Origin of the sequence: Enterobacter sp. R-1.6.2, from assembly GCF_035064085.1 — a bacterium.
Taxonomy (GTDB): Bacteria; Pseudomonadota; Gammaproteobacteria; order Enterobacterales; family Enterobacteriaceae; genus Enterobacter; species Enterobacter asburiae_B.
The window spans coordinates 339,041-389,454 of sequence record NZ_JASEYI010000002.1; the positions used below are offsets into that span (position 1 = coordinate 339,041).

Below are 50,414 nucleotides of genomic sequence, written 5' to 3' on the forward strand. Positions count from 1 at the left end.
TTGCCGCCTGGAGCCGCTGGATGCCGATCGCCACGCGGCCGATCTCTACGAGGCCTACGCGCTGGGCGACGACAGCGACTGGACGTGGCTTGCCAGCACGCAGCCAGCGAGCGTGGAAGCCACCGCCCACTGGATCGTGGCTAAGGTGATGGACGATGAGCTGGTGCCGTTTGCCGTCATTGATTTACGCACCGAACGCGCGGTGGGGCTGGTGAGCTATATGGCTAACGAGCGGCTGCTGGGGTCAGTGGAGATCGGGCACGTGACCTGGTCGCGCAGGATGAAAGGAACCCGGATGGGCACCGAAACGGTGTGGCTGCTGCTGAAAAATGCGTTTGAGCACGGCTACCGGCGCGTCGAGTGGAAGTGCGATTCCATGAACGTTGCGTCACGCAATGCGGCGGAGCGGCTGGGGTTTGTCTGGGAAGGACGCCTGCGCCAGAAGCTGGTGCGCAAAGGGCGCAACCGCGACAGCGATATGCTTTCTATTATTGACGGCGAGTGGCCGCAGCGCGATGCCGAACTGCGCGCCTGGCTGGCGGCGGAGAATTTTGACGGAGAAGGGCGGCAGATTAAGCGGCTTGAGGCGTTTCGGTTATAAGTGTTTTATGTAGGGTACATCTGAAACGGTCGATCAATCTGCGGAAATGGCAATTTCAATCAAATTGGTTTTTCCTGACTGTAGCCCCTGCGTCACCGCCGTGGCGATATCCGCGGCCTGGGTCACCCGGCAGCAGCGGATACCCATCGTGGTGCCCAGCGACTGGAAATCAATTCGCGGGTTAATCAGATCCATCCCGATAAAGCGACCCAGCTTTGTCGAACTGTAGCCCGGCTGTCCTTTCATGAAGTTTTTCAGGATGTTGTACTCCAGGTTATTCATCACGATAAAGGTGACGGGCAGATTTTCGTGCGCCGCCGTCCAGAGCGCCTGCGGCGAGTACAGGGAGGCGCCGTCGCCAACCAGACACACTACCGGCTCGCGCCCCAGCCCCAGCGAGTGACCTACTGCTGCAGGCATTCCCCAGCCCAGACCGCCGCCGCGCATAAAGTAGTAGCGCGGGTGCTGCTGGTCGGAGATAAACCGGCGAACGTGTCTGGCCGTTGCAATCGCTTCGTCGACAATCGTGGTGCCCGGCGGAACGGACTTTATCACCTCGTAGGCCGCGACCATCGGCGAAATCGCCGGGCGCAGCCGCTCGGCTGCCAGACGCTCTTCCTGCAGTTGCCACTCTTTTTCACGTTCAGCGCGTGCCGCTTTGAGCAGACGCTGATGCGTCAATTTGCTTGCCACCCGGCGCTGCTCAAGCTTCGGCAGCAGTTCCTTCAGGGAGAGTTTTATATCCCCCATCACCGAGAGGCGCGTGGCGTAGGTGCGTCCCAGCTCGTTCATATCCGCCGAGAGCTGATACACCGCGCAGGTTTCCGGAATGGCCTCGCCCTCGCTATACAAAATGGTAATCAGGCTTCTGCCGCCGATGATAAACACCGCATCGTAGGCATTAACGACGCTGGCGATTTCATTTGCGGTGGTGGGCATATTGCCTCGCCATAGCGCGTGCTGCGTGGGAAAGGGCAAATTCAACGGCCAGGAGGAGCCGTAGACGTGGGCGCCGAGCGCTTCAGCAAGCTGGACAATCTCCTGCGTCGAGCCGCTGGAGTGAACTTCATCCCCCGCCACAATCATGATCCTGCCGGGGGTAACTGCGCTTAGCGCCTGCGCCAGCTCGTCCAGCGAGCCCGCCACTGTGTGGTAGTTCACTTTAGAGGTCGTTTGTATCCCGGCGTCGCTCAGCTCTTCCATCACGTTCATTGGCAGGGATAGCAGAACCGGACCCGCGGGAGGGTAGCTGGCGGCATGAAACGCCCGACGCACCAGCACCGGAAGCTGGTCGGCGCTGGTGACCTCCTGCGCCCATTTCACCACCGGTGATCCAATGGAGACTATGTCATCATACAGGAGCGGGTCGCGCACGTAGTGACGGGTATCCTGCTGCCCGACGGTGACAACCAGCGGCGTTTTCATGATCCGCGAGTTAATGAGATTCCCCATCCCGTGTCCAAGACCGCTGGCGGTATGCAAATTGATAAAACCGGTCTTGCCGGAGGCTTTCGCGTAGCCGTCGGCAATGGCGACCACGCTGCTCTCCTGGAGTGCCAGAATATAGTGAATATTTTCATGGCGAAGAAGGGCATCAATGAGCGGGAGTTCGGTGGTGCCGGGGTTGCCAAAAATATATTCCACACCTTCACTCTCCAGCACTTCAAGGAGAATATCGGCACCCGATCGCATATTTAAGTCTGACAGGGACGTTAATGATTTAATCATAATGACACCTCATTCAGCGTTATTTAACTCATGCTAAAATTCTTCCTGCGTAGGACGGACTATTATTTCATTTACATCAACGTCGCCAGGCTGTTCGATAGCAAATAATACGGCTCTGGCAATCGACTCTGCCGGAATAGCCTGCTTATAAAATTCATGCAGGAACTGTTTGCTCGGGGCATCAGAGCTGCCAAACTGCAGCTCGCTTTCAACGGCGCCGGGGGAAATAAGGGTCGTCCGAACGGTTTTCCCCGCTTCCTGACGTAAGCCTTCACTCAGGGCGCGGACGGCGAATTTCGTGGCGCTGTACACCACGCCGCCGGGGGCAAGGACCTTGATACCCGCCACGGAGGCCACGTTAATAAAGTGTCCGCTCCCCTGACGCTGGAATACCGGAAATGCCGCTGCGATACCGTACAGCACGCCTTTAATATTGGTATCGATCATCCGGTCCCACTCGTCGGTTTTCAGCTCGCTGAGGGGGGCAATCGCCATAAAGCCCGCGTTGTTGATCAGCACGTCGACGCGCTGGTATGCGGCAACGGCAGCGTCAATCGCGCGCTGAACCTCCTCCTGTCGGGTCACGTCCGCCTTCACGGCAATCGCCTGGCCGCCTTGCTGAATAATGCGATCTACCAGGGCGTTAATTCTCTCCAGACGACGGGCAACCAGAACCAGAGAAAAAGGTTTATTTGCCAGATGAAGGGCAATGGCCTCACCAATACCGCTGCTGGCACCGGTGATAACAACAACTTTGTTTGCACTATTATTCATGATCTTATCTCACTGTTGTATGATTCAAAATAAATAAAAATAAGGGAGCGGTTTAAGAATTTTTGAAAATTCTTAAACCGCTCGTTTTTGATATATTCTGTATCTGGAATGAAATAATGCTCGCTTAAAACTTAATGGAGTGCGGAAGAAAATGTCAATGACGTTTTTTAATAATTAAATTAATTGCAAGCTTAATATTTAATTCTTATATGTAACAATCATATGAACAGAATAAAATTTGGTGACCCCCGCGGCCCTGCGAACAAGGCCGGAGGATTAAATCTTGCCGCTGTACAGCACGGGGCCGGTGGGTTGACCGGTGGGTGACCCACCTTCGGGCTCGAGGCTTATGGCTATCATCGCGTCAGGGGTAAGGGTGTTGTTCCTGAGGGCAACATGAGTCGGTATATCACGTTGCAGCAGCCCAAGGGATATCGGGGCCTTACCGGCAGGAATAAGCCAAAGCTGCAGGCTGTTTTGCGCCGCAATAGCGTTCGGTCTGAGCGGGGTGATGCTCAGATACTGGCGGCGGCTGTCCGCACTGACGATCCATTGCCCGTGCTGTTGGGCATCGTTGAGCACCATCAGCGGTGCGAGTTCCGGCGTGCGGGTGGAATACCAGGTCACGACGGTAACGGCGGCGAGGCCGGCCGCGACCATCCAGCCGAGATAGGGCCGGCTTTGGCGCAAAGGCTTTTTCGGTGGCAGATCGAGGGCGATTCTCTTCCACACCGTCTCGGGTGGGTGAACGGGCGCGAGATAACTGTCGAGCGAGCTGAACATTTCCTGCCAGTACGCCACGCGGGCAGCCAGACCGGGCTCAGCGGCAAGCCTTTTCTGGAACTGAAGCCGCGCCACTCCGCGCAGGGTGCCGAGGGCATATTCTGCAGCCAGCATGTCATCGCGTTTTTCGCTGTCATTCATAGGCCCACGCACTCCCGAAGATGATCCATCGCGCGGCGGATCCAGCTTTTTACCGAGCCCACGGGCTGCTGGAGCCAGTCGGCAATGTCGCTGTGGGACATGCCCTGATAGTAGGCGAGCGTAATGCTCTGGCGCTGTTCCTGACTCAGATGCTCCAGACAATGCCTGAGTCGTGCTGCCTGCGCGTCATCGTACCAGTTGTTTTGCTCATTGTTTTCGCTAAGCAGACTCTCTTCGGAATACGACTCCTCGCGGGCGGCAGCCCGGGTTTGCCCACTGCGCAGCCAGTCAATACAGCGGTTGCGAACAATATGCGTAAGCCAGGTCATCGGAGAGCTCAGGGCGGCGTTATAGGTGTCGGCTTTACTCCAGACGGTGACAAAACAGTCGTGAAGGATCTCTTCTGCCCAGGCGCGATGGCGCAGCATGCGCAGCGCGACGGCAAACAGATGCGGTGAAGTGAGTCGGTAAAGTTGTTCAAATGCGCGGCGATCGCCGTTTGCGACCGCCTGCATTAATTTCAACTGCTGTTCAGCCAGCGCGTTATCCATGTTTTTCCCGGAAGGCAACGTCACACTTCCGAAGTATAGACAACTACTTAGGCATCAGGACGGTATCGATCACATCGATCACGCCATTTTTCTGATGGACGTCATAGGTGCTGATATTCGCCACGTTACCTTTACCATCCTTGAGCTGAATATTGTGCGGGCCGTTACTCATGATCCACAGCGGTTGACCGTTAACGGTTTTCAGCTCCGCGTGGCCGCCGCCCTGTTTAATTTTCTGCTCCAGCGCTCTCATATCGTAATTACCCGCAACCACGTGATAGGTCAGGATACTGGTGAGCAGCGCTTTATTTTCCGGCTTCACCAGATTGTCCACCGTACCCGCAGGCAATTTTGCAAACGCCGCATCGGTTGGCGCAAAAACGGTGAAGGGCCCTTTGCTCTGCAGCGTCTCCACCAGCCCGGCCGCTTTGACCGCCGCCACCAGCGTGGTGTGATCTTTTGAGTTCACGGCGTTTTCAACAATGTTTTTGCTCGGGAACATTTCCGCTCCGCCCACCATTACGGAGCCAGACGTCATGGCCGCTGATGCGCCTGCACAGAAGAGCAAGGCGCTGGATACGAATGCAACACTGAGTAGCTTTTTCATCATTTATCCTCGGATTAAGGAGCAAAGGCGTTGCTCACATACTCACATACGAGGGCAGGGTGGAAACTGGATGCAGGCAAATGAAAATAAATTTTGGGCGGGGTAGGTTAATCCCCTCTCCCCTATGGGCTGAGGGGGCACCACAAAGTAATGCCAGCACGGAACAGTCCCCTCGCCCCTCCGGGGAGAGGGTTAGGGTGAGGGGAACATACAGCTGTAGTGGTCATTCCGTTCACTTTATGTTCCTTGCTACTCTGTAACCCCGTAACCGGTGAACGTGCCAGGGTGGCTCAGTCGCCACCACCCTGGCGACCCGGGCTCCCGGCGGTAAATCGCCGCTTCGCGGTGCCCTCGGCGTATTCCTTCCGGCTTATCGGGGACGGGCGGAGGTAACGTCCCTGTAAAGCCCGCCCTCTCGGCGCATCCATGCGCCTCGCCCCGGCCGGAAGGCAAACGCCTCAGCGATTTACAGCCGGACCAGGGCATCGCTGAAAGGCTTCAGTCGTTCTTAAACAACGTTATTGCTGCTTAAAAATTACTGGGGATCCCTCAGCCTATGGGGAGAGGGCCAGGGTAAGGGGAAATACCCTCAGCGTCGAACCGGCGCCCCATTCGCCACATAATACGCCGCCGTGCTCTTCGCCAGCGGCTCGCGCCCGCGGATGGCGTCGGCAATCTTCTCGCCAATCATGATGGTGGTGGCGTTCAGGTTGCCGGTGATGATCTGCGGCATGATCGACGCATCCACGACGCGCAGCCCTTCCAGCCCGTGAACGCGGCCTTCGCCGTCGACCACCGCCATCTCGCCGTAACCCATCTTGCAGGTGCCGCACGGGTGGAAGGCGGTTTCCGCGTGGTTGCGCACGAACTCGTCCAGCTGCTCGTCGGTCTGGCATTCGACGCCCGGGCTGATTTCGCGACCGCGATATTTGTCCAGCGCGGGCTGGTGCATGATCTCGCGGGTGATGCGGATAGCGTCGCGGAACTCCTGCCAGTCCTGCTCGTGAGACATATAGTTGAACAGGATCGCCGGATGCTGGTGCGGATCGCGCGACTTGATGCGCACGTGCCCGCGGCTTGGGGAGCGCATGGAGCCAACGTGGCACTGGAAGCCGTGCTCTTTTACCGCGTTCGAGCCGTTGTAGTTAATCGCCACCGGCAGGAAATGGTACTGAATGTTCGGCCATTCGAACTCCTCGCGGCTGCGGATAAAACCGCCCGCCTCGAAGTGGTTGCTCGCGCCCACGCCGGTGCCGCCAAACAGCCACTCGGCGCCAATCTTCGGCTGGTTCCACCACTGCAGGGCAGGGTAGAGAGAGACGGGCTCTTTGCATTCGTACTGGAGGTACATCTCCAGGTGATCCTGCAGGTTTTCGCCCACGCCGGGCAGGTCGTGCACCAGCGGAATATCGAACTGCTTCAGCAGCTCCGCGTTGCCCACGCCGGAGCGCTGGAGGATCTGCGGGGAGGCAATCGCGCCCGCGCACAGCAGCACCTCTTTATTCGCCGTCGCTCTGGACGGGATAGTGCTTTCGCCCTCCAGCCACTCGACGCCCGCCGCGCGCTTGCCGTCAAAAATAATATGATCGGTCATGGCGTGAGTGCGGATGGTCAGGTTCGGGCGCTTTTTGGCCTGGTCCAGATAGCCGCGCGCGGTGCTGGCGCGTCTGCCCTGCGGCGTGACCGTGCGGTCCATCGGGCCGAAGCCCTCCTGCTGATAGCCGTTGAGATCGTCGGTGCGCGGGTAGCCCGCCTGCACGCCCGCCTCCACCATCGCCTCAAACAGCGGGTTCACGCCCGGCTTAGAGGTGGTGACGCTCACCGGACCGTCGCCGCCGTGGTAGTCGTTCGGCCCCACGTCGCGCGTCTCGGCCTTGCGGTAGTAGGGCAGGCAGTTGAGGTAGCTCCAGTGCTCAAGGCCAGATTCTTTCGCCCAGTTGTCCAGATCCATGGCGTTACCGCGCACGTAGCACATGCCGTTGATCAGCGACGAGCCGCCCAGACCTTTGCCGCGTCCGCACTCCATGCGGCGGTTGTTCATGTACGGCTCTGGCTCGGTTTCATACGCCCAGTTGTAGCGCTTGCCCTGCAGCGGGAACGCCAGCGCGGCGGGCATTTGGGTGCGGAAGTCAAAGCGGTAATCCGGCCCGCCCGCCTCAAGCAGCAGAACGGTGGTATTCGGATCTTCAGTCAGTCGCGTTGCCAGTACGTTGCCGGCAGAGCCGGCCCCGATAATGATGTAGTCAAATTGCAAATAAACCTCCCGGTTAAAATATGGACTGGAATTTACCCATCTCAACCTGGATGGACTTCACCTGGGTGTAGCTCTGCAGCGTCATCACGCCGTTCTCGCGGCCAATGCCGGAGTGTTTATAGCCGCCGACCGGCATCTCTGCGGCGGATTCACCCCAGGTGTTGATCCAGCAGATGCCCGCTTCAAGCTGATGAATAGCGCCGTGCGCGCGGTTCAGGTCGGCAGTGACGATGCCCGCCGCCAGGCCGTAGTCGGTGTCGTTGGCGCGGCGAATGGCTTCTTCTTCGCTTTCATAGGTGAGGATGGACATCACCGGGCCGAAGATCTCTTCGCGCACGATGGTCATCTCGTCGGTGCAGTCGGTGAACACGGTCGGGGCAACCCACGCGCCGTTATCGAAACCTTCGCCCTCCAGCGCGTCGCCGCCGCACAGCACGCGCGCGCCTTCCTCTTTGCCTTTGGCGATGTAGCGCAGCACGCTGTCGCGGTGCGGGAAGCTGACCATCGGGCCAAAGTTGGTGCGTTCATCGAACAGATCGCCCGCGCGGATGCGGCCCACGCGCTCAACGATTTTCTGCTCAAACGCGGCCTTGAATTTCGCGGGTATGAACACGCGGGTACCGTTGGTGCACACCTGGCCGGAGCTGAAGAAGTTCGCCATCATGGCGATGTCCGCCGCGAGATCCAGATCGGCGTCGTCGAAAATAATCAGCGGGGATTTGCCGCCCAGCTCCATCGTCACCTCTTTCAGGGACGAGGCCGCCGAGTTGGCCATTACCTTCTTGCCGCTGGCGACGCCGCCGGTGAAGGAGACTTTGGCGATGCCCGGATGCTCGGTGAGGTACTGGCCGGTCTCCGCGCCCACGCCCGGCAGGACGTTAAATACGCCGTCCGGAACGCCCGCTTCGGTGTAGATCTCCGCAAGCTTCAGGGCGGTGAGCGGTGTCACTTCGCTCGGCTTGAAGATCATCGCGTTGCCCGCCGCCAGCGCCGGGGCGGATTTCCACAGGGCGATCTGGATCGGGTAGTTCCACGCGCCGATGCCCGCCACCACGCCCAGCGGCTCGCGGCGGGTGTAGACGAATGAGGTCTCACGCAGCGGGATCTGGCTGCCTTCCAGCGCCGGGATCAGCCCCGCGTAGTACTCCAGCACGTCCGCGCCGGTGACGATGTCGACGGTGGAGGTTTCGGAATACGCTTTACCGGTGTCGAGGGTTTCCAGCTTCGCCAGCTCGTCGTTGCGCTCGCGCAGGATATCAACGGCGCGACGCAGAACGCGCGAGCGCTCCATGGCGGTCATCGCTGCCCAGATTTTTTGCCCGCGTTTTGCGCTTTCCACGGCGCGGTCGACGTCTTCGCGCCCGGCGGCCTGTACGCTCGCCAGAACTTCACCGTTGGCCGGGTTGATGGTCTCGAAGGTGCGACCGCTGGTGGCGGAGGTATAACCACCATTGATATAAAGCTGCTGTTCTGCCATTCGGGACATAAATTCTCCTCGGTTATTCGGTCGGTAAATGCTGGCTGATAAAGTGGCTGGTGAGCGACTGCGCCAGGGTCTTATCCAGCGGCTTGCCGCTCAGCGCGGCGCGCAGCCACAGCCCGTCGATCAGGGCCGCCAGGCCGTAGCCCGCCTCTTCAGCCTGCTCGCGCGGCAGCTCACGGCGGAACTCGTACACCAGGTTTGACAGCAGGCGGCGGCTGCTCACCTGCTGCAGGCGGTAGAGCATCGGCTGGTGCATGCTGCTCGCCCAGAAGGCCAGCCAGGCCTTCATTGCCGCGCCGCTGGTCTGGGTTTCATCAAAATTGCCGCCGACAATGGCCTGCAGGCGTTGCTCCGCGCTGGCGTCCGGCAGGGCGCGTAAGCGGCTCAAAACCGCGTCGCGCAGCTGGCCGGTAATGTCGCGCATGGTCGCTTCCAGCAGACCGTTTTTGTCTTTGAAGTAGTGACTGATGATCCCCGTGGAAACGCCCGCCCGACGGGCGATCTGCGCGATCGTCGCGTCGTGCATTCCCACTTCATTTATTGCTTCCAGCGTGGCGTCGATAAGCTGCCTGCGCCGGATCGGCTGCATCCCCACTTTGGGCATTTTTGCCACTCCATTCATCAGCGTTGGTAATACATTAAAGCGGTTTTTGATTGGACGTTCAATATAAAATGTGTCTTAATTGTTGCGGATTTGGATTTCAATAGTTACAAAAACAGTGGGGATACTGGATGACAGACCTTTCACAAGACAGAGAAAAAGACAAAATCAACCCGGTCGTTTTTTATACGTCCGCCGGGCTGATTTTGTTGTTTTCCCTGACGACCATCTTCTTTCGTGATTTTTCTGCCGAGTGGATTGGGCGCACCCTGAACTGGGTGTCGAAGACCTTCGGCTGGTACTATCTGCTGGCCGCGACGCTCTATATCGTCTTCGTGGTCTGCATTGCCTGCTCGCGCTTTGGTTCCGTGAAGCTCGGGCCTGAGCAGTCCAAGCCCGAATTCAGCCTGCTGAGCTGGGCCGCGATGCTGTTTGCCGCCGGCATCGGCATTGACCTGATGTTCTTCTCCGTGGCCGAACCGGTCACGCAGTATATGCAGCCGCCGGAAGGGGCGGGGCAGACGATGGAGGCCGCGCGCCAGGCGATGGTCTGGACGCTGTTCCACTACGGCCTGACGGGCTGGTCGATGTACGCCCTGATGGGCATGGCGCTCGGATACTTTAGCTATCGTTATAATTTGCCTCTCACCATCCGCTCCGCGCTGTACCCGATCTTCGGTAAAAAGATTAACGGGCCGATTGGCCACAGCGTCGATATCGCGGCGGTGATCGGCACCATCTTTGGTATTGCGACGACGCTCGGGATTGGCGTGGTGCAGCTCAACTACGGGCTGAGCGTGCTGTTTGATATCCCGGATTCGATGGCGGCCAAAGCGGCGCTGATAGCGCTGTCAGTGATTATCGCCACCATCTCGGTGACGTCGGGCGTGGATAAAGGCATCCGCGTGCTCTCCGAGCTGAACGTGGCGCTGGCGCTGGGCCTGATCCTGTTCGTGCTGTTTATGGGCGATACCTCGTTCCTGCTCAATGCCCTAGTGCTCAACGTGGGCGACTACGTAAACCGCTTTATGGGCATGACGCTGAACAGCTTCGCTTTCGACCGCCCGGTAGAGTGGATGAACAACTGGACGCTGTTCTTCTGGGCGTGGTGGGTGGCGTGGTCGCCGTTTGTCGGCCTGTTCCTGGCGCGTATTTCGCGTGGCCGCACCATCCGCCAGTTCGTGATGGGCACGCTGATAATCCCGTTCACCTTTACCCTGCTGTGGCTGTCGATTTTCGGCAACAGCGCGCTGCATGAGATCATCCACGGCAATGCCACCTTCGCGCAGCAAGCGATGGCGCACCCGGAGCGCGGCTTCTACAGCCTGCTGGCGCAGTACCCGGCGTTTACCTTTAGCGCCTCCGTGGCGACCATCACCGGCCTGCTGTTCTACGTCACCTCGGCGGATTCCGGCGCGCTGGTGCTGGGTAACTTCACCTCGAAGCTCAAAGATATCAACAGCGATGCGCCGAACTGGCTGCGCATCTTCTGGTCCGTCGCCATCGGCCTGCTGACGCTCGGCATGCTGATGACCAACGGTATCTCGGCGCTGCAGAACACCACGGTGATCATGGGCCTGCCGTTCAGCTTCGTCATCTTCTTCGTGATGGCCGGGCTGTATAAATCGCTCAAGGTGGAAGACTATCGCCGCGTCAGCGCCAGCCGCGACACCGCGCCGCGTCCGATGGGCGCGCAGGACAGGCTGAGCTGGAAGAAACGTCTCTCGCGCCTGATGAACTACCCGGGCACGCGCTACACCAAACAGATGATGGAGACGGTCTGCTTCCCGGCAATGGAAGAGGTCGCGCAGGAGCTGAAGCTGCGTGGAGCCTACGTGGAGCTGAAAAACCTGCCGCCGGAGGAGGGCGAGACCCTGGGGCACCTGGATCTGCTGGTGCACATGGGCGACGAGCAGAACTTTGTTTATCAGATCTGGCCGCAGCAGTATTCGGTACCCGGGTTTACCTACCGGGCGCGCAGCGGGAAATCGACCTACTACCGGCTGGAAACCTTCCTGCTGGAAGGGAGCCAGGGGAATGATTTGATGGACTACAGCAAGGAGCAGGTGATTACGGACATTCTGGACCAGTATGAACGGCACCTGAACTTTATCCATCTGCACAGGGAAGCGCCGGGAAATAGCGTGATGTTCCCGGATGTCTAAACGGATTCTTAAATAACAATATGTCTGTATATAAATACAGTTATTCAATGCGATATTACTCATGGAAGAGTCATATTGCAGCAAAAGCCTGATGCTGAAGCATTCAGGCTTTTGCTGCATCAGGGAAGGAATCATGCATGAGCCACGCGATAGAATTTATCGAAACATCACTTTTTACCCGGCAGTTCAAAAATATTGCTACGGATGATGAATTAAGGGATCTCCAAAAGGAACTCATTGCCTGGCCTCATAAAGGCGATTTGATCCAGCATACAGGCGGGCTACGTAAAATAAGAATGGCTGTTGGCTCAAAGGGAAAAAGCGGCGGGGCCAGAGTCATCTACTTTCTGGCTACTGAAGAGGTGATTTTTTTCCTCATGGCCTATCCAAAAAGCATGAAGGACAGCCTAAACGATGTAGAGAAAGCCGAACTCAGAAAACTCACGTCTATTCTCACCAATAGCGCTTCCAGTTCCGTTAATTAAAGGTGTACTATGTACTCCATCAGGCAAGAAGGGGCAGGCAATGAGTATCTTTGATGAACTGAAGGCTTCGCTTGAAGAGGCAGCCGAGATCCAACGTGGTAAGAAAACGCCATCACGAGTCACTCGCTATGAAGTCGCGGACGTTCGGGCGATAAGAGAGCAGTTAAATGTCACTCAAAGCGAAATGGCGAAGGCTCTGGGTACAAGCGTTGATACGATTAAAAGCTGGGAGTCGAAACGGCGAAACCCAACGGGATTAGCGGCGAAAGTGCTAAATGTGATTAGAGATAATCCCGCGTTTTTCAGAGCGCTTGCGGGGCAGTGAGCTGATATCTATCTGTACAATTTATGCCGGGTGGCGGCGATGCCTTACCCGGCCTACAACACCGCTTTACCATAGGCCTGATAAGCGTAGCGCCATCAGGCTTTTAGCAGCGTAAACACGCTCGTATCATTATTCTGCCAGATGAGGATGAAGCGTTTACCCTCAGGATAGTCTCCAGCCGGGTTCGAAAGCGCCAGCGTGATTGTTTTTTCCGTTAACTCTGTGACTCTCGCCCACTCAAACCCCATGTAAGTATTTGCCTTTGGAAAGAGCGCCTTAAACAAACTCTCTTTGGCGCTAAATGCCAGCGTCAGCGCCAGCGCAAAAGGGTAGCCCGAGTGCGTCAGGCATATCGCTTCCTGCGCATCAACGATGCCGTCCTGGATTTCGCGGGCTTCTTGGTCTGGAAGAATGGCTTCGCAATCAATACCTACGAGCGCATCTTGATGACGGACGGCAACCGCCATCGCCTGCGTGCCGCTGTGGGTAATGCTTCCCGAAACCCCTTCCGGCCAGAGCGGTTCGCCGCTGGGGCCGATGCCGGGGATCGCGCGTTCATTTATCGCACCGAGCGCATGCGCGGCGGCGATGCGGCCTGCCAGATGCTCGGCTTTGCGTTTGCGTCCGGCGTTTGAAAGTTCAGCGTAGTGGGGGAGCCAGAGAAGGTCGGCGTCGGTGAAGGTGGTGGGGGCGAAGGTGACGTTGTGGACGGTGTGGCCGGCAAGAATGAACGTGGTGTGGGTTGTGTGCATGTTTTTTCCCTTCAGAATTGTGCGGCCTGATGCCCTCACCCCGGCCCTCTCCCACGGGGAGAGGGAGCAAACACGAAAAACGGCAACTCAGTTGCCGTTTTGTTTTTACCTTAGAAGCGCGTATTCACGCTCATGTACCAGGTGCGACCCGGCTCATTATACGTATACGCTCCAGCACCGTACATATACGCACCGGTGGTGGCATTTCCGGTCGTCTGGGCATTACCCGCGCGCCACTGACGCTTGTCGAAGACGTTATCCACGCCGCCGGTCAGACTAACGTTTTTGGTCATGTCCCAGGTCGCGCTCAGGCCAACGATGCTGTACGGACTGATTTCGTCTTTCTCAGACCCGGTCACCGGCTGACCTTTGTAGTTGTACTTCTTCGGCTGCTGCTTGCCGTACCAGGTAAAGGTCGACTGGAGCGACACGTCCTGATGAACCTGCCAGCTCAGGGTCGAGTTCAGCGTGTACTCCGGAATGATCGACAGACGGTCACCGGTCTCCTTGTTCTTGCTCTGCAGCATCCAGGTGATGTTGTTGGTCCAGTTGATTGTGTCGCTGACCGGCACGTTCAGGGAGCCTTCCAGCCCTTCGACGACCGCTTTCGGAACGTTTTCCCACTGGTAGATATCCGTCTGCACTTTACCGGAAGAGGTGTGACCGATCGGCGCGTAGCCCGCTTCAATCTTGTCACGATAGTCGTTGCGGAACCAGGTCACGCCCGCCAGCCAGCCGTCGCGTTTCCACTCCAGACCAATCTCTTTGTTGATGCTGGTTTCGGCTTTCAGGTCGTCGTTGCCCATCATGTAGCAGCCCACGCCGTCCGAGCTGGCGTAGCAGCCCTGGCCTTTGCTGTAGAGCAGGTAGTTCGGGTTGGTCTGGTAAAGGCTCGGCGCTTTATAGGCGCGCGCGATCCCCATCTTCAGCGTGAAGTCATCGCCCAGACCTTGCGAAAGGTTCAGGGACGGGCTCCAGTTGTTGCCGACGATGGTGTGGTGATCGAAGCGCAGGGCAGGGGTCAGCATGGTGCTGTCGGTCAGCTCCATGTTGTTTTCGGCGAACAGGGAGAAAATCTCCGCCGAGGTGTACGGGCTGCGGTCGTTGCTCATGCCCGGAACGGTGCCGCCCTGCAGGGTTTGCGTAAAGGAGGTGGAGTCCTTCATGCGCTGCTGGTTCCACTCGGTGCCCAACGTCAGGTTCTGGTTGACGAGGAAATCAATCGGCAGGTTGATCTCGCTGTGCAGCATCACGTCGGCCAGGTCGGTGTCGGTGAATTTATTGCTGTTGAACAAGCCTTCCGTCCCGCCCGCCAGACCTTCGCCCAGGCGGGAGTTGCGGGTGTGTTCGTACTGTGCCCAGCTGCTGGTGGTGATGCCGTTATCCCAGCCGCCGTTCCAGGTCACCGCGAAGTTCTGGCGGTAGATACGGTTAGTCTCTTTGCCGTAATTTTTCTTCACCAGCGCGCTGTCGTTGTTGGTGTTCTGCGTGTCGCCTGCGTAGAGGTTGTTCTGGCGGCTGTAGCCCGCCTCAAACTCCAGGGACTGCATGGGCGCGAAGTCCCAGCGCACCACGCCGTTGATGTCTTTGTTTTCCACGCCCTCGCGGCCAGCCGGCAGGGTGTTGGCGTAGGCACCGGTACGATCGGACTGGTGGCCCTGGTTGATATCCCACGCGTCGGCCTGGGTTTTATCGAGGTTACCGAACATGCGGAAGCTGAAGTCGCCGCCCAGGGGGCCGCTCAGGCTGAAGTTGGTGCGCCTGGTGGAACCTTCGTCCTTATGTTCTGGCGCGTTCAGGTAGGTGTTCCAGGAGCCGTGCCACTGGTCGTCGAATTTTTTGGTGATGATGTTTACCACGCCGCCTGCCGCGCCGTTGCCGTAGCGCGCGGCTGCCGGACCGCGGATCACTTCAATGCGCTCGATCATCTCCGGCGGCACCCAGCCGGTATCGCCGCGGGTGTCACGCTCGCCGCGCCAGCCCAGACGAATAGAGTTGCGGCTGGTGACCGGCTTGCCGTCGATCAGGATCAGGGTGTTTTCCGGGCCCATGCCGCGAATGTCAATCTGACGGTTGTTGCCGCGCTGGCCGCTGGTGGAGTTCCCGGTGAGGTTAACGCCCGGCATGGTGCGGATGATTTCCGCCACGTCGCGCGCGGGCGGGTTTTTGCGGATCTCGTCGGCGGTGATGGTCGACACGCCCGGCGCCTGTAAATTCTGCTCGGCGGCAGTGATCACCATCGTATCTTCGTGCTGCGCAGAGGCGGTGTTGTCGTCTGCCATGGCGGGCAGCGCGACACCATAAATCCCTAAATTGACCAGCAAGGCCAGAGAGTGAATCTTCTTATTCATTGTACGTCCCGCTTTTATGGTTATTTAATGAGCGCGCTTCCCACAGCGCGGGCATTACGCTATTGCAAATGCAAATAGTTATCAATAATATTATCAATAAAATTTGCTCTGAAACAAAAAAGACTGTGAAACATGGGGTTATAAGGGTGACGACGTTAACAACCGGAAGTGAAGCGTGGTGGCAGTCGAAAAACGGACCTGAATGGGAACGTCTGAAGGAGAGCTGTCGCGTCACCTTCTGGTGGCGGGATCCTGCAGGAACGCAGAAAACCTCATTGGTCAAACGCGTCTGGCTCTACGTTACCGGCGTGACCGATCACCATCAAAATGCCCGCCCGCAGTCCCTCGAGCGCATTCCTGATACCGACGTCTGGCAGTGGCAGGGCGAATTCAGCCCCGAGTGGCGCGGGAGCTACTGTTTTATCCCTTCTGTAAATGAAAACGATTTTGCCGATACCGTGTTTGAAGGCGAGCTGCCGGACCGCATGGCGCTGCGCGAAGGCTGGCGCAAGCTGCTGCCGCACGCGGTTTCCGACCTGCTGAATCGGCAGAGCTGGCGCGGCGGGCGCGGTCATGCCGTTTCTGCGCTGGAGATGCCGGACGCGCCCGTTCAGCCCGGCTGGGACCGTCCCGATACGCCGTATCAGCCGCCGGTCTGCATTGAGTGGAACAGCGAGCGTCTCAACAACCGTCGGCGCGTGTGGATTTTTACCCCCGGAGATGACTGCCCCGAGCGCCCGCTGGCGGTGCTGCTCGACGGGCAGTTCTGGGCCGAAAGCATGCCCGTCTGGCCTGCGCTGACGTCGCTCACCACCGGGCGCCAACTGCCCCCTGCGGTCTACGTATTAATCGATGCGATCGACATGGAACACCGCAACCGCGAATTGCCCTGTAACCCCGATTTCTGGCTGGCGGTACAGGAAGAACTTCTCCCGCTTGTAAAACATCTCGCCCCCTTCAGCGACCGCGCCGACCGTACCGTGGTGGCGGGCCAGAGCTTTGGCGGACTCTCTTCGCTTTATGCTGGCCTCAGCTGGCCGCAGCGTTTTGGCTGCGTGCTGAGCCAGTCCGGCTCGTACTGGTGGCCGCACCGCGGCGGGCAGCAGGAAGGATGCCTCATCGAACAGCTCAGAGCCGGTGAGCTGACCGCGAGCGGGCTGCGTATCGTCCTCGAAGCCGGGCGCAACGAGCCGCTGATTTTCAATGCCAATCAGGCGATTTACGCCGAACTACACGCGCAGCAGCAGGTTACCTGGCGTCAGGTTGACGGCGGACACGATGCGCTTTGCTGGCGCGGTGGGCTGACGCAGGGGCTGATGACCCTCTGGCAGCCGCTCATTCAATAACGGAGTCTGTATGGAATTCAGCAATCCTTTCGATAATCCGCAGGGACAGTTCGCCATTTTGCAAAACGACCAGGGGCAGTACAGCCTGTGGCCGCAGCAGTGCGAACTGCCGGCGGGGTGGCGCGTGGTGTGCGAAGCGCAGTCTCAGGAGGCGTGCCAGCAGTGGCTGGCCGGGCACTGGCGCACGCTTGAACCGTCCCATTTTGCGGAGGGGAGCGCATGAACCGTCTTCCTCTCGTTGCCGCCCAGCCGGGTATCTGGATGGCGGAGCAGCTGTCCACGCTGCCAAACGCCTGGAGCGTCGCGCATTACACCGAGCTGAAAGGCGATATCGACGCGCCATTGCTGGCAAAAGCCATCGCTGAGGGCATGATGCAGGCCGATACCCTGCGAATGCGTTTTGCCGAGGAGAACGGCGAGGTGTGGCAGTGGGTGGATGACACCCTCATTCTGCCGGATCCGTCCATCGTTCGCGTTGACGACCACGCGGCCGCCGTGGCGCTGATGGAGGCCGATCTCCACCAGAACCTGCGCGTCGACAGCGGTCAGCCGCTGGCGTTTCACCAGCTGATTCAGGTGGGTGAAAGCCACTGGTACTGGTATCAGCGCTATCACCATCTGGTGGTGGATGGCTTCAGCTTCCCGGCCATTACCCGCCAGATCGCCGCGATTTACGCCGCGTGGAAAAAGGATGAACCGACTCCTGACTCCCCGTTTACGCCATTTGCCGAAGTGGTGGAAGAGTATCAGCGCTATCGCGACAGCGAGGCGTATCAGCGCGACGGCGCCTTCTGGGCGGAGCAGCGCAGGCAGCTTCCTTCTCCGGTCTCGCTCTCTTCCGCGCCGCTGCCGGGACGCGCCGCCACTACCGATATCCTGCGCCTGAAAATCACCGCCGACGGTCGCGCCTTTAGCCAGCTTGCGCAGGCGGCAGGGCAGGCGCAGCGTACCGATTTGGCCCTTGCGCTGGTGGCGCTGTGGCTGGGCCGCCTGACCGGAAGGCTGGACTACGCCGCCGGGTTTATCTTTATGCGCCGCATGGGCTCCGCCGCGCTGACCGCGACCGGGCCGGTGCTCAACGTCCTGCCGCTGGCGGTGAATATCAATCCGCAGGAGAGCCTGCCGGAGCTGGCGCTGCGCCTGGCCAACCAGCTGAAAAAAATGCGCCGCCACCAGCGCTACGACGCCGAGCAGATCGTGCGCGACAGCGGGCGTGCCGCAGGCGAAGAAGCCCTGTTTGGCCCGGTGCTGAACGTGAAGGTGTTTGATTATCAGCTGGATATCGACGGCGTGGAGGCCATCACCCACACGCTGGCCACCGGCCCGGTGAACGACCTTGAGCTGGCGCTGTTCCCGGACGAACAGGGCGGATTGAGCATTGAGATCCTCGCCAGTAAGCAGCGTTACGATGAGGCGACGCTTTCCCGTCACGTCGCGCGCCTGAACGCGATGCTGATGCAGTTTGCGGCCAACCCGGACCTGCGCTACGGCGAAGTGGAAACCGTTTCAGAGCAGGAATACCAGAGGCTTGCGCGCATCAACGATACCGGACTGGCGCTGCCGGCCACCACGCTGGCGGATCTGGTGGCGGAGCAGGCGAGCAAAACGCCGGACGCCCCCGCGTTGGCGGACGCGCATATTGAGCTCAGCTACCGCCAGATGCGCGAGCAGGTGGTTGCGCTGGCAAACCTGCTGCGCGCGCGCGGCGTGAAGCCGGGCGACAGCGTGGCGGTGGCCCTGCCGCGCTCGGTGTTCCTGACGCTGGCGCTGCACGGCATCGTCGAGGCCGGTGCCGCATGGCTGCCGCTCGACACCGGCTACCCGGACGACCGCCTGCGGATGATGCTCGAGGACGCGAAGCCATCCCTGCTCATTACCACCGACGAGCAGCTTCCGCGCTTTAGCGATCTGCCGATTACTGCCTTTAGTTACAACACCCTTTTACCGGCTGCGGATGTAAAACCGCTGCGACTGGCGAAGCCGGAGCAGACGGCTTACATCATCTTTACCTCCGGTTCGACGGGGCGTCCGAAAGGGGTGATGGTTGGCCATACCGCCATCGTTAACCGCCTGAAGTGGATGCAGGACCACTACCCGCTGGACGCGACGGACGTGGTGGCGCAGAAAACGCCGTGCAGCTTTGACGTGTCGGTGTGGGAGTTCTGGTGGCCGTTTATCGCCGGGGCGAAGCTGGTGATGGCCGAGCCGGACGCGCACCGCGATCCGCAGGCGATGCAGAGCTTCTTCGCGCAGTACGGCGTGACTACTACCCACTTCGTGCCGTCGATGCTGGCGGCGTTTGTCGCCTCGCTGAACCCGGAAAACGTCGACTGCTGCAGGACGCTTAAGCAGGTGTTCTGCAGCGGCGAAGCGCTGCCGACCGAGCTGTGCCGCGAGTGGGAGCAGCTCACCCGTGCGCCGCTGCACAACCTCTATGGCCCAACCGAAGCGGCGGTGGACGTCAGCTGGTATCCGGCGTTTGGCCCCGAGCTGGCGGCGGTGGAAGGCAACAGCGTGCCGATCGGCTTCCCGGTGTGGAACACGGGGCTGCGCATTCTGGATGCGATGATGCGCCCGGTGCCGTTCGGCGTGGCAGGGGACCTTTATCTCACCGGGATTCAGCTGGCGCAGGGGTATCTGGGCCGTCCGGACCTCACCGCCAGCCGCTTTATTGCCGACCCGTTCGCCCCGGGCGAGCGGATGTACCGCACCGGCGACGTTGCCCGCTGGCTGGACAACGGCGCGGTGGAATATCTCGGCCGCAGCGATGACCAGTTAAAAATCCGCGGACAGCGCATCGAGCTGGGCGAAATCGACCGGGCGATGCTGTCGCTGCCGGACGTGGCCCAGGCCGTGGCGCACGCCTGCGTGTTCAACCAGGCGGCAGCCACCGGCGGCGATGCCCGCCAGCTGGTGGGGTATGTGGTTTCCGAATCCGGCTTACCGCTGGATCGCGACGCGCTGATGGAAGCACTAAAAGCACAGCTGCCGCCGCATATGGTGCCGGTGGTGCTGCTGCAAATCAGCGCGCTGCCGCTCAGCGCGAACGGCAAGCTGGATCGCAAGGCGCTGCCGCTGCCGGAGCTGACGAGTAAATCCTCCGGCCGTGCGCCGGAGACGGAAACCGAAGTCGCCGTCGCGCAGGCGTTTTCCGCCCTGCTGGGCTGCGAGGTCAACGACATCGACGCCGACTTCTTTGCCCTCGGCGGACACTCGCTGCTGGCGATGCGCCTGGCGGCACAGCTTAGCCGCGAGTTCGAGCGCAAGGTTACGCCGGGGCAGATTATGGTCGCCTCCACGGTGAGCAAGCTCAGCGCGCTGCTGGACTCGCAGATGAGCGACGAGCAGGCGCAGCGACTGGGGTATGAAACCCTTCTTCCGCTGCGCGAAAGCGACGGCCCGACGCTGTTCTGTTTCCATCCGGCGTCCGGCTTTGCCTGGCAGTTTAGCGTCCTGGCACGCTACCTCAGCCCGCGCTGGTCCATCGTCGGCATTCAGTCGCCGCGTCCGGACGGTCCAATGCAGCAGCGTGCGGATCTGGATGGGGTGATTGAGCATCACCTGGCTACGCTGCGTAAGCAGCAGCCGCAGGGGCCGTATTACCTGTTCGGCTATTCCCTCGGCGGCACGCTGGCGCAGGGTATTGCCGCCCGTCTGCGCGAGCAGGGTGAAGCGGTGGCCTTCCTCGGCCTGCTGGACACCTGGCCGCCGGAAACCCAGAACTGGTCGGAGAAAGAGGCCAACGGCCTCGACCCCGAGGTGCTGGCGGAAATCGAGCGCGAGCGTCAGGCGTTTATCGCCGCCCAGCAGGGTCAGGGCTCCAGCGAGCTGTTTAACGCTATCGAGGGCAACTACGCCGACGCGGTGCGGCTGCTCACCACGGCGCGCAGCGCACGCTTTGACGGCAAAGCGACGCTGTTTGTCGCCGAGCGCACGCGAACGATGGATCCGCAGGTCGCCTGGGCGCCGTGGGTGGCGGAGCTTGAGGTGTACAGCCAGGACTGCGCCCACGTGGATATCATTTCACCGCAGGCGTTTGAGAAGATAGGGCCGGTGTTGAGGGAGATATTGGGGTAGTGATTTCCCCTCACCCTAACCCTCTCCCCAACGGGGCGAGGGGATGCTTTGCTCCCTCTCCCTGTGGGAGAGGGCCGGGGTGAGGGCATCAGACCGCACGCTTGCCCAGCGGCACCACCAGCGGCGTACCCGCCACCGGATCGTCAATAATCATGCAGCGCATGCCGTAGATCCGCTCGATCAGCTCCGGCGTCACAATCTCCTTCGGCGCACCCTGCGCCACAATCTCACCGTCTCGCAGGGCAATCAGATGCGTGGCGTAGCGGCACGCCTGGTTTAAGTCGTGCAGCACCGCCGCCAGGGTATACCCCTGCGTGCGGTTCAGCTCGCTCAGCAGCTCCAGCAGGTCAATCTGATGGCTGATGTCGAGCCAGGTTGTCGGCTCGTCCAGCAGCATGATCGACGTTTCCTGTGCCAGCACCATCGCGATCCACGCCCGCTGACGCTGCCCGCCGGAGAGGGTGTCCACGCTCTGCTGAGCAAGATCGGTGATGCCCGTCGCCTGCATCGCGCGGTTCACCGCCTCGTCATCCTCTTTGCGCCAGCGGGTAAACAGCGGCTGATGCGGATAGCGTCCGCGCGAGACCAGCTCCTGCACCGTGATGTCGCCCGGCGTGGTGGCGTTTTGCGCCAGTAGACCGATGCGCCGTGCTACCTCTTTGCTGGCGAAGCGCTGGATCTGCTCCCCGTCGAGGAACACCCTGCCCTCAGCCGGCGTCATCAGGCGGCTCAGGGTGCGCAGCAGGGTCGATTTGCCGCAGCCGTTCGGGCCGATAATTGCCGTAAAGTGGCCGTCCGGAATGGCGACGGATAAGTCACGGGCAATGATTTTTTTGCCGTAGCCGAGGGTTAAGTTTTCGCCGCGCAAGCGGGTGGTTGAATCAGTCATTTCCTGCGTGACTCCTGAACGAGCAAGACGATGAGGTAAATCCCGCCGAGGCTGACGGTCACCACGCCCACCGGCAGTTGATAAGGCATAAACAGCCGCTGGGCGCAGAGATCGGCGGCCAGTAGCAGCAGCGCGCCGCACAGCGCCGCCTGGGTTAATCCCCAGCGCGCCGTGCCGCTAAGTCGCCGGGCGATGTGCGGTGCCACGAGGGCGATAAACGAGATTGGCCCGGCAATCGCGGTGGAGGCGGCGGTCAGCAGTACGGCGACCAGCATCAGCATCAGGCGCGAGCGCTCGACGCCCACGCCCAGCGCGCAGGCGCTGTCGTCGCCCATCTCCAGCAGACGCATGCGCCGCACCAGCAGCAGCGCGCCGATAAACATCAGCAAAATCAGCGGCGCGGCGGGCCAGGTTTTGCCCCATGTCAGGCCGTTGAGCGATCCGGCGTACCACAGCCCGGCGGAGAGCGCGGTTTCCAGCGAGGCCTGCAGTAAAAGCCAGGTGTTAAAGGCCATCAGCATGGCGCGGATGCCGATCCCGATGATGATCAGGCGAAAGGTGTCGATACCGTTGCGCCAGGCCAGCGCCCAGATCAGTAATGACGTCAGAATGCCGCCCGCCATCGCCGTAAAGGTAATGGCCGTCAGGTGCTGACCAAACAGCACCATCGCCACCAGCACGCCGCTCCAGGCCCCGGTGTTGAGGCCCATCACGTCCGGGCTGCCGAGCGGGTTGCGCATCAGCGACTGGAAAATCGCACCGCTCACGCCGAGCGCCGCGCCAACCAGAATCGCCATCGCCACGCGCGGGAGACGCCACTCCGTCACCACCATGGTGATGTTGCGAGGCGCGCTGCCGAGCAGGGCGTTAAGCACCTGCGCAAAATCGAGCGTCACCGCGCCGCTGCGCAGGCTCCAGACCGCCAGCAGCAGAATGGCAATACAAAGCAGGCATACGCTGGTGAGTAAACGACGGGACGGGGCCATCATGCGTCACCTCCGCGTTTACGGCGTACCAGGAAGATCAGCACCGGCGCGCCGATAAAGGCGCTGACCACCGAGACGCGCAGCTCGCCGGGCACCAGCAGGCGACCCAGCACGTCGGCAAACAGCAGCAGGGCAGGGGTTGCCAGCAGCGTGACCGGCAGCGACCAGCGGTGATCCGCTCCCACCAGCCAGCGCGCCATGTGCGGCATCATCAGACCGATAAAGGCTATCGGGCCGACCGCGGCGGTCGCGCTGCCGCACAGCACGGTGATGGCGAACAGACCAATCAGCTGCGTGCGCGCCACCCGGTTGCCGAGGGCGGTCGCGGTGTCGCTGCCGAGGCTCAGGCTGTTGAGCGACCGGCTTAAAAACAGCGCCACGGCGGCAGCGATAATGACCGGGATCGCCACCACTTTTAGGGTTTCAAGGGTGCGGATATCGAGCGAACCGGCCTGCCAGAAGCGCAGCTGGTCGTAAACGTCCGGGTTGAGCAGGGCGATGCCGTTGGACAAGCCTTCCAGCACCGCCGCGAGCGCCACGCCCGCAAGCGTCAGGCGTACCGGGCTCAGCTGCCCGCCGCCCTGGCTGCCGGTAAAGGCGACCACCAGCGAGGCGGCCAGCGCGCCGCAGAAGGCCATTACCAGCTGTTCGGAGGGTGACGTCAACCCGAACAGCGCCGCGCCGAGCACGATGGCAAAGCTGGCGCCGGAGTTAACGCCGAGAATGCCGGGGTCCGCCAGCGGGTTACGGGTAAGGGTTTGCATCAGGGCGCCGGCAAGGCCCAGCGCGCCACCGGCCAGCAGTCCGGCAAGCGTGCGGGGCAGTCGGGCGTCGAGCACGATGACGCAGTCGGCGCTCTGGCAGGTGCCGGAGAGCGCATCAACGATAACGGACGCGGGCAGCGGCTTCGCGCCGACCAGCAGGCTGAGTGCAGTCGCAAGGATCAACAGCAGCAATAAAACGGGCACGGCAACGGCGCGCACCGAAGAAGAGGAAAACGACATAGCAACATCCATGATTTGATAATGATAGTGATTATCGTTATCTATCTTATTTGGCTATGTTAGCATGTGCGCCCATGGAATGGGTAGAAATAGACTCAAGGCTTTGTCATGAATCAAAAATCCTGGCTGCTCAATCTCAGCCTGCTTAAAACGCACCCGGCGTATCGCGCCGTTTTTATCGCTCGCTTTATCTCCATTTTGTCCCTCGGGCTGCTCGGCGTGGCCGTGCCGGTCCAGATCCAGACCATGACGCACTCCAGCTGGCTGGTGGGGTTATCCGTCACCTTAACCGGCGGGGCGATGTTCATCGGCCTGATGGTCGGCGGCGTGCTGGCGGACCGCTACGAGCGTAAAAAGCTGATCCTGCTGGCGCGCGGCACCTGCGGCGTGGGCTTTATTGGGCTGTGTCTGAACGCGATGCTGCCGGAGCCGTCGCTGCTCGCGATTTATGCCCTGGGGCTGTGGGACGGTTTCTTCGCCTCGCTGGGCGTGACGGCGCTGCTGGCGGCGACGCCCGCGCTGGTCGGGCGCGAGAACCTGATGCAGGCGGGGGCGATCACCATGCTCACCGTGCGTCTGGGCTCGGTGATTTCGCCGATGGTGGGCGGCCTGCTGCTGGCGACCGGCAACGTGGCCTGGAACTACGGGCTTGCGGCGGCGGGAACCTTTATCACCACGCTGACGCTGCTGCGCCTGCCGCTGCTGCCGCCTCCGCCGCAGCCGCGCGAGCATCCGCTGAAATCGCTGATGGCCGCGATTCGTTTCCTGTTCAGCAACCCGCTGATTGGCGGGATTGCGCTGCTCGGCGGCCTGCTGACCATGGCGAGCGCCGTGCGCGTGCTCTACCCGGCGCTGGCGGGAGAGTGGCAGATGAGCGCCTCGGAGATTGGCATTCTCTACGCCGCCATTCCGCTCGGCGCGGCGTGCGGGGCGCTGACCAGCGGCAACCTGGCGCAGAGCGCGCGTCCGGGGTTGATTATGCTGCTTGCCACGCTGGCCTCGTTTATCGCCATCGGCTTCTTCAGCCTGATGCCGGTGTGGGCGCTCGGGGTGCTGTGTCTGGTGATTTTCGGCTGGCTGAGCGCCATCAGTTCGCTTTTGCAGTACACCCTGATCCAGACCCAGACGCCGGAAGGGATGCTCGGGCGCATTAACGGCCTGTGGACGGCGCAGAACGTCACGGGGGATGCGATTGGTGCGGCGATCCTCGGCGGGCTGGGGGCGATAATGACCCCGGTGGCCTCGGCGAGCTGCGGCGGGTTTGTACTGGCAATTATTGGCGTGATTTTGTTAGTGGCGCTGGTGGAATTGCGGCGGTTCAGGCAGGAGAGTGTGTTGAACGACGGTGCGGCCTGATGCCCTCACCCCGGCCCTCTCCCACAGGGAGAGGGAGGGAAAATGCCTACTTAAACAACGTATTCAATCTGTTTAATACTAACATTGCGCTGTAATAATCCAGGCGGAACGTCTCGGTTCCCAATGCCCAGACCCGTTTGTTTTTCACCGACGGCAAATGCGCCAGCAGCGGGTTGGCGTAAATCGCATCCACGTCTTTCCGATCGCCGGCAAACACAAACAGCCCTTCGCCGTTCAGCCCCGTCGCCAGGTTTTCACCGCCCAGCTGAATGATGTCGTGGCGTTTGCCCTGGCTTTTAGAGGTCTGCAGCCCGGCGGGCAGATCCGCCAGCGTAAAGCCCAGCTGATGCAGCAGCTGGCCCTGCGCGGATTCCGCGGTCCACAGGTTGGCGCTGTGCGCGGCGGCGGTGTAGACGATGGCGTTCACCGGCTGCGGCGGCAATTTCATCTGCTGTTTCACCTGCGCGAGCTGTTTATCAAACGCGGCAATGCGCTCTGCGGCCTGTTTTTCCTGCCCGGTGAGGGTGCCCAGCTGCGTCAGCAGTTCCTGCCAGCTCTTGTCGTCGTAGTTGATGATAAGCGTTGGGGCGATGGCGGAGAGCTGATCGTACAGCGCCAGCGCGGAATCCCCGCCGGTAGCGCTGATCAAAATCAGATCCGGCATTTGCGCGGCGACCGCTTCGGCGCTTGGCTCGCCTATGTACAGTCGCGCAACCTTGCGCTGTTTCGCAATATCACCCCACTGACGCAAAAAGCCCTGCGCATCCGCCACGCGGTTGTTCGGCGTGGTCGCGCCGCTGGCAACGACCGGCGCGTCAATCGCCAGCAGGGAGCCGGTTAAGGTCACGCTGGTGGAGACAATGCGCGTCGGTTTGCTCTCAAGCGTGTGAACGCCTCGGCTGTCGGTCACCTGACGCGGCCAGTCGGCGGCAGCGGCTGAGGCAAGTCCTAAAACAAAAAGTCCAGATAAAAGCAGGGTATTACGGAATAGGGCAGGGAATTTCACAGCGCGACATCCTGTTTTCGTTGAAGATAATGCTTCTCATTTTCATGGTTGATGCGAAGGGATGCAAGCTTTTGTCGCATAAGTTATTTGTCCGACGGTTGACAGCGAAGCGATGTGGGATTAGGTTAGCCGACGAAAATATAAATGATAATCATTATTGCTTCTTTTATCATTTTGAGGAGGATGATATGGACACGTCCCTGGCTGAGGAAGTTCAGCACACCGCGACCACGCTGCAATCAGACAGCTTTTTCTTTATGTCGCCTTACCGCAGTTTTACTACCTCAGGCTGTTTTGCCCGCTTCTCTGAACCCGCCGTCGGCGGTGACGATCCGGCCGGGCAATTCCAGCAAAAATTAGCCCAGGCCTTCCGGAATGCGAAAGCTAACGGTATCGCTCATCCGGTGATGGTGGGGGCTATTCCGTTCGATACCCGCAAGCCATCTTCTCTGTTTATTCCGCAGCGCTGGCAGACCTTTTCCCGTCCGGCGCGTCAGCAGTCCGCACGCTATTTTTCCGGCTCGCAGGCGCTGAAGGTGGAACAACGCACCGAGATCCCGCCGCAGCCCGTGTTTGAAGAGATGGTCGCTCGCGCCGCGTCGCTCACCGCCACGCCGCAGGTGAACAAGGTCGTGCTGTCGCGTCTGATTGATATCGCGACCGACAAACACATGGACAGCGGCGCGCTGATGGAGAGGCTGATCGCCCAGAACCCGGCGAGCTTTAACTTCCACGTGCCGCTGGAAGACGGCGGCGTGCTGCTCGGCGCCAGCCCCGAACTGCTGCTGCGTAAAGAGGGCGCGCACTTTAGCTCGCTGCCGCTGGCAGGCTCGGCGCGTCGTCAGCCGGACGACGTATTAGATCGCGAAGCGGGCAATAAGCTGCTGGCCTCCGAAAAGGACCGTCACGAGCACGACCTGGTGACTCAGGCAATGAAGGCCATTCTGGCACCGCGCAGCCACCACCTGAGCATGCCGTCTTCCCCGCAGCTCATCACCACGCCGACGCTGTGGCATCTGGCGACGCCGGTTGAAGGTGACGCGCGTGAAAACGAAAACGCCCTGACTCTGGCCTGCCTGCTGCACCCGACCCCGGCGCTGAGCGGCTTCCCGCATGAGGCGGCAAAAGAGCTGATCGCCGAGCTGGAGCCGTTCGACCGCGAGCTGTTCGGCGGCATCGTCGGCTGGTGCGACAGCGAAGGTAACGGCGAGTGGGTGGTGACCATCCGCTGCGCGCGTCTTCGCGAAAATAGCGTTCGCCTGTTTGCCGGCGCGGGCATTGTGCCTGCCTCTTCGCCGGTGGGCGAATGGCGCGAAACGGGCGTGAAGCTCTCCACCATGCTCAACGTGTTTGGCTTGCACTAAGGATCGCTCATGACCATTCCTTTTACCCGCTGGCCTGAGGAATTCGCCCGCCGCTACCGCGAAAAAGGCTACTGGCAGGATCAGCCGCTGACCCACATCCTGACGGATCGCGCTGACAGCGATGCCGTGGCGATTGTCGACGGCGAGCGGCACATCACCTACCGCGCGTTTAATCAGGCGGTGAACAACCTGGCGTCCGTTCTTCAGGCGCGCGGGCTGCAGCGCGGCGAGATCGCGCTGGTGCAGCTCGGTAACGTGGCCGAGTTCTACGTCACTTTCTTTGCGCTGCTGCAAATTGGCGTCGCGCCGGTTAACGCGCTCTTTAGCCATCAGCGCAGCGAGCTGAACGCCTACGCGGAGCAGATCAAACCCGCCGTGCTGATTGCCGATCGCGACCACGCGCTGTTTGCGGGCGATGATTTTCTTAACACCTTTGTGGATGCGCACCGCTCGGTTCGCGTCGTGCTGCTGCGCGGCGATAAGGACGAACACGCCCTTGAAGCGGCGATTGCGCGTCCGGCAGACAATTTCATCCCGAACCCGACGCCCGCCGACGAAGTGGCGTTTTTCCAGCTTTCCGGCGGCAGCACCGGCACGCCGAAGCTGATCCCGCGCACGCATAACGACTACGACTACAGCATCCGCCGCAGCAACGAGATCTGCGGAATCAATGCACACACCCGTTATCTGAACGCGCTGCCCGCGGCGCATAACTACGCCATGAGCTCGCCGGGATCGTTAGGCGTCTTCACCGCCGGCGGCTGCGTGGTGCTGGCGAACGATCCGAGCGCTACGCTCTGCTTCCCGCTGATTGAACGGCATCAGATTAACGTCACCTCGCTGGTTCCTCCGGCGGTAAGCCTCTGGCTGCAGGCGATTGCCGACGGCGCGGGCAACGCGCAGCTCAAATCCCTCAGGCTGCTGCAGGTGGGTGGCGCACGCCTCTCCGCTACGCTCGCGGGGCGCATTCCGGCGGAAATCGGCTGCCAGCTTCAGCAGGTGTTCGGCATGGCGGAAGGGCTGGTGAACTACACCGCGCTCGACGACTTGCCGGAGCGCATCATCAACACCCAGGGTCGCCCGATGTGCCCGGACGACGAAGTGTGGGTGGCGGACGAGCACGGCAACCCGCTGCCGCGCGGTGAGGTCGGGCGTCTGATGACGCGCGGGCCGTATACCTTCCGCGGCTATTTCAACAGCCCGGAACACAACGCCAGCGCCTTTGACGCCAACGGCTTTTACTGCTCCGGCGATCTCATCGCCATCGACGAGCAGGGCTACATCACCGTGCAGGGGCGCGAGAAGGATCAGATCAACCGCGGCGGCGAGAAGATCGCCGCCGAAGAGATTGAAAACCTGCTGCTGCGCCACGAGGCGGTGATCCACGCCGCGCTGGTGAGCATGGAGGACAGCCTGCTGGGCGAAAAAAGCTGCGCGTATCTGGTGGTGAAACAGCCCCTGCGCGCGGTCGAGGTGCGCCGCTTCCTGCGCGAGCAGGGCGTTGCCGAATTCAAGCTGCCGGACCGCGTGGAGAGCGTGGATGCGCTACCGCTGACGCCGGTCGGCAAAGTCGATAAGAAACAGTTGCGCCTGTGGCTTGCTGAACGCGCCCGGGGCTGAGGAACAGAGTATGGCCATTCCAAAATTAACCGCTTACGCGCTGCCGACCGCCGCAGAGCTGCCGACCAGTAAAGTGAACTGGGCGTTTGAGCCTGAACGTGCTGCGCTGCTGATCCACGATATGCAGGAGTATTTCCTGAACTTCTGGGGCGAAAACAGCGCGATGATGCAGCAGGTGGTGGCGAATATCGCCAGACTGCGCGCTTACTGCAAAGCGCACAATATTCCCGTGTACTACACCGCTCAGCCGAAAGAGCAGAGCGACGAAGACCGCGCCCTGCTGAACGACATGTGGGGGCCGGGCCTGACCCGCTCGCCGGAGCAGCAGCGCATTGTCCGCGAACTGACCCCGGACGAAGCGGACACGGTGCTGGTGAAGTGGCGCTACAGCGCGTTTCACCGCTCGCCGCTGGAGCAGATGCTGAAAGAAACCGGCCGCAACCAGCTGCTGATTACCGGCGTTTACGCCCATATCGGCTGTATGACCACCGCCACCGATGCCTTTATGCGCGACATCAAACCGTTCTTTATCGCCGACGCGCTGGCGGATTTCACCCGTGACGAGCACCTGATGTCGCTGAACTATGTGGCCGGACGCTCGGGCCGCGTGGTGATGACCGACGAGCTGCTGCCGTCCGTTCCGGCGACCAAAGCCGCGCTGCGTGAGCTGATCCTGCCGCTGCTGGACGAGTCCGACGAGCCGATGGATGACGAAAACCTGATCGACTACGGCCTGGACTCGGTGCGCATGATGGCGCTGGCCGCCCGCTGGCGCAAAGTGCACGGCGACATTGACTTCGTGATGCTGGCCAAAAATCCAACCATCGACGCCTGGTGGGCGCTGCTGTCCCGCGAGGTGAAGTGATGGGGCTGGATTTCACCGGTAAAACCGTCTGGGTGACGGGCGCGGGTAAGGGGATTGGCTACGCGACGGCGCTGGCGTTTGTGGAGGTGGGCGCACGGGTGACCGGGTTCGATCTGGCGTTTCCGCTGGGGGATTATCCGTTCGCCACTGAAACCCTGGACGTGGCGGATGCCGCGCAGGTGCATGAAGTGTGCGGGCGGTCGCTGGCGTCGCTTGAACGGCTGGACGTGCTGGTCAACGCGGCGGGCATTCTGCGCATGGGGGCGACGGACCAGCTTTCGCAGGAGGACTGGCAGCAGACCTTCGCGGTCAACGTCGGCGGCGCGTTCAACCTGTTCCAGCAGACGATGGGCCAGTTCCGCCGTCAGCAGGGCGGGGCGATAGTCACCGTGGCGTCCGACGCGGCGCACGCGCCGCGCATCGGCATGAGCGCCTACGGCGCGTCGAAGGCGGCGCTGAAAAGCCTGGCCCTGACCGTCGGGCTGGAGCTGGCGGGCAGCGGCGTGCGCTGTAACCTGGTGTCGCCGGGCTCAACGGATACCGATATGCAGCGCACCCTGTGGAAAAGCAACGACGCGGAGCAGCAGCGTATTCGCGGCTTTGGCGAGCAGTTCAAGCTCGGCATTCCGCTGGGCAAAATCGCTCGTCCGCAGGAGATTGCCAGCACGGTGCTGTTCCTTGCTTCCGATGCCGCCAGCCATATCACCCTGCAGGATATCGTGGTGGACGGCGGCTCCACGCTGGGGGCGTAAGATGATCTGGAAACGTCATTTACCGCTCGAGGAGCTGAACGCGACCAGCCTGAACACCCTGGTGGCGCATCTCGGTATCGTCTATACCCGCCTCGGCGACGACACGCTGGAAGCGGAGATGCCGGTGGATGCGCGTACCCATCAGCCGTTTGGCCTGCTGCACGGCGGCGCGTCGGCGGCGCTGGCGGAAACGCTGGGATCGATGGCCGGCTTTCTGATGACCCGCGACGGTCAGAGCGTGGTGGGGACGGAGCTTAACGCCACGCACCATCGTGCGGTCTCTCACGGCAAAGTGCGCGGGGTATGCCAGCCGTTGCATCTGGGGCGTTCGAGCCAGAGCTGGGAGATTGTGGTATTCGACGAGCAGGGGCGGCGGTGCTGTACCTGTCGGTTGAGTACGATGGTGTTGGGCTAAGCCAGGCAGATCAAAGTGATCGGCTTAACACTGTGGTGTAAATCTCTGGTTTGACCACGCATTATTGCGTTTCAAAGTTGTTAAATTTTTCCGGTTGTTCTAGAAACAAAATGTAACATCTCACTGTTTCACAACAACGGACAACAACTATGAACAACTCAGGGAAATACCTTATATGGGCAGGGCTCTCCGTTGTGGGAGCCTTTGCCCTGGGCTATATCGCCCTCAACCGGGGGGAACAGATCAATGCGCTCTGGATCGTCGTCGCCTCCGTCTGCATTTATCTGATCGCGTACCGTTTTTATGGCCGCTATATTGCGAAGAACGTTCTGGGCGTTGATGCGACGCGCATGACGCCTGCCGTCCGCCATAACGACGGGCTGGACTACGTGCCGACCGACAAAAAAGTGCTGTTCGGTCACCATTTTGCGGCGATTGCCGGGGCGGGTCCGCTGGTGGGGCCGGTGCTGGCGGCGCAGATGGGCTACCTGCCGGGGATGATCTGGATCCTCGCGGGCGTGGTGCTGGCGGGCGCGGTGCAGGACTTTATGGTGCTGTTCGTCTCGACCCGCCGCGACGGGCGTTCGCTGGGTGAGCTGGTGAAAGAGGAGATGGGGGCAACCGCCGGGGTGATTGCGCTGGTGGCGACCTTTATGATCATGGTGATCATCCTCGCGGTGCTGGCGATGATCGTGGTGAAAGCGCTGACCCACAGCCCGTGGGGGACCTATACCGTTGCCTTCACCATTCCGCTGGCGCTGTTTATGGGGATTTATATTCGCTACCTGCGCCCGGGCCGCATTGGTGAGGTGTCGGTAATTGGCCTGGTATTCCTGGTGTTCGCCATTATCTCCGGCGGCTGGGTGGCGGAAAGCCCTACCTGGGCGCCGTTCTTCGACTTTACCGGCGTCCAGCTGACCTGGATGCTGGTGGGCTACGGCTTTGTGGCGGCGGTGCTGCCGGTATGGCTGCTGCTGGCTCCGCGTGACTATCTCTCTACGTTCCTGAAAATCGGCACCATCGTCGGGCTGGCGATCGGCATTCTGATTATGCGTCCGACCCTGACCATGCCTGCGTTAACCAAATTCATCGACGGTACCGGCCCGGTCTGGACCGGTAACCTGTTCCCGTTCCTGTTTATCACCATCGCCTGCGGCGCGGTGTCGGGATTCCACGCGCTGATCGCATCCGGAACCACGCCGAAGATGCTGGCGAATGAAAATCAGGCCTCCCTGATCGGTTACGGCGGTATGCTGATGGAATCCTTTGTCGCCATCATGGCGCTGGTCTCTGCCTGTATTATCGACCCGGGCGTGTACTTCGCGATGAACAGCCCGATGGCGGTACTGGCACCGGCTGGCACCGTTGACGTGGTGGCGTCCGCCGCGCAGGTGGTGAGCGGCTGGGGCTTTGCGATTACCCCTGATACGTTGACGAGCATCGCCAGTGAGGTGGGCGAGCAGTCGATTATCTCCCGTGCGGGCGGGGCGCCGACGCTGGCGGTCGGCATGGCGTATATTCTTCACGGCGCGCTGGGCGGGCTGATGGACGTGTCGTTCTGGTATCACTTCGCCATCCTGTTCGAGGCGCTGTTTATCCTGACGGCGGTGGATGCGGGAACCCGTGCGGCGCGCTTTATGCTGCAGGACCTGCTGGGGGTGATCTCCCCGAACCTGAAGCGCACCGATTCGCTCCCGGCTAACCTGCTGGCGACGGCGCTGTGCGTGCTGGCGTGGGGCTACTTCCTGCACCAGGGCGTGGTCGATCCGCTCGGCGGGATTAACACCCTGTGGCCGCTGTTTGGTATCGCCAACCAGATGCTGGCGGGCATGGCGCTGATGCTCTGCGCGGTGGTGCTGTTCAAGATGAAGCGCCAGCGTTACGCGTGGGTGGCACTGGTGCCAACCGCCTGGCTGCTGATCTGTACCCTGACGGCGGGCTGGCAGAAGGCCTTCAGCCCGGACAACAAGGTGGGCTTCCTGGCGATCGCCAACAAGTTCCAGGCGATGATCGACAGCGGCAAGATCCCGGCGCAGTACACCGAGTCGCAGCTGTCCCAGCTGGTGTTTAACAACCGTCTGGATGCCGGGCTGACCATCTTCTTTATGGTGGTGGTCGTGGTGCTGGCGTTGTATTCTCTCAAGACCGCGCTCGCGGCGTTGAAAAACGATCAGCCAACGGCGAAAGAAACACCGTACGAGCCGATGCCTGAAAACCTGGAAGAGATTGTGACCCAGGCGAAAGGGGCGCACTAACCTGTTTGCCGGGTGGCGGCTTCGCCTTACCCGGCCTACATTTCTTCTCCGCCCTCACCCTCCGGGAGAGGGCCGGAAACAAACGAGAAACTGATTATGTTCGACACCCTTTCCAAAGCAGGTAAGTACCTGGGCCAGGCCGCCAAAATGATGATTGGCGTGCCGGACTACGACAACTACGTCGAGCACATGCGCGTCAACCATCCGGACCAGACGCCAATGACCTATGAAGAATTTTTCCGCGACCGCCAGGACGCCCGCTACGGCGGCAAGGGCGGGGCGAAGTGCTGTTAACCCTCTTTCGGTAGATAGAGGCTTATCTGTTCCTGCTTGCAGCCGTAGATAGCAGCCAGCTTTTCGCGGGTGCGCTTTTGCGGACGGGAGTCCAGCGCTTCCAGCTGTGACACGGCGGACTGGGTGATGCCGAGTTTCTCAGCCACCTCCTGCTGGGACATGCCGCGCAGGATACGCCACGCGGCCTGCAGGCTGACGTTCTCGTTATGCATGACGTCGCACACTTCACCAGGTAATCCTACGTCATCATAACAATCGTGTTCGACTTCAATATCCTCTAGATCATCATCGGTTTCGTCGTCGATTTCTGCCATCTGTAAGCACATACGAAAGTATTCATCATAGGGAATTACGGCGTACTGCGCTTTTCCGTCATTGTCCTTAATTAGCTGAACAGCCATAGGGGGCTTTCTCCTCGTGAAGGTAGGTCGTTGAAGTTCTGCGCTTGACGGCCAAAACATAACAATGGTTATCGGGATCGCCCCGAAGTGTAATCAGAATGCGGTAATCGCCAACGCGTAGCCGGAAATGATTTTCTGTTGCCGATATTTTTTTGATATCGGGCCGGGGAGCTGAGCGATCGTCCAGCTCAGCAAGTTTTGCTTTGATTCTTCGCTGATATCGGCCATCGATTTTGGAAAACTCTTTCTTTGCATTCTTTGACCAGACAATCTTCATCCGTACCTCCACTGTACGCCCACACAAAGTATAAGGAAATAATAAGGCTATTAGATAAATTCCGAATTTCTAATGGGGTACTGTAGAGCGGGGAAATAACCGGAGAAAGCGGCAAAACGCGAACCGTCGAGGATGCTCGGAAACGCCTCTGCCGGGCGACAGAGGCTTGCAGGGAGATTGCGATCAGGCGTTCAAACCGCCGTCCACATCCAGGCCGGTGCCGGAGATCTGCCCGGCCGCCGGGCTGGCAAGAAACGTGACCGCCGCCGCGACGTCTTCAGGCTGACCGTAATGACCCAAAGCAATAAGCTGACGCTGAGAGTCAGCCTGTTCCCCGTCTTCCGGGTTCATATCGCTGTTGGTGGGCCCGGGATGTACCAGGTTAACGGTAATGCCGCGAGGCCCTAAATCACGAGCCAGCCCGCGGGTGAGGGAATTCAGCGCCGATTTGGTCATCGAGTAAACGGCAATGCCCGGCTGCGCCACGCGGTTTGCCAGACAGCTGCCGATGTTGATAATGCGCCCGCCGTCGGACATGTGCACCAGCGCTTCCTGAATGGCGATCACCACGCCGCGGATGTTGACGTTGATAAGGGCGTCAATGTCCGCCAGCGTCATGGACTCCAGCGGGCCGCCGCGCGCGATCCCGGCGTTGTTGACCAGAATGTCCAGCCCGCCAAGAGAACGCGCCGCATGGGTGACGGCATCCTGAATCGCCTGCGCGCTGGCGCTGTCGGCCTGTACGGCTTCGCTGTGTCGTCCCAGCGCCTTAATCTCATCGGCGACCGCCTGGGCTTTATCGGCAGATTTTTCATACGTAATAATCACATCCGCACCGGCGCGCGCCAGCGACAGGGCAATCGCACGACCCAATCCGCGGCTGGCACCGGTAACCAGCGCCTTTTTACCTGTTAAATCGATCTGCATGATGACCTCGTTACGAGAGTGGTAAGAATCATCATTAGGTATAGCCTGTCGGCGCGATCAATGGCTGAAGGATTCCACTTTCTCAAACGCGGCGCGCAGAACGTCAGGCGTTAACGTAACAGGTAAATAGTGAATCGACTCCACCGGGCGCAGGGTGTGGGCGATGACCCGATCCAGCTCGTCGCGGTTAGTGATGTCGACGTCCAGCTCGCGAAGCGTGGTCGGCAGGTTAAAACGCTGGTACGCCGCGACCAGCTGCGCCAGCACGTCGTCCTGGCCGAGCAGGGCGCTCTGCGCCAGAATGCCGTAGGCCACCTTGGTGCCGTGCAGGTATTTCTCCGTCTGCGGCAGCACGGTTAAGCCGTTGTGTACCGCATGCGCCGCCGCCACGCGCGTATAGCGTTCGCCCAGGCCGCCGACCATCCCGCCGCCGGCGATGATTGCATCGACCACGTCCCGGAACGCCTGCGTCTGTTCGCCGCGCTGCTGGTCGGCCAGCGCCTCTTCGCTGCGCGCCAGCAGCACGTCGCGGATCGCCAGCGCGCCGTTAATGCCCAGCCGCACGGTCAGCGGCAGGTTCTCCGGCTCTGGTGCCAATACCACCGCTTCGTACCACTTCGCCAGCGTATCGCCGATGCCCGCCAGCAGGTACTCCGCCGGGGCGTTAAGGACGATCTGCGGCTCCACCAGCACCAGGAAGTTGGCGTCGTCGAAGATCTCAAAATGCAGCGCCTGACCGGCATCGTTGTACCAGACGGAGAGCGGGGTCCACGCCGCGCAGGTGGCGGCAATGGTGGGGATGCCCACAAACGGCACCCCTAAGCGGCGCGCCACGGCCTTGACGGTATCCATCACCGCGCCGCCGCCGACGCCAATCACCACGCTGGCGTCGCTGCCGGATTCATTCACCAGATGGGTGACGTCGCGCTCGCTGCAGTGGCCTTTAAACAGCAGGCGTTTCGCTCCCGGCGCGTTAAAGCTCGCCGGCAGGAAAGGGCGCGCGCCTTCGATAGCGCGCTCGCCGTAAATCCACACCGCGCGGGAAAGCTGTTCCGGGGTAAAGAAGTTATCCAGCTGCGCAAGGCTTCCGGGATGAGAGAAGTAGTTCGCCGGGCCAGGCACGACGCGGATATCGGTGTTGCTCATGATGGTGTCCTTTTTGCGGAAGCGCTAACCCGATGTTATGTCTGGACATCCGGATGGCTAATAATATTTCGCTTTAACTTATGCCTTTTCCGTCGTTGTCAGTCAACCAGAGCTGTGAAAAATTCGATAAATCAGAAGAGTAATGAAGGATTTACGCGGATGGTTTCCAGTCGCCTTGAGATGCGCGGTATCAGCCTGGCCTTTTCCGGCTTTCAGGCGCTGTCGCGCGTGAATTTCACCTTAACCGGCGGATCCGTACACGCGCTGACCGGTGCCAACGGCGCGGGAAAATCGACCCTGATGGCGGTGCTGTGCGGGACGCACGACCACTATGAGGGCGAGATCAGCATCAACAACCAGCCGGTGAGCATCCGCGAACCGCTCGATGCCAAACGGCTGGGGATCCACCTTGTGCAGCAGGAAGTGGACGTGGCGCTGATCCCGGGGTTAAGCATTGCCGAAAACATCATGCTCGACCAGCTGGCGCTGCCGGGGCATCGCTTCAGCTGGCGCGCGATCCGCCAGCAGGCGAGACAGGCGCTGGCGCAGCTCGACGTGACGCTGGACGTTCGCCGTTCCATCGACGGCTGTTCGCTGGCCGAAAAGCAGCAGATTTTGCTGGCGCGGGCGCTGTCCCATCACTGCCGTTTTTTGATTCTTGATGAACCCACCGCGCCGCTGGACGCGCACGAGAGCGAGCGCCTGTTTGCGGTAGTGAGACGTTTAAAGCAGCAGGGCATCGGCGTGGTGTTTATCTCTCACCGCATTCACGAGCTGAAGGCCATCTGCGACACCCTGACGGTGCTGCGCGACGGCAAGCTGATCGAGTCCGGCCCGATGGCCGATCTTAGCGGCGAAGCGATCGTCGAGAAGATGCTCGGCCACGTGCTGAGCGATATCTATCCGCCCGCGCGGCCGCCGCACGGCGACGAAACGCTGTTACGCGTTGAGGGGCTTCACGACGACGCGCTGCTGAAAGATATCTCCCTGCACCTGCGCAAAGGCGAAATTCTCGGGATTGCCGGGCTGGCGGGGGCGGGGAAAACCGAACTCTGCAAGGCGCTTTTTGGCGCCACCAAGAGCCGCGTGGCGCGCGGTGAGCTGAATCATCAATCCTGGCAGCCGCGCGACCCGGCCGACTCCGTGCTGCGCGGTCTGGCGCTGGTGCCGGAGGAGCGGCGGAAAGAGGGTATTTTTATCGACGAGCCGGTGAGCATGAACCTTGCCGTGTGCGCCGATAACAGCTTTTCGCGCTGGAGCCTGTTTGGCCATCGTCAGGCGTGGCGCTGGGCGGAAGAGGTCATCGCCCGCGTCGGCGTGCGCGCGCGTGGGCCGGGGCAGGTGCTGCGCCGTCTCTCCGGCGGCAACCAGCAGAAGGTCGCCATCGGTAAATGGCTGCGCAATGACGCCAGCGTGCTGATATTCGACGAGCCGACCAAAGGCGTGGACGTGAAGGCCAAAACCGATCTGTTCCAGCTGATTGACGGCCTGGCGCGCGAGGGCAAAGGGGTGATTTACGCCTCGGGCGAGTTTTCCGAGCTGGTCGGGCTATGCGACCGCATCTGCGTCCTGTGGGACGGACGCATCGTGGCGGAAATCGCCGGGGCCGAGGCCCGCGAAGAAACACTACTTTATTATTCAACCGGAGGAACGGCGTCGTGAGCAAGGCCCTTTCAGTGAACGCGGCGGCGTCTGGCCGCCAGCAGATTTTCGATTTTCTCTACAGGTGGGGCATGCTGTTAACCGTCGTCGCGCTGGTGGCCGTCTTTGGCCTGGCGTCGGACAGCTTCCTCGATCCGAACAACATCATCAATATTCTGCGCTCGATTGCCATCGTGACGGTGATTGCCATTGGCGTGTCGATCTCGTTGACCATCGGCGGGTTCGATCTCTCCGTGGGATCCACCGCCTCGCTGGCGAACGCGCTGGTGATTTCCCTTTTCGTCTGGCACGGCTTTGGCACCACCGAGTCGATTCTGATCACCCTCGCGCTCTGCACGCTGGTGGGTCTGTTTAACGCATTCCTGATCGTCATCCTGCGCATTCCGGACATGCTGGCGACGCTTGCCAGCCTGTTTGTGATCCAGGGCGTGGCGATGACCTACAGCTACGGCGGGTCGATTACCGAGAACATGGTGCTGCCGAGCGGCGACATGGCGGAAGGGACCATTCCGGCGGCGTTCAGCCTGCTGGGGCAGGTGCCGACCATCGTGATCGTCATGCTGGTGGTGACCGTGCTGGCGCAGCTGGGCCTGTCGCTCACTACGCATGGCCGACGCATGTACGCCATCGGCGGTAACCCCGAAGCGGCGCGCCTCTCCGGCATTCGCACCACGCGCTACAAGGTGGCGGCCTACGTGATTGCCTCGCTGCTGGCGGGTCTGGGCGGGATTTTGCTGGCTTCACGCATCGGCTCGTCGCAGGTGAATGCGGGCGGCGGATACCTGATGGATGCGGTGGCGGCGGCGTGGATTGGCTTCTCGCTGGCCGGATCCGGCAAGCCGAACGCGCTGGGAACCCTGGTTGGGGCGGTCATTCTCGGCGTGCTGTCGAACGGGCTGGTGATGCTCTCCGTGCCGTATTACGCCATGGACATTATAAAAGGGCTGGTGCTCGCGGTAGCGCTGGCGATTACCTACATACAAAAACGCTGACAACACAACGGGATAAAAAAATGAAAAAGATTGCACTCTCTTTGGTGGCACTTGGGTTGCTCACGGCTCTGCCAGGCTTCGCGGCCACGCCCGCGCCGCTTCCGGCAGCCATTGCGAACCATGACGGCCCGATCCGCATCGCGGTGATCCGTAACCTCGGCTCAGATGACAACACCACGCAGTTTATTGCTGGCGCAATTCAGGAAGGGAAAAAGCTCGGCTTTAAGGTCAGCACCTTTTTAAGCAACGGGGACGACGCCAAATTCCAGGACTTTGTGAACCAGGCCATCAGCCAGAAGTACGACGGGATTATTCTCTCTCAGGGGCGCGATCCGTACTCCACCGCGCTGGTGAAGAAAGCGGTGGATGCCGGGATCAAAGTCTCCGTCTTTGATACGGCGGTTAACGGCGAGATCCCGGGCGTGACCGTCACCCAGCAGGACGATGCCTCCCTGACGAACCTCTCCTTCGGCCAGCTGGCGAAAGATTTTAACGGCAAGGCCAATATCGTCAAGCTGTGGGTGGCGGGCTTCCCGCCGATGGAGCGTCGTCAGGCGGCCTATAAAGAGCTGCAAAAGCAGTATCCGGACATCAAAGAGCTGGAGTCTATCGGCGCCGTGTCCTCTGACGTGCAGGGCGATACCGCCAACAAGGTGGGTGCGATCCTGGCGAAATACCCGAAAGGCAAAATCGACGCCATCTGGGGAACCTGGGACGCCTTCAGCCAGGGCGCGTATAAGGCGCTGAAAGAGAACGGCCGCACCGAGATTAAGCTCTACAGCATCGACATCTCTAACCAGGATCTGCAGCTGATGCGCGAGCCGGGCAGCGCGTGGAAGGTGAGCGTGGCGGTGGATCCGAAGCTGATTGGCGCGACGAACGTGCGTCTGGTGGCGAACAAGATTGCCGGGGAAGCCACGCCTGCGACCTACGATTTCAAAGCGGCGGCCATTCCTCAGGCGCTGCTGACCGCTCAGCCGGGCCCGGTGAACGTGGCGTCGCTGGGGAAAATCATTCCGGGCTGGGGCCAGACGGAAGATTTTATCGCGCCGTGGTTTGCGACGCTGGAAGCGAAGAATAAATAAAACCAGGCCGGGTGGCGTCAGGTGCGGCCTGATGCCCTCACCCCGGCCCTCTCCCACAGGGAGAGGGGGAAAACCCAAAGGAGCTAACGGTGACGCAAGTACCCCTTCCAGAATACAGCCGCAATATGCGGCTGATTGGCCATAGCGATCAGGGCGGTCGCCCGGACGGCGTGCAGCTGATGGTGCATCGCGGTTTCGCCTATATCGGCCATATGGTGTCGCAGGGATTTTCGATTGTCGACGTGCGCGACCCGAAAAACCCGAAAGCGGCGGGCTACGTGCCCGCGCCGCCCGGCACCTGGAACGTGCATCTGCAGGCGCATGACGACCTGCTGCTGGTGATTAACGCCCGGGATCTGTTTGCCGATGCTCGCTTTGCCGACGAGAAGGTCTACTACACCCGCCAGGTGGGGGAGACCGTCAGCGACGTGCAGGACAAAGGCTGGAGCGCCGGGCTGCGGGTGTTTGATATCTCCACGCCCGACAGGCCGCGCGAAATCGGCTTTCTGTCGCTGAGCGGCATCGGCATCCACCGCATCTGGTACGTCGGCGGCCGCTGGGCGTATGTGTCAGCGCTGATCGACGGCTTTACCGACTACATTTTCCTGACCATCGATCTGGCCGATCCGCGTAAGCCTGAAGTGGCGGGGCGCTGGTGGCTGCCGGGGATGAACCAGGCCGAAGGGGAGAAGCCGAACTGGCCGGAAGGGAAACGCTACGCGCTGCATCACGCGATTATCGCGGGCGATACCGCCTACGGCAGCTGGCGCGACGGCGGCCTGACGCTGCTGGACGTGAAGGACCGCACCCGGCCGAAGCTGATTAGCCACCGCAACTGGAGCCCGCCGTTTGGCGGCGGGACGCACACCGCGCTGCCGCTGCCGGACCGCGATTTGCTGGTGGTGCTGGACGAAGCGGTGCTGGATAACCAGGAGGACGGCGAAAAGCTGATCTGGCTGTTTGATATCCGCGAGCCGTCGAACCCGGTGAGCATCTCGACCTTCCCGCAGCCGGATGAAACCGACTACGTGGCGAAAGGGGCGCATTTTGGCCCGCATAACCTGCACGAGAACCGGCCGGGGAGCTTTGTCAGCTCGACGCTGATTTTTGCGACCTATCAGAACGCGGGCGTGCGCGCATATGACATTTCCAATCCGTATCGACCGGTGGAAACCGGTGCGCTGGTGCCCGCCGCGCCGGAGAGAATGATGGACACGAGGCCAAATCGCCCGCAGGTGATCCAGTCGTGCGACGTGTTTGTGGATGCGCAGGGGATAATTTACAGCACGGATTATAACGGCGGGCTGTCGGTGATTGAGTATCTGGGATGAGTGCGGTTTGATGCCCTCATCCCGGCCCTCTCCCACAGGGAGAGGGAGAAAACCAAATGTAATCAGCTGTACTGTCGCACCCGTGCCACCAGATCTTCGGCGCTGTCGATGCGGTCGGCAATGACTATCAGCGCTTTACCGAGCGTTATCGCGTGGCGCAGGCACTCGTGGCGCATCGCCTCGTCCTGGATGGTGTCGATATCCGCTACGTGGGAAAGCCCGACGCTGCGGCGAATGAGCTCGGTGCCGCAGAAGCCGATGGCGTCATGCCAGACCTTTTTCAGGAACGCGGAGGCATAGCCCGGCGCGCCGAGCGCGGCGTCGCGCGTTTTCTCGTTTGCCAGCGCCTGGAAGCGTTCCGCGAAGGTGTTCCACAGCTCCTGAATATCGGTCAGGCGCTGCTCGCGCGCGGCGGCGGCATCGCGAATGCCCAGATGCCCCGGCAGGCCGCAGAAGTTCAGCAGCAGGTTGCCGATGGCGGTACCGACGTCAAAGCCAATCGGGCCAAAGTAGCCGAACTCGGCGTCGATGGCCTTCAGGCTGCCGTCAGCCACAAAAATCGAGCCGCTGTGAATATCGCCGTGCAGGAGCGCTTCGGCGTGCGAGAAGAAGCGGTGCTTCAGGGAAGCTACGGCAATTTTAAGCTGAGCGTCGTCGCGCAGGGCCGCGACGTCATTTTCCAGCTCGGCCGGGTAGCTGTTGCGTTCGTGGATCTGGTACGGATCGTTGAAGAACAGATCTTCGGTGATCTCGCACATCTCCGGGTTGATGAATTTCGCCACCTGCGCTTTTTTCGCGTGCGGGTGCAGGTAGAAATCGCTGGTGTGGAACAGCGCGTGGGCGAGGTATTCGCCCAGCTGACGGGCCGCCTGCGGGTAGTAAATGTTTTTAATCAGCTCGCCGCGCCAGATGCGATGGCTGGAGAGGTCTTCCATCACCATCACCGCCAGCTCCGGGTCAAAGTGGTGGATTTTCACGGTGTGCTGCGGGCTGTGCTGGTAGTGCTCGACCAGCGTTTGCGCTTCAAGGCGGGCGCGGTCCAGCGTCAGCGGCCAGGATTCGCCGACGCAGCGCACGTAGGGCAGCGCCTGCTTAACGACGATTCGGCTCACGCCCGCGCCGTCGAAAATTTTGAATACCAGATTGAGGTTGCCGTCGCCTACTTCCTGCGCCTCTACCAGCGATGAAGGATCGTCAAGTCCGCCAAACTGCCTGGCATACTCCACGGCGTCCTGAGCGGTAAAGGTACGGTATTGCGACATGGCCTGCTCCTCACGAGTTTTCTAATTAAGACATGTAGACGTCTATACATCTGGATTTCATCCTGACACAATGTGCTACAACAACGCAACAGGGAATTAACGACATGCAGACATTACAGACGACCAGCCTGCGGGTGGCGGATAATCAGCTCTTTATTCTCGATCAGCAGGCGCTTCCGCAGGAGAAACGCTGGCTGGATGCCTCGACGGTAGAGGCGCTGGTCGGACATATCCACGCCCTGCGCGTGCGCGGCGCGCCGCTAATTGGTCTCTCTGCAAGCCTGCTGCTGGCGCTGCTGGCGGAAAACGGCAAAAGCCGCGACGAGCTGGCGGCGGCGCTGGAAACCCTGCGCGCCTCCCGCCCGACGGCGGTGAACCTCATGAACAATCTTGACCGCATGAAGCTCGCCCTGTGGCAGGAAGATTTTGTACCGGCGCTGGTGGCCGAAGCGCTGCGCCTGATTGACGAAGACAAACGTCTTTGCGACGCGATCGCCAAAGCCGGCAGCGCGCTGGTGAAGCCCGAAAGCCGTCTGCTGACCCACTGCAACACCGGCGGGCTGGCAACGGCGGGCGTCGGTACCGCGCTGGGCGTGATTGCCCGCGCGCATCAGGAGGGTAACGTCAGCAACGTCTGGGTGGATGAAACCCGTCCGCTGCTGCAGGGCGGCAGATTGACCGCGTGGGAGCTTGGCGAGCTGGGCGTGCCGTATCAGCTGATTACCGATTCCATGGCCGCCAGCCTGATGGCAAAAGGGCTGGTGGACGCCGTGTGGGTGGGCGCAGACCGCATTGCCGCCAACGGCGATGTGGCGAACAAGATCGGCACCTATTCCCTGGCGGTGCTGGCGAAGTTCCACGGCATTCCGTTCTACGTTGCCGCCCCGCAAACGACCCTCGATCCGGACTGCCCGAACGGGGACGCGATCCCGATTGAGCAGCGCGCCGCCAGCGAGGTGACGGGCGTGGCCGGAAGCTTTGGCGCGGTGCAGTGGGCGCCGGAAAACGCGCAGGTCTATAACCCGGCGTTTGACGTTACCCCTGCCGCGCTGATCAGCGGCTGGGTGCTGGATACGGGCGTAGTCACGCCGGAAGCGGTGGCAAACGGGAAATTCGCCTGAGTCCGGCTATCCTTTAAGGGGTTCCCTTGAGAGGACAATATCGTGACGCTCGATCCTGAAACAGACTTAAAACTGGAGCGCGTGGTGGATGCACCGCGCGACCTGCTGTGGCTGTGCTGGACCACGCCGGAGCACATCAAAAACTTCTTCATTCCTGCTCCCCATAAGGTGACCGAATGCGATCTCGATCTCCGCGTGGGCGGGCGGTTCAACACCGTGTTTGAGGTGGACGGTCAGCGGATGGATAACCGGGGCGTATTTCTTGAAATCGACCCGGGTAAAAAGCTGGTCTTTACCGACGGCTATACCGAAGGCTGGAAACCGGCCGAAAAGCCGTTTATGACGGCGATCCTGCTGCTGGAAGATGTGGGCGAGGGCAAGACCCGCTACACGGCGATTGCGCGTCATCCGACGAAGGAAATCCGCGAGCAGCATGAGCAGATGGGCTTCCACGAAGGGTGGGGGATTGTGCTGGATCAGCTGGTGGGGTATGTGAAAGGACTGGAGCGTTGAAGCTCGAGCGGCCTGATGCCCTCACCCCGACCCTCTCCCACAGGGAGAGGGAGCAAACACTAAAAACGGCAGCTCTAGCTGCCGTTTTGCTTTTACCTATGCCAACCGTGGATACGCATCCGCGATGGCATCGCCCGTAAACTGCGCCACCCAGCCTTCCGGGTTATCGAAAATGCGGATCGCCGTAAAGTTCGGCTCTAAGCCCATATCAAACCAGTGCGGCGTGCCCGCGGGAACGGAAATCAGGTCGTTTTTCTCGCACAGCACCTGATACACCTCATCGCCAATGTGCAGGCAGAACAGCCCCGCGCCTTCCACGAAGAAGCGCACTTCGTCTTCGCCGTGGGTGTGTTCGTTCAGGAACTTCGCGCGCAGCGCCTCTTTCTGCGGGTTGTCGGCGCGCAGGCTGATCACGTCCCAGCTCTGATAGCCTTTCTCCGCCACCAGCTTGTCGATCGCATGCTGATACGCCTCGATCACGGCTTCAGGTGCGGGATCGTGTCCTAAATCGCGATCCGCCGCCCAGCGTTCAAACCGCACGCCTTTGGCATTGAGCTGCTGGGCGATCTCGGCGGCGTCGGTGCTGTGCCACTGGTGTTGACTGGCGTCTTTATCGGAATAAATGGTCAATGCGCTCATGAAGGGATCTGCTCCGGATTAATCTCGTCAAACTGGTGGACCTGATGGTGATGGCTTGCGCCGTCATCATCACCGCGAATCAGCTGCAGTGTGCGAAAACCTGCCTGTTCAGCCGCGTCCAGCTCCTGATGAATATCGGACAGGAACAGGATCTGCGACGGGGCGATGCCCGTTTGTGCCGCAATGTTCTGATAGGACTGCACCTCGCGCTTGGCGCCGATGTGGGTATCAAAATAGCCGCTGAACAGATGAGTAATATCACCTTCGTCGCTGTAGCCAAATAACAGTTTCTGCGCGGCGACGGAGCCAGAGGAATAAACATAGAGATCAATCCCTTGCGCTTTCCACTTTTCCAGCGCAGGCAGTACGTCCGGGTAGAGGTGGCCGGTAAAGTCGCCGTTCACGTAGCCGTCATGCCAGATGATCCCCTGCAGGGCTTTGAGCGCCGTGGATTTGCGGTCCTCATCCATAAAGGCAAACAGGGCGTCGATAAGCTCGCTGACGCTGGCGTGCGGGTTACCGATTTCATCACGAAGGTTGTCCAGAATGGATTTGACCGGCTCGGCGTACTGCTGCGCGGTCACGAAGGCCGCCAGCCGCTCACGCGCGTAGGGGAACAAAACGTCATGGACAAAACGGATATCGCTGGTGGTCCCTTCAATATCCGTCACAATCGCGCGAATCATACTCTCTCCAGTTGTCGTAAACGCATTTCGCATTCAAATAAGAATTCTAGTCCTTCCAGATGACGGCGGGCCTCGGCCACGTCGCGTCCCCAGCAGGTTAAGCCATGACCGCGCAGAAGAAAACCATAATTAAGCGGGCGTTCCTGTGCGTAATGGGCGATTCGGGAGGCGAGGGCGTCAATATCCTGGTCGTTATCGAAGACCGGGATAGCCACCGTATCCAGATGCGTGGTCTGCCCGGTGAGGGATTTTTGCATCTCAAAGCCGCTGATGTTGAGCTCGGCTTCTTTGACCAGACGCGACAGCACCGTGGCGTTGACGGTATGAACGTGCAGGACGGCGTTGGCTTCCGGGAACAGGCGATAAATCAGCGTGTGAAGACCGGTTTCCGCCGACGGCCTGCGGCCAGACGGCGCGCGGTTGGTGGCGATTTCAACCTGCAGAAAATCCGCCGTTGTCAGGCTGCCTTTGTCTTTGCCGGATTCGCTGAGCCAGCAGAGGCGCTCGTCCTGGCGCACCGACATGTTGCCGCCGGTGGCGGGTGCCCAGCCTTTGGCGCCAATCCAGCGGCAGGCGTCGACAAGATGTGTGAGTTGCAGGTTGTCTGTCATTTCCTTTTACCCTCGCGGCCAGAAATATTCATATGGTTTATACCCGTCATACTTCAAGTTGCAGGTGCGTTGGCTGCACTCACTCACCCCAGTCACGTACTTATGTACGCTCCCGGGGATTCGTTCCCTTGCCGCCTTCCTGCAACTCGAATTATTTAGGGTGTAGACGTCTAAGCGTCTTGATTGCCAAAGACTAACATCGTGTTATAGTGGCAGCAACATAAGTATTACAAGCAGGCACGACACAATGAGCAATAACGCATTGATTCCGAAGAGTAAACTTCCCAATCTCGGTACTACCATCTTTACGCAGATGAGCGCTCTGGCGCAGCAGCACAACGCCATTAACCTTTCTCAGGGATTCCCGGATTTCGACGGCCCGACCTATCTGCAGGAGCGCCTGGCGTACCACGTGGCGCAGGGGGCGAATCAGTATGCGCCGATGACGGGCGTGCAGGCGCTGCGGGAAGCCATTGCGGATAAAACGGCGGAGCTGTACGGCCATAAGCCCGATGCGAACAGCGATATTACGGTGACGGCAGGGGCGACCGAAGCGCTCTATGCGGCCATCACCGCGCTGGTGCGTACGGGCGATGAAGTTATCTGCTTTGATCCGAGCTACGACAGCTATGCGCCTGCGGTTGAACTCTCCGGCGGCGTGGTGAAACGCGTGGCGCTCCAGCCGCCGCATTTTCGCCCTGACTGGCAGGCGTTTGCTGCGCTGCTGAGCGACAAAACCCGCCTGGTGATCCTGAATACCCCGCACAACCCGTCGGCGACGGTGTGGCAAAAGGCCGATTTCGCCGCGCTGTGGCAGGCGATTGCGGAACGTGAAATTTACGTGCTGAGCGATGAAGTCTACGAGCACATCTGCTTTGCAGAAGAAGGACACGCCAGCGTGCTGGCCCATCCGCAGCTTCGTGAGCGTGCTATCGCCGTCTCGTCATTCGGTAAGACTTACCATATGACCGGCTGGAAAGTGGGCTACTGCGTCGCACCGGCGGCTATTAGCGCCGAGCTGCGCAAGGTGCACCAGTACCTGACCTTTGCCGTGAACACGCCGGCTCAGCTGGCGCTGGCGGATATGCTGCGCGCCGAGCCGGAGCACTATCGCGAGCTGCCGCATTTCTATCGTGAACGTCGGGATCTGTTTGTGACGGCGCTCAGCAAAAGTCGTCTGGAAATTTTGCCCTCAGAAGGGACCTATTTCCTGCTCGCCGACTACAGCGCGATATCGGATCTGGACGACGTGAGTTTCTGCCAGTGGCTGACGAAAGAGGTGGGCGTAGCCGCCATTCCGCTGTCTGTATTCTGCGCCGATCCCTTCCCGCATAAGCTGATTCGTCTTTGCTTTGCGAAGCAGGAATCGACGCTGCTGGCGGCGGCAGAGCGCCTGAACACGCTCTGATTATTTCACCGTCCAGGCTTCTGAGTAACGACGGTCTGCAAACAGCTCCAGCAGACCGTTGATTTGCTTGAGGCGCAAGACTTCATCGCTGTCCATTCCCAGCTCCTTGCTTATTCTCTCGTCATTCCAGCCAAGCTGCACCAGCTCGCGAACGATCTCCGACATAGCGTTAATCTGGTGTCGACCCCGCGCCCGGTTGTGACGAATAGTGGCAGCCATACGGTCATGTTTATCCTGTCGGTCCTGGCGCAGGAAGGTGACAGGAAGATAACCCTTGAGCTGGTGCTTCAGTGCCGCCCGATTTTTACCGATTTCATGGCGATGAAAACCATCCACAATTTCGTAATGTTGCGGTTCACTTTCTGTCACAACGATAGGTTGGGTGAATCCATCGAGTTCCAGCGACTTACTGAGCAGCCGTTTTTCTGGCGGGGCAACGTTATTGGGGTTGTAGTCGTTAGCGGTAATAGCGTCCTGTTTGATCCAGAGGACGCAGTCTATCGGTTGCGCACGAAACGGACTGTGTTTATGGATCGCTTCACGAAAAGCATTTATGGCGTTAATGCGTTCCTCTTCGGGAAGTGACTGAAGGTACGTTTCCATCTCGTTGATTAGTTTTTGTCGCATAATATGCCCCACTCCTTGCGTTTCGCCTTCACTCTGTCGCTGTAGCGCTGATAATGTTTGGGTTTATTTGGGCTGAACGATAGCGCCCTGCACCAGTAGTCGTTATTCAGGAGAACCTTACAAATACGGCGCCATGAGGGAACATCTTTGGCACCGATGTCACCGTCCTGCGTATCGGGAATATCCTCTGCGCCTCTCTTCTGATACCAGTGCAGATAAATGGCGATTTTATTGCGGTAATGCTCTGCCGTATTTTGCGGCATGCTGTCGAGGAGCAGCATGGCATATTCGCGCCAGCACAGGTGTTCGGGTTTCAGAATTTTTCGGTGACCATAAAAATGGTTATCGTGTCCGGCGTACATCCCCCCGCTGCGCGCACCGCTCACGCGCTCACACATGGCCGCCCAGCGATCGGGCTCAACAACGTGGTAGAGCCATAATCCCTGGCGCTGTTCCGGACCAAAGGGTTCACAAATCCGCATGTAGCGTAGCGGCACGCCGGCCTGAAACATCAGGTCATAGAGTGGGTTATAGCAACACCCTGATTTGGCGAACCAGGTCCATATATCGGCGGTTTTCCAGTCGTAGAGAGGGTAGATATACCAGGCATGTCCTCCCGGTGCGACGGTTGTCCAGGGTTTATCGTCGGCAAACCGCTGTTTACGCGCCGACGCGACAGCCAGAAAACGGTTGTATGACTCATCGGCGCGGATGCCAATCAGTACCGCCGCCGGGCGATTGCGAGAGAACCAGTCGGAGAAACCGCGGACAAAGGTTTCAAACGTCATGCCTGGCTGGTAGAAGGGAAAAAAAGCGGGATCGGTTATCGCATCGTCAGGAGGCTGGCGGACCCATTGTGTGCCGGGTTCCCAGCATTGCCATTCCGGCTGGAATTGCGACAGTGAATTTTGCGTTGTCAGGGGGAGCGCGACCCACCAGAAATGGTCGATGACATCGCTGTACAACTCGCGCATATGTTCCACATGGATAATGGTATGGGAAAATTGCGCTTCCCAGTCGATAAAGAGCAAATCTATTTTGATGTTCATCAGTCGCGCCTGCCGGGCAACCAGATGCAGCATGACGGTGGAGTCTTTACCTCCTGAAAAAGAAACACAGATTCTGGGTAAGTTTTCGAGCGTCCATTTTATTCGCTCCCGGGCAGCGGTAAGAACATCCTGGTTTAAAGGGTATTTATAAATTGACATGCTTATTCTCATCCTGAGGAATAAATACCTGACTGTAGCGTTAATACTAATAAGAGGATTATATCAGTCAATAATTAATTGGATATGTAACGGTTATGCCGCGTAATTCTATAACGGTGGTGTATGTTTTAACGGTGTGGTTCCCATTTTGTGCGAGAACCACAGCAATATCTCACGGTAAGGATATTTCTTCAATAAAACTCGCGAATGCCGAGCTATTGAGCGCGGAACGATTGTACATCATGTAAATATCAATACTGGGGAATTGAATGTCAGTTTCCACTTTTCGCAGGTTGAGTGCTGGCCCATATTGTTCGAAGGCCGGCGCGGGCACTAATCCTATGAGGTCGGACGAACCAATCACCGACAGAAGGGATATAAAAGAGTCGCTGCGATAGACGATATTTCTTTCGGTTAACAGGTTTTCGGCCTTTTCCTGATAGTCTTTGAAGCTGTTTTCATCGTTCAGGTAGGCGGTGAAGTTTTCATTCAGAATCTCTTCACGCGTGGGATTTTCACTGAGACGGGGATGGCCCTCCCGACAAACGAGGACGAAAGGAAGTTTATGGTAGAGGCTACAGGCGACAGAATGATTGTTAGAAGAAGAAAACGAATCTATGGTCACTCCCGTTTTTGCAACACCGATTTTGACGACAAGTTGGCTTGCTTGAATCTATCCGGCGTCTGA

The 50,414-nt window shown here is 60.0% G+C and carries 47 protein-coding genes (1 of these 47 cut by a window edge); 22 read left to right on the plus strand and 25 right to left on the minus strand.

The genetic code is table 11. The features are described 5' to 3' along the window. Positions 1 to 601: the 3' portion of a GNAT family N-acetyltransferase gene (locus QMN93_RS03520; protein ID WP_126797006.1), read on the plus strand. It extends 98 nt beyond the left edge of the window; only the last 601 of its 699 coding nucleotides appear in the window; its start codon lies off the left edge, out of view; its stop codon occupies positions 599 to 601. Between the two features lie 33 nt (positions 602 to 634). Here QMN93_RS03520 and QMN93_RS03525 read toward each other — a convergent pair whose 3' ends face one another. From QMN93_RS03525 to betI, 8 genes are all read right to left on the minus strand, one after another. Beyond that, the gene (locus QMN93_RS03525) at positions 635 to 2,329 is read right to left on the minus strand and encodes a thiamine pyrophosphate-binding protein (RefSeq protein ID WP_193138895.1); all 1,695 of its coding nucleotides are present in this window, start codon (positions 2,327 to 2,329) and stop codon (positions 635 to 637) included. Positions 2,330 to 2,362: 33 nt separating this feature from the next. Further along, the gene (locus QMN93_RS03530) at positions 2,363 to 3,103 is read right to left on the minus strand and encodes an SDR family oxidoreductase (protein ID WP_033144879.1); all 741 of its coding nucleotides are present in this window, start codon (positions 3,101 to 3,103) and stop codon (positions 2,363 to 2,365) included. Between the two features lie 276 nt (positions 3,104 to 3,379). After that, positions 3,380 to 4,027 carry an anti-sigma factor gene (locus QMN93_RS03535; RefSeq protein WP_182383952.1) on the minus strand — a complete coding sequence of 216 codons (648 nt, stop codon included), beginning with the start codon at positions 4,025 to 4,027 and terminating at the stop codon, positions 3,380 to 3,382. Then, positions 4,024 to 4,578 carry an RNA polymerase sigma factor gene (locus QMN93_RS03540; protein ID WP_069303790.1) on the minus strand — a complete coding sequence of 185 codons (555 nt, stop codon included), beginning with the start codon at positions 4,576 to 4,578 and terminating at the stop codon, positions 4,024 to 4,026. Before QMN93_RS03540 ends, QMN93_RS03535 begins: the two co-directional genes overlap by 4 nt. Before the next feature lie 43 nt (positions 4,579 to 4,621). Continuing rightward, on the minus strand, positions 4,622 to 5,185 hold the full coding sequence (locus tag QMN93_RS03545) for a fasciclin domain-containing protein (protein ID WP_069303791.1): 564 nt from the start codon (positions 5,183 to 5,185) through the stop codon (positions 4,622 to 4,624). A 589-nt stretch (positions 5,186 to 5,774) separates the two neighbouring features. Next, the gene (betA, locus tag QMN93_RS03550; RefSeq protein ID WP_193138896.1) at positions 5,775 to 7,439 is read right to left on the minus strand and encodes a choline dehydrogenase; all 1,665 of its coding nucleotides are present in this window, start codon (positions 7,437 to 7,439) and stop codon (positions 5,775 to 5,777) included. Between the two features lie 13 nt (positions 7,440 to 7,452). After that, on the minus strand, positions 7,453 to 8,925 hold the full coding sequence (betB, locus tag QMN93_RS03555) for a betaine-aldehyde dehydrogenase (RefSeq protein ID WP_193138897.1): 1,473 nt from the start codon (positions 8,923 to 8,925) through the stop codon (positions 7,453 to 7,455). A gap of 13 nt (positions 8,926 to 8,938) precedes the next feature. Beyond that, entirely contained in the window at positions 8,939 to 9,526 is a 588-nt protein-coding gene (betI, locus tag QMN93_RS03560) for a transcriptional regulator BetI (RefSeq protein ID WP_024906969.1), read from the minus strand. 128 nt (positions 9,527 to 9,654) lie between these two features. On the opposite strand from betI, the gene betT reads away from it, so the two are divergent. The 3 genes from betT (at position 9,655) to nadS (ending at position 12,498) form a co-directional block, all read left to right on the plus strand. Beyond that, positions 9,655 to 11,688, plus strand: a complete 2,034-nt coding sequence (betT, locus tag QMN93_RS03565; protein ID WP_193138898.1) for a choline BCCT transporter BetT — start codon at positions 9,655 to 9,657, stop codon at positions 11,686 to 11,688. Positions 11,689 to 11,825: 137 nt separating this feature from the next. Next, positions 11,826 to 12,173, plus strand: coding sequence for a type II toxin-antitoxin system RelE/ParE family toxin (locus QMN93_RS03570; RefSeq protein WP_193138899.1), 348 nt, complete (start codon positions 11,826 to 11,828; stop codon positions 12,171 to 12,173). A gap of 40 nt (positions 12,174 to 12,213) precedes the next feature. Then, entirely contained in the window at positions 12,214 to 12,498 is a 285-nt protein-coding gene (gene nadS, locus QMN93_RS03575) for a NadS family protein (protein WP_033144885.1), read from the plus strand. Between the two features lie 95 nt (positions 12,499 to 12,593). Here nadS and entD read toward each other — a convergent pair whose 3' ends face one another. After that, positions 12,594 to 13,250 (minus strand): enterobactin synthase subunit EntD, encoded by a 657-nt coding sequence (gene entD, locus QMN93_RS03580; protein ID WP_193138900.1) that lies wholly within the window; start codon positions 13,248 to 13,250, stop codon positions 12,594 to 12,596. A gap of 110 nt (positions 13,251 to 13,360) precedes the next feature. Next, positions 13,361 to 15,601, minus strand: coding sequence for a TonB-dependent siderophore receptor (locus tag QMN93_RS03585; protein WP_033144887.1), 2,241 nt, complete (start codon positions 15,599 to 15,601; stop codon positions 13,361 to 13,363). 146 nt (positions 15,602 to 15,747) lie between these two features. Between QMN93_RS03585 and fes the strand changes: the two genes are divergently transcribed. From fes to entF, 3 genes are read left to right on the plus strand one after another with little or no spacing between them, the layout of a single operon-like run. Continuing rightward, complete coding sequence (gene fes, locus QMN93_RS03590) at positions 15,748 to 16,947, plus strand: enterochelin esterase (RefSeq protein ID WP_193138901.1); 1,200 nt, start codon at positions 15,748 to 15,750, stop codon at positions 16,945 to 16,947. A 10-nt stretch (positions 16,948 to 16,957) separates the two neighbouring features. Further along, positions 16,958 to 17,170 carry an MbtH family protein gene (locus QMN93_RS03595; protein WP_032662857.1) on the plus strand — a complete coding sequence of 71 codons (213 nt, stop codon included), beginning with the start codon at positions 16,958 to 16,960 and terminating at the stop codon, positions 17,168 to 17,170. Next, positions 17,167 to 21,024 carry an enterobactin non-ribosomal peptide synthetase EntF gene (gene entF / locus QMN93_RS03600; RefSeq protein WP_193138902.1) on the plus strand — a complete coding sequence of 1,286 codons (3,858 nt, stop codon included), beginning with the start codon at positions 17,167 to 17,169 and terminating at the stop codon, positions 21,022 to 21,024. The genes QMN93_RS03595 and entF overlap by 4 nt, the downstream gene beginning before the upstream one ends. Positions 21,025 to 21,112: 88 nt before the next feature. On the opposite strand, the gene fepC is transcribed toward entF, so the two are convergent. From fepC to fepD, 3 genes are read right to left on the minus strand one after another with little or no spacing between them, the layout of a single operon-like run. After that, positions 21,113 to 21,913, minus strand: coding sequence for an iron-enterobactin ABC transporter ATP-binding protein (fepC, locus tag QMN93_RS03605; protein WP_193138903.1), 801 nt, complete (start codon positions 21,911 to 21,913; stop codon positions 21,113 to 21,115). Further along, positions 21,910 to 22,899 carry an iron-enterobactin ABC transporter permease gene (gene fepG / locus QMN93_RS03610; protein ID WP_127353338.1) on the minus strand — a complete coding sequence of 330 codons (990 nt, stop codon included), beginning with the start codon at positions 22,897 to 22,899 and terminating at the stop codon, positions 21,910 to 21,912. The genes fepC and fepG overlap by 4 nt, the downstream gene beginning before the upstream one ends. Next, positions 22,899 to 23,903 (minus strand): Fe(3+)-siderophore ABC transporter permease, encoded by a 1,005-nt coding sequence (gene fepD, locus QMN93_RS03615; RefSeq protein WP_193138904.1) that lies wholly within the window; start codon positions 23,901 to 23,903, stop codon positions 22,899 to 22,901. The genes fepG and fepD overlap by 1 nt, the downstream gene beginning before the upstream one ends. A 108-nt stretch (positions 23,904 to 24,011) precedes the next feature. Between fepD and entS the strand changes: the two genes are divergently transcribed. Continuing rightward, positions 24,012 to 25,259, plus strand: coding sequence for an enterobactin transporter EntS (gene entS / locus QMN93_RS03620; RefSeq protein ID WP_182383165.1), 1,248 nt, complete (start codon positions 24,012 to 24,014; stop codon positions 25,257 to 25,259). A 46-nt stretch (positions 25,260 to 25,305) separates the two neighbouring features. Here the strand turns inward: entS and fepB are convergent, their stop codons facing one another. Further along, positions 25,306 to 26,265, minus strand: a complete 960-nt coding sequence (fepB, locus tag QMN93_RS03625) for a Fe2+-enterobactin ABC transporter substrate-binding protein (RefSeq protein WP_182383166.1) — start codon at positions 26,263 to 26,265, stop codon at positions 25,306 to 25,308. 188 nt (positions 26,266 to 26,453) lie between these two features. On the opposite strand from fepB, the gene entC reads away from it, so the two are divergent. The 7 genes from entC to QMN93_RS03660 all read left to right on the plus strand — a co-directional run bounded on the left by entC (position 26,454) and on the right by QMN93_RS03660 (position 33,830). Then, complete coding sequence (gene entC, locus QMN93_RS03630) at positions 26,454 to 27,629, plus strand: isochorismate synthase EntC (RefSeq protein ID WP_048975908.1); 1,176 nt, start codon at positions 26,454 to 26,456, stop codon at positions 27,627 to 27,629. Positions 27,630 to 27,638: 9 nt separating this feature from the next. Next, a complete protein-coding gene (gene entE / locus QMN93_RS03635; protein WP_193138905.1) occupies positions 27,639 to 29,249 on the plus strand; it encodes a (2,3-dihydroxybenzoyl)adenylate synthase EntE in 1,611 nt (536 codons plus the stop codon). A 10-nt stretch (positions 29,250 to 29,259) separates the two neighbouring features. Next, a complete protein-coding gene (locus tag QMN93_RS03640; RefSeq protein WP_033144898.1) occupies positions 29,260 to 30,114 on the plus strand; it encodes an isochorismatase in 855 nt (284 codons plus the stop codon). Continuing rightward, a complete protein-coding gene (entA, locus tag QMN93_RS03645) occupies positions 30,111 to 30,866 on the plus strand; it encodes a 2,3-dihydro-2,3-dihydroxybenzoate dehydrogenase EntA (RefSeq protein ID WP_193139957.1) in 756 nt (251 codons plus the stop codon). Before QMN93_RS03640 ends, entA begins: the two co-directional genes overlap by 4 nt. Position 30,867: 1 nt before the next feature. Then, positions 30,868 to 31,281, plus strand: coding sequence for a proofreading thioesterase EntH (gene entH / locus QMN93_RS03650; protein WP_023310710.1), 414 nt, complete (start codon positions 30,868 to 30,870; stop codon positions 31,279 to 31,281). A 149-nt stretch (positions 31,282 to 31,430) separates the two neighbouring features. Next, complete coding sequence (gene cstA / locus QMN93_RS03655) at positions 31,431 to 33,536, plus strand: pyruvate/proton symporter CstA (protein WP_323620031.1); 2,106 nt, start codon at positions 31,431 to 31,433, stop codon at positions 33,534 to 33,536. Between the two features lie 96 nt (positions 33,537 to 33,632). Then, positions 33,633 to 33,830, plus strand: coding sequence for a YbdD/YjiX family protein (locus QMN93_RS03660; RefSeq protein ID WP_006809671.1), 198 nt, complete (start codon positions 33,633 to 33,635; stop codon positions 33,828 to 33,830). On the opposite strand, the gene QMN93_RS03665 is transcribed toward QMN93_RS03660, so the two are convergent. The 4 genes from QMN93_RS03665 to QMN93_RS03680 form a co-directional block, all read right to left on the minus strand. Beyond that, positions 33,827 to 34,231 carry a helix-turn-helix domain-containing protein gene (locus QMN93_RS03665; protein ID WP_047061324.1) on the minus strand — a complete coding sequence of 135 codons (405 nt, stop codon included), beginning with the start codon at positions 34,229 to 34,231 and terminating at the stop codon, positions 33,827 to 33,829. The two genes, QMN93_RS03660 and QMN93_RS03665, sit on opposite strands and share 4 nt — an antisense overlap. Continuing rightward, positions 34,212 to 34,508, minus strand: coding sequence for a type II toxin-antitoxin system RelE/ParE family toxin (locus QMN93_RS03670; RefSeq protein ID WP_047061325.1), 297 nt, complete (start codon positions 34,506 to 34,508; stop codon positions 34,212 to 34,214). The genes QMN93_RS03665 and QMN93_RS03670 overlap by 20 nt, the downstream gene beginning before the upstream one ends. Positions 34,509 to 34,691: 183 nt before the next feature. Further along, entirely contained in the window at positions 34,692 to 35,435 is a 744-nt protein-coding gene (locus tag QMN93_RS03675; RefSeq protein ID WP_032661029.1) for an SDR family NAD(P)-dependent oxidoreductase, read from the minus strand. A 57-nt stretch (positions 35,436 to 35,492) separates the two neighbouring features. Then, on the minus strand, positions 35,493 to 36,581 hold the full coding sequence (locus tag QMN93_RS03680; RefSeq protein ID WP_193138906.1) for an oxidoreductase: 1,089 nt from the start codon (positions 36,579 to 36,581) through the stop codon (positions 35,493 to 35,495). Between the two features lie 159 nt (positions 36,582 to 36,740). On the opposite strand from QMN93_RS03680, the gene QMN93_RS03685 reads away from it, so the two are divergent. From QMN93_RS03685 to QMN93_RS03700, 4 genes are all read left to right on the plus strand, one after another. Next, positions 36,741 to 38,243, plus strand: a complete 1,503-nt coding sequence (locus QMN93_RS03685; RefSeq protein WP_193138907.1) for a sugar ABC transporter ATP-binding protein — start codon at positions 36,741 to 36,743, stop codon at positions 38,241 to 38,243. After that, on the plus strand, positions 38,240 to 39,235 hold the full coding sequence (locus QMN93_RS03690; protein WP_023334863.1) for an ABC transporter permease: 996 nt from the start codon (positions 38,240 to 38,242) through the stop codon (positions 39,233 to 39,235). Before QMN93_RS03685 ends, QMN93_RS03690 begins: the two co-directional genes overlap by 4 nt. A 20-nt stretch (positions 39,236 to 39,255) precedes the next feature. After that, positions 39,256 to 40,320 carry a sugar ABC transporter substrate-binding protein gene (locus QMN93_RS03695; RefSeq protein WP_023310718.1) on the plus strand — a complete coding sequence of 355 codons (1,065 nt, stop codon included), beginning with the start codon at positions 39,256 to 39,258 and terminating at the stop codon, positions 40,318 to 40,320. An 89-nt stretch (positions 40,321 to 40,409) separates the two neighbouring features. After that, positions 40,410 to 41,651: an LVIVD repeat-containing protein gene (locus tag QMN93_RS03700; protein WP_033144907.1), complete on the plus strand. Its 1,242-nt coding sequence runs from the start codon at positions 40,410 to 40,412 to the stop codon at positions 41,649 to 41,651. 62 nt (positions 41,652 to 41,713) lie between these two features. Here the strand turns inward: QMN93_RS03700 and mtnK are convergent, their stop codons facing one another. Next, positions 41,714 to 42,913: an S-methyl-5-thioribose kinase gene (gene mtnK, locus QMN93_RS03705; RefSeq protein ID WP_033144908.1), complete on the minus strand. Its 1,200-nt coding sequence runs from the start codon at positions 42,911 to 42,913 to the stop codon at positions 41,714 to 41,716. A gap of 104 nt (positions 42,914 to 43,017) precedes the next feature. Here mtnK and mtnA point away from each other — a divergent pair, with 104 nt between their 5' ends. Then, a complete protein-coding gene (mtnA, locus tag QMN93_RS03710; RefSeq protein WP_182383171.1) occupies positions 43,018 to 44,034 on the plus strand; it encodes an S-methyl-5-thioribose-1-phosphate isomerase in 1,017 nt (338 codons plus the stop codon). Positions 44,035 to 44,076: 42 nt separating this feature from the next. After that, positions 44,077 to 44,547 (plus strand): SRPBCC family protein, encoded by a 471-nt coding sequence (locus QMN93_RS03715; protein ID WP_032641748.1) that lies wholly within the window; start codon positions 44,077 to 44,079, stop codon positions 44,545 to 44,547. Positions 44,548 to 44,643: 96 nt separating this feature from the next. Here QMN93_RS03715 and QMN93_RS03720 read toward each other — a convergent pair whose 3' ends face one another. The 3 genes from QMN93_RS03720 to QMN93_RS03730 are packed head-to-tail and all read right to left on the minus strand — an operon-like array spanning position 44,644 to position 46,483. Beyond that, positions 44,644 to 45,186 (minus strand): acireductone dioxygenase, encoded by a 543-nt coding sequence (locus tag QMN93_RS03720; protein ID WP_182383172.1) that lies wholly within the window; start codon positions 45,184 to 45,186, stop codon positions 44,644 to 44,646. Beyond that, complete coding sequence (mtnC, locus tag QMN93_RS03725) at positions 45,183 to 45,872, minus strand: acireductone synthase (RefSeq protein WP_033144912.1); 690 nt, start codon at positions 45,870 to 45,872, stop codon at positions 45,183 to 45,185. The genes QMN93_RS03720 and mtnC overlap by 4 nt, the downstream gene beginning before the upstream one ends. Further along, positions 45,869 to 46,483, minus strand: coding sequence for a methylthioribulose 1-phosphate dehydratase (locus QMN93_RS03730; protein WP_033144913.1), 615 nt, complete (start codon positions 46,481 to 46,483; stop codon positions 45,869 to 45,871). The genes mtnC and QMN93_RS03730 overlap by 4 nt, the downstream gene beginning before the upstream one ends. Positions 46,484 to 46,730: 247 nt before the next feature. Here QMN93_RS03730 and QMN93_RS03735 point away from each other — a divergent pair, with 247 nt between their 5' ends. Beyond that, entirely contained in the window at positions 46,731 to 47,891 is a 1,161-nt protein-coding gene (locus tag QMN93_RS03735; protein ID WP_193138908.1) for a pyridoxal phosphate-dependent aminotransferase, read from the plus strand. Here the strand turns inward: QMN93_RS03735 and QMN93_RS03740 are convergent, their stop codons facing one another. The 3 genes from QMN93_RS03740 to QMN93_RS03750 form a co-directional block, all read right to left on the minus strand. Beyond that, complete coding sequence (locus QMN93_RS03740) at positions 47,892 to 48,518, minus strand: ParB/RepB/Spo0J family partition protein (RefSeq protein ID WP_069303808.1); 627 nt, start codon at positions 48,516 to 48,518, stop codon at positions 47,892 to 47,894. Next, positions 48,503 to 49,726: a phosphoadenosine phosphosulfate reductase gene (locus QMN93_RS03745; protein WP_182383174.1), complete on the minus strand. Its 1,224-nt coding sequence runs from the start codon at positions 49,724 to 49,726 to the stop codon at positions 48,503 to 48,505. Before QMN93_RS03745 ends, QMN93_RS03740 begins: the two co-directional genes overlap by 16 nt. 172 nt (positions 49,727 to 49,898) lie before the next feature. Continuing rightward, positions 49,899 to 50,351 carry a LysR substrate-binding domain-containing protein gene (locus QMN93_RS03750; protein ID WP_249421936.1) on the minus strand — a complete coding sequence of 151 codons (453 nt, stop codon included), beginning with the start codon at positions 50,349 to 50,351 and terminating at the stop codon, positions 49,899 to 49,901. Positions 50,352 to 50,414 lie beyond the last annotated feature (63 nt).

Coding starts and splice junctions, on each gene's coding strand:
- QMN93_RS03525 (WP_193138895.1), bottom strand. CDS start 2,329: ATGATTAAATCATTAACGTCCCTGTCAGACTTAAATATGCGATCGGGT.
- QMN93_RS03530 (WP_033144879.1), bottom strand. CDS start 3,103: ATGAATAATAGTGCAAACAAAGTTGTTGTTATCACCGGTGCCAGCAGC.
- QMN93_RS03535 (WP_182383952.1), bottom strand. CDS start 4,027: ATGAATGACAGCGAAAAACGCGATGACATGCTGGCTGCAGAATATGCC.
- QMN93_RS03540 (WP_069303790.1), bottom strand. CDS start 4,578: ATGGATAACGCGCTGGCTGAACAGCAGTTGAAATTAATGCAGGCGGTC.
- QMN93_RS03545 (WP_069303791.1), bottom strand. CDS start 5,185: ATGAAAAAGCTACTCAGTGTTGCATTCGTATCCAGCGCCTTGCTCTTC.
- betB (WP_193138897.1), bottom strand. CDS start 8,925: ATGTCCCGAATGGCAGAACAGCAGCTTTATATCAATGGTGGTTATACC.
- betI (WP_024906969.1), bottom strand. CDS start 9,526: ATGCCCAAAGTGGGGATGCAGCCGATCCGGCGCAGGCAGCTTATCGAC.
- betT (WP_193138898.1), top strand. CDS start 9,655: ATGACAGACCTTTCACAAGACAGAGAAAAAGACAAAATCAACCCGGTC.
- QMN93_RS03570 (WP_193138899.1), top strand. CDS start 11,826: ATGAGCCACGCGATAGAATTTATCGAAACATCACTTTTTACCCGGCAG.
- nadS (WP_033144885.1), top strand. CDS start 12,214: ATGAGTATCTTTGATGAACTGAAGGCTTCGCTTGAAGAGGCAGCCGAG.
- entD (WP_193138900.1), bottom strand. CDS start 13,250: ATGCACACAACCCACACCACGTTCATTCTTGCCGGCCACACCGTCCAC.
- QMN93_RS03585 (WP_033144887.1), bottom strand. CDS start 15,601: ATGAATAAGAAGATTCACTCTCTGGCCTTGCTGGTCAATTTAGGGATT.
- QMN93_RS03595 (WP_032662857.1), top strand. CDS start 16,958: ATGGAATTCAGCAATCCTTTCGATAATCCGCAGGGACAGTTCGCCATT.
- entF (WP_193138902.1), top strand. CDS start 17,167: ATGAACCGTCTTCCTCTCGTTGCCGCCCAGCCGGGTATCTGGATGGCG.
- fepC (WP_193138903.1), bottom strand. CDS start 21,913: ATGACTGATTCAACCACCCGCTTGCGCGGCGAAAACTTAACCCTCGGC.
- fepG (WP_127353338.1), bottom strand. CDS start 22,899: ATGGCCCCGTCCCGTCGTTTACTCACCAGCGTATGCCTGCTTTGTATT.
- fepD (WP_193138904.1), bottom strand. CDS start 23,903: ATGTCGTTTTCCTCTTCTTCGGTGCGCGCCGTTGCCGTGCCCGTTTTA.
- entS (WP_182383165.1), top strand. CDS start 24,012: ATGAATCAAAAATCCTGGCTGCTCAATCTCAGCCTGCTTAAAACGCAC.
- entC (WP_048975908.1), top strand. CDS start 26,454: ATGGACACGTCCCTGGCTGAGGAAGTTCAGCACACCGCGACCACGCTG.
- entE (WP_193138905.1), top strand. CDS start 27,639: ATGACCATTCCTTTTACCCGCTGGCCTGAGGAATTCGCCCGCCGCTAC.
- QMN93_RS03640 (WP_033144898.1), top strand. CDS start 29,260: ATGGCCATTCCAAAATTAACCGCTTACGCGCTGCCGACCGCCGCAGAG.
- entH (WP_023310710.1), top strand. CDS start 30,868: ATGATCTGGAAACGTCATTTACCGCTCGAGGAGCTGAACGCGACCAGC.
- cstA (WP_323620031.1), top strand. CDS start 31,431: ATGAACAACTCAGGGAAATACCTTATATGGGCAGGGCTCTCCGTTGTG.
- QMN93_RS03660 (WP_006809671.1), top strand. CDS start 33,633: ATGTTCGACACCCTTTCCAAAGCAGGTAAGTACCTGGGCCAGGCCGCC.
- QMN93_RS03665 (WP_047061324.1), bottom strand. CDS start 34,231: ATGGCTGTTCAGCTAATTAAGGACAATGACGGAAAAGCGCAGTACGCC.
- QMN93_RS03670 (WP_047061325.1), bottom strand. CDS start 34,508: ATGAAGATTGTCTGGTCAAAGAATGCAAAGAAAGAGTTTTCCAAAATC.
- QMN93_RS03675 (WP_032661029.1), bottom strand. CDS start 35,435: ATGCAGATCGATTTAACAGGTAAAAAGGCGCTGGTTACCGGTGCCAGC.
- QMN93_RS03680 (WP_193138906.1), bottom strand. CDS start 36,581: ATGAGCAACACCGATATCCGCGTCGTGCCTGGCCCGGCGAACTACTTC.
- QMN93_RS03685 (WP_193138907.1), top strand. CDS start 36,741: ATGGTTTCCAGTCGCCTTGAGATGCGCGGTATCAGCCTGGCCTTTTCC.
- QMN93_RS03695 (WP_023310718.1), top strand. CDS start 39,256: ATGAAAAAGATTGCACTCTCTTTGGTGGCACTTGGGTTGCTCACGGCT.
- mtnK (WP_033144908.1), bottom strand. CDS start 42,913: ATGTCGCAATACCGTACCTTTACCGCTCAGGACGCCGTGGAGTATGCC.
- mtnA (WP_182383171.1), top strand. CDS start 43,018: ATGCAGACATTACAGACGACCAGCCTGCGGGTGGCGGATAATCAGCTC.
- QMN93_RS03720 (WP_182383172.1), bottom strand. CDS start 45,186: ATGAGCGCATTGACCATTTATTCCGATAAAGACGCCAGTCAACACCAG.
- mtnC (WP_033144912.1), bottom strand. CDS start 45,872: ATGATTCGCGCGATTGTGACGGATATTGAAGGGACCACCAGCGATATC.
- QMN93_RS03730 (WP_033144913.1), bottom strand. CDS start 46,483: ATGACAGACAACCTGCAACTCACACATCTTGTCGACGCCTGCCGCTGG.
- QMN93_RS03735 (WP_193138908.1), top strand. CDS start 46,731: ATGAGCAATAACGCATTGATTCCGAAGAGTAAACTTCCCAATCTCGGT.
- QMN93_RS03740 (WP_069303808.1), bottom strand. CDS start 48,518: ATGCGACAAAAACTAATCAACGAGATGGAAACGTACCTTCAGTCACTT.
- QMN93_RS03745 (WP_182383174.1), bottom strand. CDS start 49,726: ATGTCAATTTATAAATACCCTTTAAACCAGGATGTTCTTACCGCTGCC.